This is a genomic window from Lentzea sp. NPDC051213 (assembly GCF_044455585.1).
In the GTDB taxonomy this organism is placed as follows: Bacteria; Actinomycetota; Actinomycetes; order Mycobacteriales; family Pseudonocardiaceae; genus Lentzea.
The window spans coordinates 56880-111948 of the sequence record NZ_JBITEX010000015.1 but is presented as its reverse complement, the minus strand read 5'-3'; the positions used below and the strand labels follow the sequence as shown (position 1 = coordinate 111948).

Here is a 55069-nt window from a genome sequence, read left to right as displayed (position 1 = left end):
TCATGCCTGCTGGTGGCGGCGCTGCCGCGGCCGCTGGTGGTGCGCCGCACGGTCCCGGTGGTGGCGGTCCTGGTGGCGGTGCCGGCGGCATGATGGGTGGCGCCCCGATGGGTGGCGCCGGTGCCGGTGGCCAGCAGGGTGGCAACAGCGAGCACAAGCGGAAGGTCAAGATCGAGGGCGAGGCCCTGGTCGACCCGCCCAAGGCCGCGAAGCCGGTCATCGGCGAGTGATCCTGCGCTCTTCCTTGCGCTAGGGGCGTCTGCAAGTACCACCAACCACGAGGTCGGGGTACTTGCAGACGCCCCTTTTCACACGGCGGCGAGGAGCTTCGCGATCTCCGGTGCGGCCTTCTCGCGGTCCTGCGGCACGAGCCCGATGCGGGTGCGCCGGTCGAGGATGTCGTCCACGTCCAGCGCGCCTTCGTGCCTGATCGCGTGGACGACGTCGGCCTCGGTGACGCCCGGTGCGATCGGCGTCGTGGGCTCCGGCCGGTCGTTGACGAGGCGGATGTCCTTGGTGCGGCAGGGGATTTGCGTCAGGTTCGTCGCGTTCACCGCGTCCGCCGCCATCCTGCGGTACGTGGTGAGCTTGCCGCCGACGATCGTGATCACGCCGTTGGGTGCCTTGAGCACGGCGTGGTGGCGCGACAGATCCGCGGTCGTGCCTTCGGCTTCGAGCAGCGGACGCAGTCCGGCGTAGCTGCCGATGACGTCTGCCCTGGTGAGTTTCCGTTGCAGGAACTCGGAAGCGGTGGTCAGCAAGAAGTCCACATCGGACTCCGGCACCTGCGGCACGTCCGGGATCTCGTCGACCGGTTCGTCGGTGAGGCCGAGGTAGGCGCGGCCGTTCGCCTGGGGCAGCAGAAATGCGTAGCGGTTTCGTTGGCCGGGAACCGGGATCGTGAGCGCGGTCCCGCTGATGCCGACGTTTCTCGCGTCCACGACCAGGTGCGAGCCGCGGGACGGCCGCAGGTTCACCGGGGCCAGCGTGCCCGCCCAGACGCCCGTCGCGTTGATCACGGCCTTGGCTCGGACGGTGAACGTGGTCCCGGTCAGCGTGTCCGTCGCTTCGGCGCCATCGCCTTGCAGCGCAAGGACTTTGGCGCGCGCGATGATGCGGGCGCCGTATCCGGCGGCGGTACGCGCGAGGGCGACCACGAGTCGGGCGTCGTCGACGAGCTGGCCGTCGTAGCTCAGGAGTCCGCCGCTGAGACGGTCCGGGTCCAGGCCGGGAACCAGCGCCAGCGCCTCGTGTTTCGGTACCCGGCGCGGTCCAGGGAGGACGTTGCTCGGCGTACCGGCGGCGATGCGCAGGGCGTTGCCCGCGCGCAGGCCGGACATGACGAAGTGGCCGGCGTTGCCGTGCAACGGGAACAGCATCGGCAGCGTGCGGGTGAGGTGCGGTGCCGTCCTGGTCATCAGGATGCCGCGCTCGACCGCGCTCTCGTGGGCGAGCTTCACCTCGCCGTTCGCGAGGTAGCGCAGGCCGCCGTGCACGAGCTTGCTGGACCAGCGCGACGTCCCGAACGCCAGGTCGTGCGCCTCGAGCAGCACCGTCTTCAGGCCGCGCGACGCCGCGTCGAGCGCGACACCCGCGCCGGTGACCCCGCCGCCGATCACGAGCACGTCGGCGACTTCTTGCTGAGCGGCTTCGAGGTCTGTCTGTCTGCGGGAGGCGTTGAGGGAGGTGTTCACGGGCGCAGCGCTCCGTCCAGCTGTTTGGCCAGCTCGTCGAGCAGTGAGGCGAAGTCGAGCCCGGACGTGGCGGGCCGCGTGGAGAGCACCATCGACTGCGTGGTCAGCAGCACCACGCGCGCCTGCGTCTTGGCGTCCCCGAACCGGATCGACCCGTCGATGTGCCCGGCCTCGATCTGCCCGACGAGGAACTGCTCGACCAGCCGCTGCGTGCTCCCGAGCCGGTCGGTGAGGTACGGCAGCATCAGGTCGGCGTCGAGCTGGAGCACCCGCTGCATGACCGGGTTCGCCGACAGCAACCGGATGGCGTCCACACCCCGGTTCACCAGCTGCTCACGCGCGTTGCCCTGCCCGCTCGCCTGTTCCACCTGCTCCAGCAACGCGGCGAACTCGCGGGTCATCAACGCCCGCACCAGGTGATCGACGTCGGGGTAGCGCCGGTAGAGCGTCATCCGGCTCACGCCGGCCCGCTTCGCCACGTCGGTGAGGGTCGTGCGGCGCACCCCCACCTCGAGAACACACTCACGAGTGGCGTCGAGCAGCGCGTCGTGGGTGTGACGTTGAGACGTCATATGTAACACTGTAGCAGTGACCAGGGCGAGATGGACCACCGAAACCACACCGCTGCCGCCCCACGCGCTGGCGTGGCTGAGCCAGCGAATCGGCTTGGGCGAGCCGTTCGAGCAGGTGCCGCTCACAGCACCCGAGTCGGCCCTGATCGCCGACGCGTTCACCGCGTTGGAAGCGGTGAGCACCATCAGCACGGATCCGCAGGACCGGCTGGCTCGCGCCGGCGGTCTGTCCTATCTGGACCTGCTGCGCCACCGCGGCCACGGCGCCGTGGCGGTGCCGGACGCCGTGGTCCAGCCCGCGTCGCCGGCCGAGGTCCTCGAGATCCTCCAGGTCTGCGTAGAGCACGACATCGCCGTGGTGCCGTTCGGTGGCGGCACCTCCGTGGTGGGCGGTGTCGAGGCACTGCGCGGGTCCAAGTCGGCGGTGATCGCCCTGGATCTGGCCGGCCTCGGCTCGCTGGTGTCCGTCGACCCGGTCTCGCGGGTGGCGGTGCTGCAGGCGGGCCTGACCGCTCCCGAGGCCGAAAGGCTGTTGGGGGAGCACGGCTTCACCCTGGGACACGTGCCGCAGTCGTTCGAGCGAGCCACGATCGGCGGCTTCGCGGCCACCCGTTCCGCAGGCCAGGCCTCGTCGGGCTACGGCCGGTTCGAGGACATGGTCGAGTCAGTGCGGCTGGCGACCCCGGTAGGCGAGTGGGTCGTGGGCGCCGCGCCCGCCTCCGCCGCCGGGCCTGACCTGAAGCAGCTGGTGCTCGGCAGCGAGGGCCTGTTCGGTGTGATCACCGAGGTGTCCGTGCGGGTCCGGCCCAAGCCTTACGGACCTCGCTACGAGGGTTTCGTGGTCGACGGCTGGGAGGCGGGCGCCGCACTGGTCCGCGATCTGGCGCAGGACGGGGTGCTGGCCGACATCACGCGTCTGTCCGATGTGGACGAGACCGAGGTCGCGCTGGAGCTGGCCGGTTCGAAGGCTGATCTGCTGAAGAAGTACCTGCGGTTCCGGGGCGTGCGCCAGCCCTGCCTGGTGATCCTCGGGTGGGAGCACCGGTCGCGGTCAGCGACGATGAGTGCGTTGAGCGGCAAGAAGGTCGTGCGCCTTGGCCGCGCGATGGGCGCTACCTGGCTGCACGGGCGGTTCAACGGGCCGCGCCAGCGGGACGCGCTGATGGACGCCGGGGTGTGCGTCGAGACGCTGGAGACGGCCACGCACTGGTCCCGGCTTTCCGAGCTGCGGGACGCGGTGCGCGCGGCCTTGACCGCGGAGCTGGGCAATCCGGTGGTCATGTGCCACATCTCGCACGCCTACGAGACCGGGGCCTCGCTGTACTTCACGGTGCTGGTGCCGCGCGACCTCTCGGATCCGGTTGGGCAGTGGCAGCGGGCGAAGGTCGCGGCTTCGGAGGAGATCTCGCGGTTGGGCACGATCACGCACCACCACGCGGTTGGGCGCGATCATCAGCCTTGGCTGGAGAAGGAGATCGGGGCGGTTGGGGTTGGCGTGTTGCGGGCCGTTAAGGCTCAGCTCGACCCCACCGGCATCCTCAACCCCGGCAAGCTGATCTGAGCCCTGACCTGCGCCGACCAAAATTGTCGGTGCCGTCTGGAAAAATAAAAGCAGGGGCCCCCTTGAGGGGGACCCCTGCGCAAGCGTGAAGATCAGAAGGTCACGAGCATCTTGCCGGTGTTGTCACCGCGCAGCATGCCCAGGAAAGCGGCCGGCGCCTGCCGAGCGCCACCCTCGACGACGGTCTCGGAGTACTTGAGCTCACCAGAAGCGATCCAGGCCCCGACCTCGGCCACGAACTGCTGCTGCAGGGCCTTGTGGTCACCGACCAGCATGCCGCGCAGCGTCAGGCGCTTGCCGAGGATCTGGATCATGTTGCGCGGACCCTTGGGCGCCTCGGCGTCGTTGTACTGGGAGATGGCGCCGCACATCGTGATGTGGCCGCCGACGTTCAGCGAGTCGATGGCGGCCTCGAGGTGCTCGCCACCGACGTTGTCGAAGTAGACGTCGATGCCGTCGGGCGCCAGCTCGGCCAGCTGCTCGGCGACGGGGCCGTCCTTGTAGTTGAACGCGGCGTCGAAGCCGAGCTCCTCGACCAGGTACTTGACTTTGTCGGCGGAACCGGCGGAGCCGATGACGCGGGAGGCACCCTTCAGGCGGGCGATCTGGCCGACGATCTGGCCCACGGCGCCGGCGGCACCGGAGACGAAGACGGCGTCGCCCTTCTTGAACTCGGCGGTGGCCAGCAGGCCCGCGTAGGCGGTCAGGCCGGGCATGCCCAGCACGCCCAGGTAGGTGGACAGCGGCGCCACCGAACCGTCGACCTTCACCACGTGCTTGGCGTCGACGGCGGCGTACTCGCGCCAGCCCAGGCCGTGCAGGACGTTGTCGCCCACGGCCAGGTCGGAGACGCCCGAACCGACCGCCACGACCTCGCCGACCGCGCCGCCTTCGAGCGGCTGGCCGACCTGGAACGGCGGCACGTACGACTTCACGTCGTTCATCCGGCCGCGCATGTACGGGTCGACGCTCATGACCACGTTGCGCACCAGGATCTGGCCGTCGCCCGGCGTCGGGACCTCGACCTCGGCGATCTCGAAGTTCTCCTCGGTCGGCCAGCCGGCGGGGCGGGAGGCGAGCCGGACTTCGAGTGCGGTGCTGGTCATGGTCGAACCATCTCCATCCAGGAATTTGCGGATCAGTTATCCGGTTCAACCGCGGCAACCGGATGACTGTTCCGGAATGTGACCTACGCCGCAGGAAGCAAGGTCACGACGTCGCGGTACGCAAAGCCGAGTTTGCGGTACACGGCGATGGCTGGCGCGTTGTAGTTCTCCACGAACAGGGCGCATGTGCCGTAGAGCGATAGCAACGACGACGTGACGAACTGGCACACGCGCTGACCAAGTCCACGGCCTGCATAGGTCGGGTGCACCGCCACGCCCATCATGAAACCGACGTCCACGGACGACCACGCCTCCGCCGCCGTCGCCACCAACGTCGAACCATCGCGCACGCCCGCCCACCGCCGCACGCCGAGCTCGCCGGGCCAGGCCCACGACTCGGGGTTGGCCGCGTGCAGCAACGGCGGCACATCGTCCACTGACGACAGCCAGGAGACGTCCGGCGGCAGGTCCAACGAACCTGACCGGTCCATCCACCCGAACGGCTTGTCCTCCACCCACGGCGTAGGCATCAGCGACGAGACCTCAAGAGCGAGCGGCCGCTCCATCAGCGGCCGCAACGACACGCCCCGCCCGTGTGCGGCGAGCAACGACGCCACGCCCTCGGCCGGCCCGGCCAGCGCCAGACGCCGGCGCCGGGCCAACGACGGCGCGTGCACGCCGACGGCGCCCCGGTGTTCCCAGGCCGCGCCACCGGACGCCAACGCCTGCGCCGCCCACCGGATCAGCGGGTCGGCACAGGTGTCGTGCACGTCAGCGGTGGTGCGTAACCGGCGCACTCAGTCCTTCTGCTTGCGGCGCAACAACGTGCGTTTGGCCAGCGAGTCCTCGAGGGCCTGGTACGCGAGGTCCATCGCCCGGTTGTACTCACCCTGAGGACGCTTCGGCACGGTCTCGTCCGGCAGCGGCGGCGTGACCATCTGCAGCCAGCGCTCGTTCCACAGCTGCTCGACGGCCTGCTCCCAGTGCAGGGCGGCCCCCATCCGGACCACCCGCTCGCGATCGCGCACCTCGGCGATCTGCTCCTGGGTGGACGCGAGCCGCTCGGCGAGCTCGGCGCAGCGCACCTCGTCCAGCTTGCGCTGGCGAGCGGCCGCGTCCGTGGCGATGGCGATGATCTCCTTGTAGCGCTCCACCGCGGACAAGGTCGGCACTTCGATCACCTCCTCGCTCTGACGCTGAGCCGGCACCGACTCGAACATCGTCATCATCGGGTTCATGACAGGTCTCCTGTGTCGAACGGGATGATCACCTGCGGTCGAGAGTGCTCGAACCGGTCGAAGAACAGGCCACGCCGCGGTCGGGGCGACCACGCCATCACCTGCTCAGGTCCGAGCGACAGCAGCTCCTTGCCCTGGACGTCGAACGCCACCCAGGCGCCGATGTCGTCGTAGACACCCGGCGGAAGACTGGCCTTGAGCCGTTGCACGCCGCGCCACCAGCCCAGCACGTGCGTGCGGTTCTCCGGGCCGTGCTTGAGCACCGTGCGCAGACTGTCCAAACTGGACGCCCGCGTCGTCGCATCTTTCTGCTCCAGCAACGTGTGCGCCGCGTCCACGCCGTACAGCACCAGGTAATGCGGCGACGGCGGGGTGTCGGACGTGCCCGTGTTGATCGCCTGCAGCCGGGCCGCGGTGCGGTCCAGCAGCTCGCGGATGCCGTCGATGCCGATCACGGACGCGTCGTGCCCGTCCCCGCTCAGGCGTTTCGCCAGCTGCAACGCCGCCGGCATCGCCTCGTCGACCAGACAGGCCAGCGAGAACGCAGCCTCGGACGGCTCGTGCTGCCTGCCCAGTGACGCGGCCGCTCCGCCGAGCACGGCGGCCGCGTCCTGGACCACGGAACCGATCACCGCGATGTTGCGACCCGGTGTGCGGGCGAACCGCACCCGTGCCGCGGAACCCGCGACGTCGATGACCTGTCCTAGAAGCACGGTAGGTGATGCGTCGCCGGGTCGCAGGTCGAGGAAGTCCGGCAGCGCGTCCAGCAGCGGGACCTTGCTGCCGTCGAAGAGGCCAGGCGCCTCGCCGGGTTCACGCCGCCACAGCTCGTTCTGCAGGAAGTCGAACGTGCCCTTGGACGTGGAGTCCGGGATGCGGCAGATCTCGTTGCCCGGCTTCACACCCGACTCGTGGTTGATCACGGCGTGCCAGCGCGGCAGCTCCACGGCGGCGTCGTTCGCGGGCTCCGCCAGGACCCGGCGCGCCTTGGGCAGCGCGATCCGGACGGTGAACTGCTCGAAGATCGCCGACTTGCCCCAGAACCCCTCGATGCCCGAGACGTCCTGCGACGACAGCACCAGGTGGATGCCCTGCGAACGGCCGCGCCGCGCCACGTCCTCCAGCAGCTGGGTCGCGGCGGCGGTCACCTGGTCGCGCTCACCGAACAGGTACTGGAACTCGTCGATCACGGCGACGATCCGCGGCCAGCGGCCGGAGGGATCCTCCACCCGCAGGTGTTCGAGCTTGGTGACCTCGTGCTGCTTGGCCGCGTCCGCGCGCCGGCGCATCTCGTCGGCCAGGAATCTCAGCAGCGCCACACCGAACTCGCGGTCGGTGTTGACGTTCACGCCGACCAGGCGCGCGTGCGGCAGCCACGACGGGTCCTTGCGGCCCGGCGCGAACTGCGCGAACGACACGCCCTCCTTGAAGTCCAGCAGGTACAGCTCGAGTTCGTCAGGGGAGTATCGCGCGCACAACGAACCCAGCATCGCGTACAGGAAGTTCGTCTTGCCGGAACCCGAAGGCCCGCCGATCAACGCGTGCGGCGAGGTGTCGCCGAGCTGTACGCAGACCGGCTCGCCATCGTCAAAACCAACGGGCGCAACGACTCCGGCCGCCGAGTTCTCCGTCCACGGCCGTTCGGGCAGCAGATCGTCGAACGTGCCCATGCGCGAGCGCCGTTCCTCGCGCTTCTCCGCGATGGCGGCACACGCCCGCGTCACCATCGTGCTCGGGAGCGCGGGATCCAGCGTCACCATCACGTGCTTGCCGGTCATCGTGCAGAACGCCGTGCCGTCGCCGCGCAACGACACCGTCTCCACCGGCGAGTTGACCGTGATCGGGATGTCCACGATGAACAGCTGCACGCCGCACGCCAAACCGTTGCGCGCCACGCGTTGCAGCTGCTGCTGGTGTTCTTCCTTCAACGCCTTGCGGTTGCCGAACAGCACGGCGATCCGCCACGGCTCGGTGCGCCGGCCTTCCCCGCTGACCGAACGTACGGTCAGGTGGCCGTCCACCAGGACCTTCGTGTGCACCTGCCGGATGTGCTCGGACAGCTCGTCCAGCAGCTCGTGCAGCCGCGCCGGATCGTGCACCGTCAGCAGGTTCGCGCGCGTCAACGGATACAGGCCCGGCAACGACCCGGTCAGCTGCCCGACGTCCCACACGTGGACGTGCACGAGCCCCGGCTGGAAGTGCGAGAGCACCCGCAGCAACAGGTTCTCCACCAGGGTGTCCGCCAGCTGGCGGCTGTCCGAAGTGGACGAGACGTGCAGGTGCGCCTGGTCGAGCAGCGGCACCGCCACCGGGAACGGCTGGGCCTCCGGCGCGGACGTCACCACCCCCGTGCCGATCCGCCACAGCTCCGGCACGCCCTCGCTGCCGTCGTGCGTGCCCGGCGTGCCGAGCCACGACTCGTGCGGCCACGACGCCGGTCCGGCGGCGACCGAGTTCACCAGCGCGGTCAGCTGGTCGGGGCCACCGGCCGTCCACTCGTGGTACGACTGCTGCCAGTCGTGCTTGATCTGGGCGAGCCGCTCGTCGAACTCCTTCATCGACAGCGGCGCCTGGCGCGGTTGCTTCTCGCGCTTCTCGTCCACCGTCAGGAACGAGGTCACCTGGGCGAGCGCGACGTCCTGCACGGCCTTGTCGACGCCCATGCCGCGCACGGTGAACTCGAACATGTCCTTCGCGTGCTCGGTGGCGAGCGCCCGGTGCTCGCGCGCCACAGAGCCCAGCGCGGCCGCGACGGCGCGCTGGAACTCCGTGAAGGCCTCTTCGATCCTTCGTCGCCGCTCGTCCCGCCTGCTCATCACAGCTCCACGGTGAGTCGTTGGATGCGCTCCAGAGTCCCGACCATCAGTTCCAGCTGGTCGGGGAATCTTTCCTTCGCGCGCACGAACTCCGGTGGAAGCAGCGACTCGTGGTGGTTCTCGCTCGACTCGACCAGCGCCGCCACGGCCTCGTCGAGGCTCGCCTGGGCGCTGCGCACACTCCGGTACGCCTCACGCAGGATCTCGCTCGCCTGCTCGAGCGCGGCACGGACCTCGCCGATGGACGCCATCAAAGCCTGCTGTTGATGCCCTCGGCCCCGGATATGCCGGCGCCGAGGTAGTTCTGCAGCTCGCTCACGCCGGACACGACCTGGGCGAACTGGGCGTTCGTCGTCTCGACGTCCGCCTGCACGCTGCCCTGCGTGACTGATGTCAGCAGCTGCTGCGCGTCCTCGGCGAGCTCAGCCGCCTGCTGGAGGGCCGACTGGCTTTGGCTCGCCTTGTCGATCGCCTGGGCAATTGCGGCACGGACCTCTTCGATGCTGGCCATGTCGGCTCCCGAACCCTCCGGAACACAGATGGTCTGACGACCACCCTAAGTAGAGATTGTGCCCAGATTTTCACAGTTGAGAGCGAAGATCGGCTAACCGGGTGGATGCCTGAATCCACTCGAACGGGCCTTGCTTTAATGATCAGTTGAGCGCGCTGCTGGCCCCTTGCCCACCTCTGTAGTAACTGTCACAAGGCCGCCTACAGCCCGTTGTGTCGACCTACCGACCGGCCGGGTGAATTAAGACGTCTTGATGGGTGAGTTGTCACGCGCAGTGCCTGCACCAAACGGGTCATCTCCTGCCCAGGCCTCGACCAGAACTCGCTCCGCACCCGGAACGAGACTGTTGATCAGCTCGGGATCGTCCAGCACCGTCCACGCCGTCGGCGGCGCACACGCCACCCGCGGCGTCGGAAATCCGTCGGCCAGCCCGCGCACGAAGGTGCGCACCGCCCGTGCGAGCGCCGCCGACACGTTGTGAGTGGCCTTCTCCGCGCTCGGCCGGGTGAGGACCACGGCCCAGCACCCCGGCTCCTCGTCGGAGCAGTCACGGGCGTCCACGACCTGCGCATCGGTGCGGCTGATGAGCGCGTCGCACGCGTCACGCGCCTGTTGCTCGTCCGCTGCCTCGACCACCACGGTGATCAGGAGCACGAGGTCGTCCATATCCAAAATGGTGTCAGACGACCCGGCGCACGAACTCCAGCACCCGTGTGACGGCTTCACCGTCGCTCAGCAACCCGTTCACGATGTGCTCCTCGAACGCGGACCCGCGGATCCGGTCCGTGCCCGCCCGCGTGTCCGAGATCGGCACGATCTCGTCGTCCGACCCGTGCAGCCACAACGTCGGCAACGGCCCCAGCGGCGCCCCGAAGTTGACCTCGTCCATCAGGTCGGCCAGCTCGTTGGACGCGCCGTCCCACATGCCCAGCACTGGTGACACCAACGCCAGCGCGGCGATCCCGGAATGCGTTTGGGCGTACCGAACCGCGGCGGGAGCGCCGGTGAAGTGTCCAATCAGGACGACCGGGCGATCGGAGGCTTCCACCGCGGCGGCGATGTTCTCGGTCACCGCGACCGGAACCCCGGCCGTGCGCAGTGACAGGGCGATGCGCTCGCCGTGCGGCAACACGGCGAGCCATCCAGGTGCGTCCATCTAGGAAGCGTAGAACGCGCTGATCTCGATGCGGCCACCCGAACACACGGGGCCGAGCGTCCACGGCACGGTCAGCGGCGCCGTCTCGTCCGGCGGGATGGCCGCGGCCTTCGACGGCTCCGGCTGGCACGGACCCTCCACCGGCTCACTGCCCGACGGCACGACACCCCAGTGCAGGTTCGCGGCGGCCTTGCCACCCGGCGCGAGCGTGAGCGCCTTGGGGCCGGGATCGGACTTGCGCTCCAGCTTGGTCGGCAGCGTGCCGGAGGCGTTCTCCAGCTGGAAACCGCTGTAGCCGTTGAGCGTGCACGGCATCGTGCCGGCGTTGGTGACGACGAACTTGCCGTACCTGTTGCCCGCGCCGGCGTCCGTCGGGTCGACCTGCCCCTTCAACGCGGTGGCGTTGCAGCGCTTGACCCCGGGAGCCGCCGCCCCGTCGACGGGGGAGGAGGTGGACGTGGCGGTCGACGGCGTGGACGTCGGCAGCGTCTGGGACCCGTTGTCCGCGGTTCTCGTCCCGCAGGCCGATCCGGTGGCCAGCACCAGCAGTGCGCAAGCGATCAACCGTCGAGTCATGGGTGCACCTCCTACCAGTGAGGATGTGCCCACTCACGAACTCGGCCACACAACCTGCCGGTAATTCACCGGATGTGGTGGATGTCCCACCCGTCGGGCAGCACGGACATGCCCTTGACCGCCGCCGTCCACAGATACGTCCAGGCGATCCGCCCGTCCGGCAGCACCACGCGCACGCGGCGGTAGTCCTCGCCCTCGTACTCGTCGAGCAACGGCAGCGCGTCCTCCGGCGACCTCAGCCGCAGCACGAAGCCGGGCACGCCCAGGCCGGCGCCGGGGCGCAGCGCCGGGTAGCCCAGGCCGGTGTCGAGCAACGTGCCGGGCAGGCGGGTCTCCTCGGAGTCGACGACGTGCGGCTCCATCAGGTGCCAAGCGCTTGCGCCCGGCTGGAGCGTGCCGTAGACGAACAGCAGCTCGGGCCAGTCGTCGGCGGACGGGGCGCCGTGCACCTCGGTCAGTTCCAGTCCGTCCGTCAACGCAGGCCTCCCGCGGAGCATGGCGGCGTGTCCCTGCGAGACGTCCGCGCAACGGACCATACGGCCGTTCACGAGCGTGGGCATCCGCTTCTTGGAGCCTGCGGTGTAGGCGAGGACGGAGTCGATGACACCGCCGTTGTAGAGCACCACACGGCCCGTGTGCAGGCGTACGAGGCGGTAGCGCAGTCCGCGGCCCTCACAGCGGTCCAGCACGCGCAGCTGCTCAGGCGTGGCGAACCAGACGGAGTGCTCCTCGACGACGCCGGGCGCGGCCGCCAGGGTCGCGGGGCGCTGGCCGTCACGGGCTCGTGTGCCGTCGGCCCAGACAGCAGAAAAGCCCTCGCACCGTGCGCGCAGCACGACCGCGGGGCCTTCGAGACCGAGCTCCTCGCGGAGCCAGGTGACCTTGCTGGGGTTGGCGTTCGAGCCGTAGCCGAGCACCGGCATTCGGGCCGACAGCGGGAGCTCACCGTGGTTTGCGAGCCATTGGTCTAGATCGAGGTTTTCCGGCTCAACGCGCCATCCCGACTCCATCGTGAGGTCCGGTCGTACTGGCCAGCCCGTTTCGTCGACGTGCACGAAACAGTGGTCTGGACGAGTGCCCGGATAGGGCTCTGCCGGATGGCTTTCGTCGGTGAACGGTTGGGCCATTGGTCCATTGTGCCAGTCGAGACGGCTGGACCGCGCCCCCTAATCGTGACCTATCCGATGTTTGACCCTTGTTTCTAGTGGTTTAGTGAGAACGTTCACTGCGCATTCGAGTGAGTAACCCGATGTCTATCTGTCGACACTCCGGTGTTCCTCAGGGCGCGTCATAGCTTTGCTGCGCCTGGGCGACCTCTTGGGAGTTCGCTTCGATCCAGGAAGCGAGTGCCACGAGGTGTCCGGCCGCACCCTTGCCGAGGGGGGTCAGCGTGTACTCGACGTGCGGCGGGATGACCGGCTTCACCTCGCGGTGCACGAAGCCGTCGCGCTCCAGCGTCCGCAGTGTCTGGGTGAGCATCTTCTCGCTCACGATCGCCAGCTGCCGCCGCAGCTCGCTGAACCGCCACGCCTCGCCGTTCGACAGCGCCTGCAGCACCAGGACGCCCCATCGGCTTGTGACGTGTTCCATGATCGCCCGCTCCGGACACATCGTGACCTGCATGCTCACCTCCACGTAAGTACCCAACTTCAAAGTGGGTACTTTCCAAAGGTTAGCGCTAACCGCAACCTAGGTCCATGACGATCCTCATCACCGGAGCAACCGGCCAGTTCGGCGGCGCAGTGGTCCGCTACGTCCTCGACCGCACGAACGAGCAGGTCATCGTGTCCGTGCGCAGCCCGGAGAAGTTCACTGTGGAGGGCGTCGAAGTTCGCCAGGGCGACTTCGACCACCCCGAGACCCTCGACTTCCGCGGCGTGGACAAGCTGCTGATCGTGTCCGCCGACGCGCACGACCCGAACACGCGCATCCAGCAGCACGCCAACGCCATCGCCAAGGCGGCCGAGCACGGCGTGGGCCACATCTTCTACACGAGCCTCACCGACGCGGACACCTCGACGGTGGGCGTCGCGGTCGTGCACAAGGCCGCCGAGCAGGCCATCCGCGCCACCGGCATCCCGTTCACGTTCCTGCGCAACGGCATGTACCACGAGAACTACCTCGGCGCGCTCGCCGGCGAAACGGTCGCGGTCTCCACCAAGGACGGCCGCGTCGCGAGCGCCGCCCGTGACGACTACGCCCTCGCCGCCGCCGTCGCGCTCACCTCCGCCGGCCACGAGAACACCGTCTACGAGCTCACCGGCTCGACCACCTGGTCGTTCCCCGAGCTCGCCGGCGACAGGTTCCGCGACGTCAGCGACGACGACCTGATCGCGGCCGGGCTGCCCGCGTTCGTGGTCGACTTCTTCGTGGCGATCCGCAACAACGTGTTCGCCGAGGTCCGTCCCGACCTGGAGAAGCTGATCGGCAGGCCCTCGACCCCGATCGCGATCTAGTGCCGTGGCCGTCAGCCTTCGCCGCGTCTTCGACGCTCAGCAGGGCGCCTCGCGGCACCGGCCGCACGCCCACAGCCAACCAGGATGAGGACGTGCGGCCGGCACCGCGATGCACCCGTCTGACCGCCGAATACGGCGCAAAGGCTGACGGCCACGGCACTAGGTGAACTCGGGGTGCGCCTCCGGGTGCGCGTCCCACCACTTGCGGTACTCCGGATTGCGATCGAGCACCGAGCGGTAGGCGTCGGCGGCGCACGCGAACACCTCGTGCGCCCGCCCCGCCACCGGTGAGTCCCGCCGCGTCGCCACGAAGATGTCCGTCATCAGCGGGGTGCCGCGCAGCTTGCGGATCACGATGCCGTCCCCGGTGCGGGACGGCGCCGCCGCGAACGACACCGCGCCGCTCGCGACCAGGCCGCGCGCCATGTTCGACTCGCCGGTGTGGTGCACCAGCCTGGGCACGAACCCGGCGTCCGAGCAGGCCTGGAACATCTGCATCCGGTTGCCCATCTGCTGCGCGGGCGGGGTGACCCAGTCGCGCTCGGCGAGCTGCGCGAGGTCGACGTCCTCCTGCTCGGCCAGCGGGTCCTTGTCCGACACCGCGATGAACGCCGGTTCGCTGACGAGCTTGCGCAGTTCGATGCCGGCGAGGTCGCGTGACGGCATGCCGTCGAAGAACTCGAACAACGCCACGTGCACCCGGCCCTGCTCCAGCATGTCCACGATCTCCGCCGACGACATCCGCACCTCCGCGCGCACGTCGGCGTTGAGCTGCCGCAGCCCTTCGACCAGCGGCGCGAAGTACAGGATCGAGATGCACCCGAGGTACAACGGACCCCGCCGGTCCGTCTCTCTCGTGGTGCTCATCAGCTGAGCCATCTCGTCGAGCACGAGTCTCGCCGTGCCCAGCACGCGGCGGCCCAGGTCCGTTGGGACGCAACCGTTGCGCGTTCGGTCGAACAGCTGTCCGCCGACCAGTCTTTCGACCGTGCGCAACTGGGCGGACAAAGCGGGTTGGGTCAGTCCGAGCCGCGTGGCGGCCCTGGTCACGCTGCCTTCCTCGGCGATGGTGCGAACCGCGCGGAGGTGGCGGAGCTCCAGCTCGGGCATAAAGACCTTGTATCCCCCTTCTGAATGCACCGCCACCCGTCGATCGGGTCATAGTGGTGGCAGTGCCGCGACCACCAGCCTTCACCGCGTCTTCCGGCGCTCAGCAGGGCGCCTCGCGGCACCGGCCCCGCGTCCCCGTACAACCAGTACGAGGACGCGGGGCCGGTACCACGATGCACCCGTCTGACCACCGAAATACGGGGCAAAGGCTGGTGGTCGCGGCACTGGCGATCTTCCGGCCCGGCACTCACGGGTCCGGCGCGGGAGGGCACACGCGATCTTCCGGCCCGGCGCTTGCGGCAGCGCTACGGGTCCGGCGCGGGAGGGTGCGCACCCCTCGGTTCGACGCTGCTGCCGCGCACCCTGCGCTCCGCGGCAGTAGCGTCGAACCCATGGCGGTGAAGGACTCTCCCACTGGCTGGGTGAACAAGCACATTCAGACGTACGTCGAGACCGGCGGCGCTGAGGGGCACGAGTGGCGGCCCGGCGTCTTCACGCTGCTGCTGACGACCAAGGGGCGCAAGAGCGGCGAGCTGCGGCGCACCGCGCTCATCTACCAGCCGGACGGCGACGACTACGTGATCGTCGCGTCGCAGGGCGGTAAGCCGACGCACCCGTCCTGGTACCTGAACCTGGAGGCGGACGCGGAGGCCGAGGTGCAGGTCGGGCCGGAGGTCTTCACGGCTCGTGCCCGCACGGCCGGCCCCGGCGAGCGGGACCGGCTGTGGAAGCTCATGAACGAGGTCTGGCCGGCCTACTGCGACTACCAGAAGAAGACCGACCGCGAGATCCCCGTCGTCGTGCTGGAGCCGACTAAGGGATGAGCACGGCCGCGCCCGTCACGGTGACGCGGCGGTCCTCGCGCGTGGCGTCGACCTCCAGCCGTGACGGCCTGCCCATGTCCTCGCCCTGGCTGATCACGAACCGTTGCGGCCCTTCGAGGTCGCGCAGGTAGCCACCGAACGCGGCGGCGGCCGCGCCCGTCGCCGCGTCCTCCACCACGCCGCCGACCGGGAACGGGTCGCGGGCGTGCACTAGGTCCGCGGACTCGCGCCAGAACAGGTGCACCGTCGTCAGGTCGTGCGCCAGCATCAGGTCGCGCAGGGCGTCGAAGTCGTAGTCCAGCTGAGCCAGCTGCTCGCGGCTGCGCAGAGGGATCAGCAGGTGGCGGGCGCCGCCGAAGCCGACGTGCACCGGGCCGTCGCCGATCTCGTTGTACCGCAACGATTTCAGCGCCTGCTTCACCAGCTCGGGGTCCGCCTCCGCGGTGCTGGTCGGCACGCTGGTCAGGGTCGCGGTACCGGCGCCGGTCTCGATGGCGATCTCACCGGCCGGCGTGTGGAACGTCAGCGGCCCGGCGCCGATGCGTTCGGCCAGCGCGACGGACGTGGCGATCGTGGCGTGGCCGCAGAACGGCACTTCGGCCTTCGGGCTGAAGTACCGGACGTCGAACTCGCGCGTGCCGGAGCGCGGCAGCACGAACGCCGTCTCGGAGTAGCCCACCTTCGCGGCGATGGCGAGCATCTCGTCGTCGGACAACCCAGAAGCGTCGAGCACGACACCGGCCGGGTTGCCGCCTGCCGGATCCTTCGTGAACGCGCTGTAGCGCAGCACCTCGGTCATGTCCCGTTGCAACGCCCATTTGTGCTGAAGTCTTCCGTGCGCGTGGAAGCTCTCCACGTACGTCATGCCGATCTTCTCCATCACGCGGCCGGACGCGTCGTTGCCGTCGTGGTAGCCCGCGATCACCCGGTGGCTGATGGCGAGCGCGCGATCGCGCAGCGCGGCGGCGATCTGGGTGGCCAGGCCGCGGCCCCAGTGCGCGGGGTCGACCCACCAGCCGATCTCGATGCCGGCCTCGCCTCGGTACGCCATCGAGCCGAGCCCGACCACCTCGCCGTTCTCGACGGCCGCGAACCAGCCGTAGCCGAGCTTCTCGTGCAGTCGCAACGCCTTGGCGTGCCGTTCTTTCGCGTACTCCGGCGACCACGTCGTGCCGTCGCCGACGTAGCCGGTCACGCGCGGATCTGCTGACCAGCGCAGCAGATGCTCGAAGTGCTCGTTCCCCCACAGCACGAGTTCCATGGCAACCATCGTGCCTCAGTGCAGCTGTTGCAGAAGACCTTCGCACGTGCGGACGACGATCTGCGCGGCCTTGCGGTGGTCGTTCGGCGCGTGCAGGTCGGCGGCCTGCGCCTGCCACCGCACGAGCGCGTCGAGCACCATCTCGCGCTGCTCGCGCGCATCGGCCTCGTAGTCGAAACCCAAGCGTGCCAACGGGTTTGTGCCCTCGGCGCCGACGAGGCGCAGCGCCTCGGCCTGCAGCTCGGCCGGCAGTTTCGTGCGGCCGGCCTGCAGAGCGGCCACCAGTCGCAGCTCGCGGAAGTCGTGCGCGGAGGCCACGACCCGTTCCAGGTCGGCCATCAGCTTGCGGGCGTTCTGCCGCGGCTCCATGCGGAACAGCACGTCCAGGCCCAGCAGCGCGGAACGGGCCTTGAGGATCTCGCGGCGCTCGCTGAAGTGGACCGCGATCGAGTCCCGCAGCTCACCGAGCCCGCTGCGCTGCACCAGCTGACCGGTGAGCTTGACCTGGCTGTCGAAGCCCTGCCGGATCAGCGCGGTGATCAGCCGGAGGCCGAAGATCCCGAACCGCTCCAGCAACGCCTGGCGCACCGCCGGTTCCATCGCCAGCGGGAACTGCTCGCCGGCGAACCGGTCCGCCGACAGCAGGTTGTCCTCCAGCTCCTCGCGGCTGAGCGACGTCAGGGCGCGCAGCGCGGCGAACTCGTCCTCCCGCAACGTCCGCGCGGCCACCGCGAGCAGCCCGGCGACCGCGACCACGTTCTGGCACAACGGTTGCACGGAGACATCACGGCGGTAGCGGCGCGCGATCTGCTTGGCGGACGACAGCGCGTCGATCCGCCCGGCCCCGATTTCGTCGGCACGGGCGAGCACTGCGACGGTGTGCACCGCGGCGGTGCGGGCGATCGGATGGTCGTTGGCGGACTGCAGGAACTTCAGGTCGTCGTCCTGCACGTGCCGCATCAGGTAGAGCAACGCGTCCGCGTCGCCCAGCACCTGTTCCGGCGTGGCCGTGTCCGGGGTGTCGATCAGCACGATGTCGCGCAACGTCCTGGCCGGCCACTCGACGACGACCCGGTCGGTGCGGTCGTACTGGCCGATCTCGACGTGCTGGCGATGGCCTCGCCTGGACACGGCGACCTCGTGCGGCCGTCCGGGGCCGGAGAACACGTGTGCGCGTGCGTCGGTTCCGCCGCGGTACCAGACGAACGAGTCGAGAGGCGCGAACTCGTCGCCGATCAACGCGTTGACCAGGGTGGACTTGCCGATCCGGCTGCGGCCGGCCACCGCGATCCTGACCGGTTCGGTGTAGCGCTCGACGTGCGAGCGCAGCCAGGTGGTGGCGCGCGGGCTGTCGCGGTAGACGGCCAGCGCTTCCTGCAGCATCGACCAGACGACGCGGTCCAGGGTCACGCGGACAGCTCCATGGCGGGGCCGCCCAGCGACTGCACCCGCTTGTAGAGCGTCACCAGTTTGTCCAGCTCCTTGCGGCCGTCCCGCATCCGCTGCTCGCGTTCGGTCTGGTCGTCCTGGATCGCGCGCTTGGCACTGCGGGCCGACTCGAGCAGCGTCTCCTGCAACTCCTCCGCCAGCGTGCTGAAGTGGTTGCGCAGCGAGCGCTGGATGTGCCGCCCGGAGTCGCGAACGTCCTTGGAGCACTTCACGAAGAAGTCGTCCACGTGTTTCTGCGCGGCGTTCTTCGCCGCGGCCTGGCGGCGCTTCAACCTCTGGTCGCTCTCGTCCAGGATCGACTTGCCGCCGAACAGCGCACCGGCGCCGAGTGAGATCACGTTGATCAGCGGCATCCCTGCGAGCGAGGTGACCAGACCGAACATCAGCACACCGCCGTACGAGCCGCGCAGACCCGTGAAGAGCTTCTGCGGCACCGAGAACGGCTCGATCTTGGGCTTCTCCAGCTTGCCCACGGGCTCGAGCAGGTCGTCGGGCAGCACCGAGCCGGGGATGAGGTCCTCCCGGTAGACGGGGAAGTTCTTGGCGACCTTCCCCGCCACCCACTCCGCGCGTTCCATCAGCCAGGCGAAGTTCGTCGTGGCGGCCTCGTTGAGGTTGTCCTCCAGCCACTGCTCGAACTTGTCCCAGCCGATCGCGGGATCGGCCTCGTCGTAGGTCTTCTCGATCTCGCGCAGGATCTTGCGGGTGCGGTCGCGCAGGTCGTACTCGACGTCGGAGATCAGGTCGGCCATCTCGTCGTTGAGCACGTTCTGCCAGCGCGCCGACCGCCGCCGCAGCTCGTCGACGCGGCGTTGCGCCTCCTGCAGGGTCGAGATCGTGGCGGCCGTGCGCGTCGAGTCGTGGGCCGTCAGCTCCTCGCGCAACGGCGTGACCAGCTGGGTGATCGCGCTCGACGCCACGACGGCGACGGCGCGGCGGGCCAGCAGGTCGGCACTCGCCACGATGTCCCGCTGCACGCAGGCCAGCAGTTCGGGGAAGCCGGACTCGGTGTTGAGGCGCTGGTCGCCGGACTTCGCGGCCCGCAGCCGCAGCGCGGACGACACCGGGATGAGCTTGGCCGGGACGCCGGCGCGGGCGAGCAGCGCCCTGTTGCGTTCCACGACGGTGCGCCAGGTCGGTACCAGGTCGATCTTGGTGACGACCACCGTGACGTTCGGGCAGGCCTCCATGACCTTCTTGAGCAGCGTCATCTCCGCCGAGGTCAGCTCGCCGGTGGCGTCGGAGACCAGCAGCACCGCGTCGGCCTGCATGAGCGTCGCGAACGTGCTGGCGGTGTGCGCCGACCGGGTGTCACCCACTCCGGGGGTGTCGATCAGGACCAGGCCGCTGTCGAGCAACGCGCGGGGAATACCGATCTCGGCCCGCACGACGTGGTTCGAGTGCGCCTGCTTGGTCACCTGGTCGATCGGCACGGCGATGCGCTCGGTCGGCGTGTGGAAGATCGAGCCGCGCGCCGAGGCGTTGCGGACCAGCGCGGCCGACGGCGTGTCGGCGTGCTGGACGAACGTGGGCACGGTCGTGGTGATGTCGTCGCCCACCGCGCAGACGGGGGCGTTGAGCAGCGCGTTGACGAGCTGACTCTTGCCTTGTTTGGACTCGCCGACGACGAGAACGCGCAACTTCGGGTCGAGTTGCTGTGCCCGCTTCTCCCGCAGCCGGGCCTCCAGATCGGGCCTCCGGTGCGTGACGCAGGCCCCGATCGTCTCGTCGAGCACGTCGAGCCAGGGCGGTGCCATCACCTGACTCATAGTGCCGTGTTCACCCCCTTGGGTGAAAGCCTCGGCCGCAAGACCGGTGCCATTCGGGCGAGACCGGGCAGCTCGGAGGGACCGGTGACATTCCTCACCTACATAGGTGACGAATCGGGTATTGCCTGGTGAGACGCCGAACCGGCCCTGTCCAGAGGCGACAGGGCCGGTCCGCGATGGGTCAGGAAGCTCAGCCGAGCAGGCCGCCCAGGTCGAGGTCGCCCACGACCGGGACGTCGCCCGCGACGTCGGTGACGGTGCCGAGCACGTTGCCGACACCGGCGACGTCGCCGGTCAGGCCGGTCGCGTGGCCGGTGACGCCGGTGGCCGTGTCGACCACGCCGCCCGCGGTGTGCTGCAGCTGGCCGAGGGTGTCGTCGGTCTTGATGCCGAGGTTGCCGTCGGCAACGCTGCCCAGGCCGGTGACGTTGAGGGCGCCCAGGTTGGCGTCGCCGCCGCCAACGGTGCCGAGCAGGCCGTCCGCCAGGCCGGTCACGCCGGTCAGCTGGCCGAGCAGGCCGTCGGCGCCGGGGACGACGCCGGTGGCGGTCGCCAGCGTGGAGTCGACGGTGGAGGTGGCGGTGTCGGCCACGTCGAGCGCGGTGCCGGTGACCGGGGAGGTGGTCTGGTCGAGGACCGAGGCCACGTCGCCGACGGCGGAGAAGTCACCGTCGAGCTTGACGGCGCCGGCGCCGTAGGTGTCGGCGGTGTTGGTGCCGGCCCACACGGTGAGGCCGTGCTCGTCGGCCGCGAGCAGACCCGCGGACGAGGAGCCGATGTCGGTGAGGGAAACGCCCGACGTGGTCAGCTGCGAGGCGACCGCCTGCAGCTGGCTGATGGCGCCGAGCGGGCCCTCCGCGAGGACGTCCTCCAGGACACCGTCGAAGTAGACACCCTCCACGGCGGGCAGGCCGGCGGGGGTGGCCGGGAGCAGGTCGATCACCAGCGGGATGACCTCCTGCACGTCGACGGCGGTGATGTCCGCCAGGCCAGCCTGCTCCAGCGTGCCCTGAGCGTCGGCGGCGAACGCGGCCTTGAGGGACGGGTCGCTGAGCAGGTTGAGCACGAAGTCGTGGAGCGTGCTGGGCGACTGGATCATCTGAAGGACTCCTGTTGAAGCACGTATCAATTGGTTTCGCTGAAAACTATGAGAGCGGGACCACCCCCAACATCGGGGATCACTCCCAGTGAATCCCCGTTCCCCGAAGGGGTGACGCTCGTTGACCCCCTAGGGGATTAGGGGCACCGCTTGAGCGCCCCTCGTTCACCCGTGTAGGTACTGGTCGCTGCTGCGAACAGGTGAGGATGAGCTTTGGCGTATGTACTCGGAGTCGATGTCGGGACCACCCGCACGACCGCTGCCGTGTGCCGCCTCGACGGGGCCCGCGACGCCGAGATCGCCCTGGTCGTGCCCTCGTTGCTGCAGCTCACGGACGCTGGGACGTTCTCGGTCGGCAACGTCGACCAGGCGGGCTGGACGGCGTCCGGTTTCGCGCGCCGGATCGGCGACGCGGTGCCGTTCTCGCTGGGTCCGGAGTGGTGCTCGGCCGAGGAGCTGACCGCGCTGCTGATCATGTGGGTCATCGGCGAGGTCGTCACCCGGGAGGGTGAACAGCCCCGGCACGTGGCCGTGACTCACCCAGCCGGGTGGGGCCCCTATCGGCGGGGGCAGCTCTACACGGCGTTGCGGCAGGTCGGGGTGCACGACGTGACGCTCGTCTCGGAGCCGTTGGCGGCCGCTGAGAACCACGCCGTGCGCTCTCGTGTGGTGGCTGGTGCGGATCTTGCCGTGTTCTCGCTGGGCAGCCACGCGTTCTCCGCGTCGGTGGTCAAGCGGACCCAGAACCGGACGTTCGAGCTGGTCAACCACGTCGAGGGCGTCGATCACCACGCCGGTGCCGACTTCGACGACCTGCTGGCCGCGCTCGTGCGTGGCCGGCTGGGCAAGGACGGGTTCGTGTCGGCCGCCGAGAGCGAGGCGGCGAAGCGGGCGTTCGGCGGCGGCAAGGTCGTGATCAACGGCGTCGAGGTCACCCGCGACGAGTTCGTCGAGGAGATCCGGCCGTCCATCGACCACCTGGTCTGCACGTTCGTCCGCGCGGTGGGTGCCGTGCAGCCCGACGCGGTCCTGCTGGTCGGGGGCGCCTGCCGGATGCCGGTCGTCGGCGACGCGCTGTCCGCGACGGTCGACTGCCGGGTGCTGGCCGAGGCCGCACCGGAGCACTCGGTCGCGAAGGGCGCGGCGGTCGCGGCACGGTTGGTGCTGGTCGGTCCCGAGGCCGAGCCGGAGCCCATCGAGACGTCCGTGCTCGTGCACACCCGTGAAGCGTCGTTGCGGTTCCCGGTCGGCGAGATCGCGCGGACCGACGACGAAGAGTTCACCGCGCCACCACCCAGGCCGCCGGTCGACGTCTCCCCGCTGGAGCTGCCGCCGCGCCGGGTGAAGCGGGTGAAGAGCGTGCTGAAGCCTGCTGGACGCCGATCCAGCTCCCGATCCGACGACGATGAGGACGGCCGTTGAGCGTGACCACGCGAGCCAGGTTGGTGCTGGACTCCTCCACGCGAGGAGTCCTCGACCGGATCAACGACGCCGCCGCGGGCACACGCCTGCGCGTTGTCGTTGTGGCGCCTGGTGGTTACGGCAAGACAGCGCTGCTTGAGGAGATCACCAACAGCGCTGTGCGGGTGGTCGACGACGCGCACCTGCTGGACGACGATTCGTTGCGCGCGTTGGCCGCGGAACCGTTGCTGGCGCTGGCGTACCGGCCGTGGCCGCGCCGTTCGGTGCTGGCCGAACTGACCCGCGGCGCGGTGGTGGTGCCGCTGAGCCCGTTCTCCCGCGAGCAGATCCGGGAGTTCCTGCACGTCCCCAAGCCGGTCGTGGACTTCGTCTTCGCGCAGACCGGTGGTGTGCCCGCGTTCGTGGAACGGCTCGGCGGGGTCTCCGAGGTGTCCGCCGAGGTGCTGAGCACGTTCCGCGGCGACCTCGACTGGCTGGACGCCGACCTGCAGAAGTTCCTGCTCGCCGCGGAGGCCGGCGCCGCCCGGCGACTGGACCTGCTCTCGGCGTTGCTGGACAAGGACTTCGACGAGGTCAGCGACATCATCGAGGCCGCCCGCGCCACCGGCATGCTCGCCGAGGACGGCACGCTGGTGCCGCTCGCGCATCGGGCGGTGGCCGCACTCACCCGTGCCGAGCGCCGGATCGCGGTCCGGCAGCGGCTGGCGCAGCTCCAGCTCGACCGCGGCGGCCCCGTGCTGGACTTGGTGCGACCGCTGCTGGACACCGGCATCGGCGGCCCGGTCTTCGCCGCGGCCGCGCGGGAGACCCTGTCCACCGATCCGGCCCTGGCAGCCCGGCTGTTCAAGGCTTCGACCGGTGGCGGCGCACCGTCCGCGGAGACCGCGGCGCAGTGGGCCACGGCCTCCGCGATGGCAGGCGACCTCGACTCCGCGCTGCGCCTGGCCGACCAGGTGATCAGCGCCGCCGACACCCCGCACCGCCGCACCGCGGCCGAGGTCGCCGCGGTCGCGCTGGCGCACCGCGGCCAGCTGGCCCGCAGCACCGAGCTGTTCCGCTGGGCCGGGACCCCGTACGCGGCGGCGTTCGCCGGCATCGGCCTGATCGGTACCGGGCACCTGTTCGAGGAGATGCCCGCGCAGCCCCCGACCATGCTCGGCGGCGCGGCATCACTGATGCTGCAAGGCGTCCGCCAGTCGGTCTCCGGCGCCGAGACCGCCGCACTGTCCACTTTGGTCCGTGCGTCGTCGATGCTGGAACCGGCGGGCGGAGCGGTCCTGCTGCCGGACAGCCCGGCTGCGCTGGCCGCACTGGTGGCCGTGCACTGCGGTGAGCCGAACGTCGCCGAGTCGGTGCTGGATCGCGCCGTCGAAACGGGCACGGGCGGTGTGCTGATGTCCGTCCGCCACCGGTTGCTCCAGGCCTGGCTGCACATGTTGCGCGGCAACCTCGCCGTGGCCCGCGAGACCCTGATGTCCGTCCGCGGCCCCTTCGAACCCCGCGACTGGATCTTCGCGGTGGCCCTGGAAGTGGGTGTGGCCAGGCGCAACAGCGACCTCGCCACCCTGCGCCGCACGTGGGAACAGGCCTGCGAAGCCGTCCTGCGCCACCCCGTGGACCTCTTCAGCCTCCTGCCGCTGGGCGAGTTCGCCGCCGCGGCGGCCAGGCTGCGCGACCAGGACCGGCTGGCCCCGCACCTGGCGCAGGCGGCCGCTTTGCTGCGAGCGCTGGGAAATCCGCCGCTGTGGACCACGCAGCTGCACTGGAGCCTGCTGCACGCCGCGATCATCGACGAGAACCACGCCGCCGCCGAGGAACACGCGGCCGCGCTGGCGGTGAACCGCGATCACAACAGGTACTGCGCGATCATCTCCGGGGCGGCCGAGTGCTGGCTCGACGTCGTCGCCGGCAAGGTCGATCCGGACCGCGTCGAGGAGGCCGCGCGGAGCCTGCACGCCGTCGGCCAGTGGTGGGACGCCTCGAGGCTGGCCGGCCAGGCCGCCATCCGCACGTCGGACCGGCAGGCGATGGTGCGGTTGCTGGACTGCGCACGGCTGTTGCAGGGCCGCCCGGTGTCGGCGCGGCGCGCGGCCGAGAGCGACGCGCCGGTCGTGGCCGAGGACATCGGGAAGCTGAGCGAGCGCGAACGCGAGGTCGCCCAGCTGGTGCTGGAGGGGATGACCTACAAGCAGGTCGGCGATCGGCTGTTCATCTCGGCCAAGACCGTCGAGCACCACATGGCGCGGATGCGGCAGCGGTTGGGCAGCACGAGTCGAAGTGATCTTTTGGCTCAGCTGCGCCACATCGTGGGTACAGCCTGAAGTTGGTCCGATTGAGCGATTAATCCTTGTGACGCTGCGAGATCGCGATACCCCCGTTGGGGCGAAGGTCCCCGTGCAACGGGACGGTGTGGTTTGCTGGCGGTAGGCTTCCGCACCGTTGCTCGCCGAGCAGGTCAGGTGGATCGATTTTGCCGAGCCAGGACGACGCGAGATCGTCGCGCCCACCAGGACGTGACGAACTGGCGCGCGACTGGGCGATCAAGGTCAGCCGCACCGCATATCTCCCGCTCTCCGCCGCCAAGCTGACGGAAGAGCTCCACGAGTTGCTCAACGTCGTGGCGGACGCGCTCACCGGTGATCCCTTCGGGGCCTCCTTAGTCGGCACCCGCATGGTCGAGATGCACTGCGTCGGCGCGGAAAGCCTGCGGAAGTCGGTCGAGGTGCTCGCGGAGTTCGTCGAGGCCGAGGGAGCGAGCGCGCGCAGGGCTGCGCTCGTCATCGGGGCCATTTCGTCCGCTTACACCGGCGCGATCCAGGCGTTCGTGCTGGAGCAGCAGGAGAGCATCAGTCAGGCGTTGCTCAGGGCGAACCGGGCCGTGCAGCTCGATCTTCAGGAGAGCGAGGAGCGGTTCGAGGACATCTTCGCCCACTCGTCGACCGGCATCGCGATGGTCAGCCTGAACGGTGAGCTGGAACGGGCGAACGAGGCGTTGTGCACCATCCTGCGGCGCGAGGAAGTCGCGGGAATGACGTTGCAGGACCTGATCGCGCCCGCGGACCTGCCGCTGATCAAGGACGCGCTGGAGAGCCTGAAGCACGGGCGGATGCGGCGGATCGAGGAACGACCGCGGCTGATCGACCGCGACGGCGAGCACTTCCGGGTGCTGCTCGCGGCGACCATGCAGAGGGACGCGGACGACAACCCGAAGCAGTACGTCGTGCTGATCGACGACGACAGCCAGCTCACGTTGCTAGGCGGCCGGCTCCAGTACCAGTCGCTGCACGACGCGCTGACCGGGCTGCCGAACCGCCAGTACCTCACCACGCGGCTGGAATCGTTGCTGCACAGCGACATCGAGCACGGAGTGACGCTCTACCACCTCGACCTCGACGCGTTCGCGGTGATCACCGACGGGCTCGGCCGCGAGATCGGCGACAAGGTGCTGAAGGTCGTCGCGGAACGGCTCTCCTCGGTGTTCTCGAGCGAGAAGGCGATGGTCGCGCGGCTCGAAGGCGACGAGTTCGCCGTGTTGGTCGAGAACGGGCCGGCGACGCCGGACGTCGACTCGACGATCCGGACGATCGAGCACGAACTGGCAGAACCCGTCTACTTCGGCGACCAGGGCGTCGCCGTCTCCGCGTCGATCGGGGTGCTGCCCAGGCTGCACCCCGGCGATCACCCCGCCGAGGTTTTACGGGCGTCGGACATGACGCTGCGCCGGGCCAAGCGCAGCGGCCGCCGCCAGTGGGGCCTGCACGACGCGACGCAGGACAAGCGGGAGCAGGAGGAGTTCGCGCTCGCCGCCGTCATGCCCGGCGCGTGGGAGAACGGCGAGATCGAGGTCGTCTTCAACCCGGTGATGAAGCTCGACGGCGTGGCGCGAGTGTGCGTCGAGGCCGAGCTGAACTGGCGGCACCGCGACGTCGGCCTGATCGGGCACGAGAAGTGCGTGTCGATGGCCGAGCACACCGGGCTGATGCTGCCGCTCGGCGAGTGGATGCTGCGCAGGGCCGCGGAGGTGGCGTGCGAGTACGAGGAGATGCTCGCGGTGTGCCTGACCGAGAGCCTCGCGAACAGCCCTGACCTGGTCCGCGACGTGCGCAGGGTGCTCGCCGACACCGGACTGCCCGCCGGCCGGTTGCTGCTGGGCTTCCCGGTCCACGTGCTCGCGTCCGAGGACAGCGAGGCCGCCGACAACCTCGACCTGCTCTCCGACATGGGCATCCACATCGGCGCCCGTGACTTCAAGGGCTCGACCGCGGAGATCGAACTGGTCCGGTCCGTGGGTGTGCGGGCCGTGCGGGTGAAGGGCCGTTGCCAGAAGCCGGACGAGCTGGTCTCCCACGTGCTCAGCGACCTCGTCACGTTCGTGCACGAGGCAGGTGGCCTCGTGGTGATCGACGCGGTCGAGGACGCCGAGCAGCGGGACTGGTGGGGTGAGCTCGGCGCCGACGCGGGGGTCGGGCCGGTGTTCTGCGTGGAACCGACTACGAGCTGGCCCGACGCGGGCTGAGGTGCACGAGGATCAGCGCGAAGCCCGCGATGGTCACCATCCGCAGTGCGGCGGCGATGCCGTTCCAGTCCTTCGACTGCCACATCGCGAACCACTCGCCGCCGACGGTGATGAACCCGCCAAGGAACAGCGCCACGATCATCAGCAGACCGGCGGACGCGAGCTTGCGCGCGCTGTCCTCCCGGTCGCGGATGTAGGCGATCGTGCCCGCGGTCAGCAGGACCGCCGAGATCGCCTCCCACAGGATGATCGCGACGTAGACGACCGTGACGATCGCCGGGCTGCTGATCGCCCGCCACTTCAGTTCCTTGCCGAACGTGGTGTCCATCGACAGGACGTGCCGCACGAACGCCTCGTTCGTGCCGTAGTCCGTGACGTTGCCGAGCACCACGAGAAGCATGTTGAGGGCGATGAACCCGACGGTCACTGCGACGACCGCGCGCAAGCTGCCGACCCGAGCAAGAAGACGCATGGCGCGGACAGTAACCGATAGGCTGCGGCCAGTGCCGTGACCGCCTTCCTTCACCGCGTCTTCCGGTGTTCAGCAGGGCGCCTCGCGGCACCGCCCCCGCGCCCCCGTACAACCAGTACGAGGACGCGGGGCCGGCACCACGATGCACCCGTCTGAACACCGAAATACGGGGCAAAGGAAGGCGGTCACGGCACTGGTGAGCCGTGTTTGTGTGGTCTCCCACCGGATGGGCGGGTTCGACGGGGTCAGCGTCGAGGCCGCGAAGTGGGCGTCGGCCTTCGCCGAGCTGGGGTGGGACGTGACGCTCGCGGCCGGGTACTTCGCCTCCGGCTCCGGTGTCGTCGTGCGCGGCATGTGGGCTGATCGGCCCGGTGGCGACCCACCGCCCGTGGACAACGCCCTGGTCAGGTCGCTCTGCGCGTCGCACGACCTGATCGTGCTCGACAACGCGGGCTCGCTGTGGAGTGCGCCGGAAGCCTCGGTGGCGTGGGAAGAGCACGCTCTCGCGACCGGTGTTCCGGTGATCCTGCGGCATCACGACCCGGCGTGGCAGCGTGTCCAATTGAGACCGGTCGACGGTGATGTCGTGCCGCTGCACCATCCTGCGCACCTGCACGTGCTGATCAACTCGCTGACCGAGCGTGAGTTCCTGGCGCGCTGGCCATCGTTGCGCGGGCGCACGCGGGTCGTGCACAACCGGGTGGACGTCGCCGGGCTCGCCGGCGGTGATCGGGCCGGCACGCGGGCGCGGTTCGGGCTCGCTGACCGGGACTACGTGGTCGTGCACCCGGCACGGGTCGAGGGGACGTCCAAGAACATCCCCGGCGCGGTCGACTTCGTTCGCGCGCTATCGGCCCGGCTCGATCGCCCGGTGCGGTACTGGCTCACCGACGACGCTCCTTGCCCTGCGGTGGAAGGGCTTCCGGGTGTCGTGCGCGGTCGCGTCGAGACGTCCGCCGATCTCTACGCGGCCGCTGACCTCGTGCTCCTACCGTCCACCTGGGAGGGTTGGGGGCTCCCCGTGTGCGAGGCGGCGGCCGCGTCCCGGCTGGTCGTGGCGGGGCCTTATCCGGTGCTGGACGAGATCCGGGCGCTGGGCCTGACGGTCTTCGATCCCGCCGACCTCAACGGCCTCCTCGCCGCCGGTGACGAGGTCCTCGAGAAGAACCTCGCCGCCGTGCGGCAACATCTGGATCTGCGTGAGCTCCCGGACGTGCTGGCGGAACTGGTCCGGCTCAGCACGGATCCCGGAACTCGAGCTGCGGCAGACGTGCCTCCCACATCTCACGGGTGAGCGCGCCGCGCGTGGTCGAGCAGATGCGCTCGGCCTCGTGCTCCACGTCGAGATCCCACAGCCGCACCACGCCGTCGCCGGAGCCGGTGCCGAGCACCCTCCCGATCGGTCCGAACTGGACGCCCGTCTCGCTGAACTCCTCGACCGGGATGGGCTGCCCGAGCGCGAACGCCGCCGCCGGGTCGCTCACGTCCCACAGCCTGATCGTCTTGTCCGTGCTGCCGCTCGCGAGCAGCTTGCCGTCCGGCGTGATCGAGATCGAGTTGACCTGGCCGGTGTGGCCCGTCAGCACGCTGAGCTGCCTCGGGTGATCGCGGTCCCGCACGTCCCACACCCTGATCGTCTTGTCGCCGCCGGCGGTGATCAGCGTGGTGCCGTCCTGCGTGAACACCGCCTGGTTCACTGGTTCGTGGTGCACGTCGATCGGCTTGCCGAGCAGCTGCGGCTTCGCCGGATCAGTCGTGTCCCACAACCGGAACGTGTCGTCGCTGCTCGACGTGACGAGGGTCTTGCCGTCCGGGCTGAACCTGGCGTTGTTGATCCACCCGTCGTGCCCGATGAGCGGTGTGCCGACCCGCACGGGCCGGGCCGGATCAGTGGTGTCCCACAGCTGTATCGAGTTGTCGTCGTGGCCGGTCGCCATGATCTTGTTGTCCGGGGAGAAGCCGAGCGGCTGCCGGAACCGGGTGTCGAGCACGATGGGCTGGCCGAACAGGCGCGTGCGCGCGGGGTCGGCCGGGTCCCACAGCCGCACGGTCTTGTCACCCGCCCCACTGGCGAGCACCTTGCCGTCCGGCCGGAACTCCGGCTGGCTGACACCCCAGGTGTGGCCTTCCAGCGCGGGGCCGGCCGGTTTGAGGGCGTTCATGTCGGAGATGTCCCACAACCGCACCGTCCTGTCACCGGAGCCGGTCGCGATCAGCTTGCCGTCCGCGCGGAACGCCGGTGGCGACACGCGTGAGGTGTGGCCGAGCAACACGTTGCGCGGCAACGACCACAGCCGTACCGCGTTCTCGTTCGCGCCGGTCGCGAGCGAGTGGCCGTCGGGGGAGAAGCCGAGCGCGAACAGACCGCCGCTCAGTGCCGCCAGCGGCTTGCCGAGCTGACTCGCCGCAGCGGGGTCGCTCAGGTTCCACAGGCGTGCGGTGGCGTCGCCGGCGCCGGACGCCAGGATCTTGCCGTCCGGGCTGAACTTCACCGACCACACCGAACCCGTGTGCCCGACGAGCGGCTGGCTGACCGGTTCCTGCGTCGCGGGGTCCCACAGCCGGACCGTCTTGTCGTCGGCGCCGGAGGCGACCAGCTTGCCGTCCGGGCTGAACGCCACTGTGTGGATGCCGTCGGTGTGGCCGGTCATCGGCTTGCCGACGCGCGTCCTGGTGGCGACGTCCCACAGCCGGATCGTCGCGTCGTCGCCGGACGTGGCGAGGGTTTTGCCGTCCGGGCTGAACGCCAGCGTTCTGACCGGTGAGGTGTGGTCGCGCAACGGCTCACCGATCGGCTTGGCGTCCGCGGGGTTGCTGACGTCCCACAGCCGTGCGGACTTGTCGTCGTTGGCGGCCGCGAGGCTCTTGCCGTCCGGGCTGAACTCCAGCAGGTAGCTGGTGCCGTTGCCGGTCTCGATCCTCTTGATCTCCTTGGCCTGCAGGGGGTCCGTGACGTCCCAGAGGCGGATGGTCTTGTCGGCCCCCGTCGTGGCGAGGACCTTGCCGTCCGGGCTGAAGACGGCGGAGCTCAGCCAGTCGGTGTGCCCGTTGAGCACCGCGAGCGGCTTGGGGTGCGCGCGGTCCCTGACGTCCCAGAGGCGGGCCGTGCGGTCGTAGCTGGCGGTCGCGAGGATCGTGCCGTCGCGGTTGAACGTGGTCAGGTACACCGCGCCGGTGTGCCCGACGAGCGGCACGGCGAGCGGGGTCTGCTGCAGGGCGAGGAGCCTGGCGTTCACGCCCTGGTCGTCCTCGCGCAGTTTGTGCGCGGCCAGCAGCAGCTGCGCCGACAACGAGGGATCGCTGTCGAGCACCCGGTCCGCCTCCGCGACGACCTGGGAGAACAACGCGTCGTCACGTTGCCTGAGCGCGATCACCGCGGCGGACGCGGCGATCAGCGCGAACACCGTGACCAGCGCGACCGCGGACCTGCGCAGCCAGACGCTCTTGCGGTGCTGGCTTTCCGAGGCACGCACGAAGTCCTTGGCGAGGGAGCTCACCTGCTGCTGACGCGCGCCTTCCAACCGTGCGCCGCGGTAGAGCAGCGACGAGTCGCGGTCGTGCGAGGACCACGTCGCCGCGTCCTCCTCGAGCTTCTGCCGGGTGAGGTTGCCGGCGCGGTCCTCGTCGATCCAGCCGCGCAGCCGCGGCCACGCGTGCAGCAGCGCCTCGTGCGTGATCTCGACACTGCCGGCGTCGAGCGTGATCAGCCGGGCTCGGGTGAGGACTTCGAGCGCGCGTTCCGTGGCGGGGAGGTTCGTGCTGGCCTCGAGCAGGCTGTGACGGCTGGACCTGCGGCGGGTGTCCTGGGTGTCGTCGCCGACCCGGACGAGCCGCAGCAGCAGCTGCTTGGCGGCGGCCTGGCCGGGTTCGTCGAGGTCGGCCCACGCGCGTTCGGCCGTGGTGGCGACGGCGCCCTGGATGCCGCCCGCCGCCCGGTAGCCGGCGATGGTGAGACGACCGGCCTGCCGGCGTTGCCAGGTGACCAGCAGGGCGTGGCTGAGCAGGGGGAGCGCACCCGCGTCGTAGGCGTCCTTGCCGCGGCGGTTGTGCGTGCCGAGGTCGCGCAGCATGAGGTCCACGAGACCGGCTTCGAGCTGCAGACCGGCGGCCTTGGCCGGGTTCGCCACCGCGTCGCGCACCTCGCCCGCCGTCATCGCGCCGAGCACCATCTGCCGGTCCTGCAGCGCCTCGGCGAGCTCGGGGAAGTCGAGGCAGCGTGCGTAGAAGTCGGCCCGCACGCCCAGCACGACCGCGGTCTTCTCCGCCGCCGCGTGCAGCGCCTGCACGAAGATCCGCAGCCGGTTCTCGTCGCCGCCGAGGGTGAAGGCCTCCTCGAACTGGTCGACGATCACCACCCGGTCGCCGACCGCGAGCTGCACCTCGTGTGCGAGGTCGAGCAGCATTTCGGAACCGGCGGCCTTTTCCAGCGTGAGGATCAGCTCCGGCACGTGGAGCGCGAACTCCTTGAGCGGATCCGTGCCGGGAGAAATGACGATGGCATCTTTGCTGAGGCGGGGGAGCACGCCCGCTTTCATCAAACTCGACTTACCGGCACCGGACGCGCCGACGAGCATGGTGATGCCGTTCTCGTTCAATCGGGCGAGAAGTGCTTTCGTCGCCCGCTCTCGCCCGAAGAACCAATTCGCGTCCTGCGGTCCGAATGCGCTCAGGCCCATGTACGGGCAGACGGCGGTGTCTTCTTTCGGCGCCTCGGCCTCTGTCACCGGGCTCGCGAGGGCCTCTTCCCAGAGGGTCCGCCACGCGTCCAGGTCGTACAGACCGTCGATCGCCGGCTGCGGCTTCCGCTTGCGCGCCTCGCCGACGAGGATCTCCAGCACCGCGGACAGCCCGCTGAACTTCGCGGGCACGTTGCGCCCGCGCCGCCAGTCGCTGACGCGTTGAGCAGGGACGCGAACCGGCCTGCCCTGTTCGTCCGTTCGGCGGGCACGGGCAACCGACTCCGTGACCCGCTTCAGGGGAGGGTCACCTGCCTCCGCGTAGAGCAGCGCAAAGCGCTCCGCGAAGACGCCACGGGGTCCCAAGAAGTCTCCACCTCGTCCGGTCCGGAAAACGTGTACCGCCCGTCTGAGCTGCGGTGTACGCGCCGGACGGACTCTGCGGAGCCCACCCTAGTGAGGTGGCGTGCCAACCTCGACCCCACGTCCTTCACGAGATCGGGAGACCGTCACTGTGGTAGCGACCAACTGGGGCAGCACTTCCACGGCTGAGGAGCACTGGGGGTCTCCTCAGCCGTGGCCTCGGCCGCTGGGCGAGTGGCAGGGTGCTGCCTGCTAGACCTGACTCCAGATGGCGTCGGCCTCTGGCTGTTTGGGTTGCACGCGGTTCGGATCAGGTAGATAGGCCTCGGTCGGGAGCGTCACGTAGGTGATGCTTTCCGGCTTCAACGCGGTGAGTTTGCCCGCGAGGTCCGCCAGTTTCGAGATCGAACCTATTTCCTCGTCCGTCACGATGGATTTCGTGAGAATGTCGGCGAGGCTGAACGTTTTCTGCGGACTGGCGAGCCAGTTCTCATTCGCGAGTTTCTGACTCAATGCCTGCATGAAAAGCTGCTGGTTCTTGATCCGGTTGAGGTCGCTGCCGTCGCCGATGCTGTAGCGGGTCCGCACGAAGGCCAGCGCCTGCGTGCCGTCGAGCTTGTTCGGACCGGCCGGCACGTGCAGACCGCTCTTCTCGTCGTCGATCGCCTCGGGCAGCGTGACCTCGACACCGCCGAGCCTGTCGATGACGTCGCGGAAGCCGTTGAAGTCGATCTGCACGAAGTGGTCGATCCGCATGTTGCTCATCGCCTCGACCGTGGCCACCGTGCACGCCGCGCCACCCGTGGAGAAGGCGCTGTTGAACATGGCGATGCTCGCCGGCGGGTGGTTCCCGCACTGAGGCCGCGGCACCATCGTGTCGCGCGGGATGCTGATCACGCGAGCCTGGTCGCCGGCCGCGTTGAGCTGCACGACCATGGCGGTGTCGGACCGCCCGTCATCCTTGCCGATGAGGAGGATGTTGAGCGGGCGGCCAGGCGTCGACGGAGGCCTGGGGTGGGTGATCTCCTTGGCGAGATCGACGGTCTTGAGATTGCTCTCGAGCCGCCAGTAGGACCCCCCGACCACGACGCCCGCCGCGATGACGACGGCCGCCCCCGAGACCGCGAGCCATCGTTTCAAGTGGACGTTCATACCTACGACGTTCCCGGCTGTTTGTCCGGGTCACGTCGGTGGTTTGTCATGGTTGTGTCACAGTGGCCCGCCGGGGGCGTCACATGACCTTCCGCACACATCCGGCTACCGCCCGCACCGATAAGATCATCGTGGCTCTCTGAAACCCCGTGGAGGAACCGTGCCAGTGATCTCGGTCGTGACCCCCGTCCACGCGGGCCGGGCCGAGGTGCTGCTCGAAGCCGGCGAAAGCCTGCGCAAGCAGCAGCTCCCCACCGGCTGGACCCTGGAGTGGCTGGTCCAGGAGGACTCCGCCACCCCGGAACTGGCCGAAGCCGTCAGCGCGTTCCCGTTCGCGAGCTACCAGGCCAACGGCGCCCACCTCGGCATCGCCCTGAGTCGCAACCACGCCCTGGTCCGCAGCACCGGCGAACTGGTCCACGTCCTCGACTCCGACGACGTCCTCCTGCCCCACGCTCTGGCCGTGGCGATCGAGGCCTTCGGCTCGCATCCGGAAATCCACTGGGTCGCAACCCAGGCCGACGACCTCCTGTCCGGCGGCACGCGCCGCTCGTTCCCGCCGCTGATCGAGCCGGGTCCCATCGCGGCGGGCGCCGTCTCCGCCTACTACCTGGCGACCGCGGATGCCGGCACCGGCGTCGGCAGCATGCCGTTCCACCCGAACTGCACGACCCTGCGCGCCGCCACCGTCCACGCCCTGGGCGGCTGGGCGGGGCTGTACCGCCTGGAGGACATCTCGCTCCTGGCCGCACTGACCGAGCTGGCACCTGGCTACTTCACGCCGGAGGTGTGCTTCCTGCGCCGTAAACACAGCGACAGCACCTCCGCCAAGGAGGACTGGGCACAGCTGCTGCCCGAGTCCCATGCCGCGGTGCAGAAGCGAGTCGAGGCCATCCGGGCGGGCGCGCTGTCGTTCTAGTCGTACGGCAGCGTCCGTTCTAGTCGTACGGCAGCGTCACAGCGTGCCGCAGCTGCTCGAGGAACGCGTCGTTCTTCGTCGTGACCGCGTACTTCGCCTTGATCCGTTCCGGCGCGATGTCCCGCCCGAACGGACTCCCCGGCGCCAGAAACCGCTGGTCGGCCACCAACTTCCCGCGCGTGTACCGCCCGGTGAGCTCGATGGCGAACCGGTCCTCCTGGTACGTGGCGAGCGCGGGGTCGACCAAGATCGCCGCGGCCAGCGGGTCGTGCGGCACGAACCCGCTCTTGCCGAGAAAGCTCTCGTAGAAGTCCGCGTAGAACCTCAGGAACTTCCGCGGGTAGATGTCCTGCGGCAGCGCTTCCAACCACTCGCCAGGCGCGTGCCCGGCCATCGTCACATCAAGCCCGACAATCGTGAGGTCCTCAAAGCCGGCGCCAAGGACAAGATCCGCCGCCTCGGGGTCGTGCCAGAAGTTGGCCTCGGCGTACGACGTGACGTTGCCCGGCACGTTGAGCGCGCCACCCATCACCACAACTTTGTCGAGGAGCTCCGGTAGCCGCGGCTCGATCTGCAGCGCCAGCGCGACGTTCGTGAGCGGCCCGATTGCCAGCAGGCTCAACTGCTTGGGGTACTTGTGCGCCAGCCTCTTCAGTTGTTCGGCAGCGCTTTCACCCGTGCACGCCGTCGTGGGCTCATCGCCGGCGAACCCACCCAGCCCGTCGTGCCCGTGCACTTCCTCCGCAGTCATCAAGTCCTGCGCGAGCGGCTTCCCGGCCCCCATCGCCACGGGCACCTTGATGCCAAGCCGTTCGGTGAGCCGCAGCGCGTTCGCCGTGGCCTGCTCGACCGGCACGTTCCCGTGCACCGTCCCGATGGCGACTATTTCGGTGTCAGCCTGGGCGCGCAGGTAGTACAAAGCGAGGGCATCATCGATGCCGGGGTCCGCGTCAACGATGATCCGCATGCAGCCGATCATGCCATTGGGGATGACATGACCATCCGTCTCGCAGTTGCTTCTGACGCCTCTGCCGTTGCCTCTGTGCACGTGCGCTCGTGGCAGTCCGCTTATCGGGGCCTGATCCCCGACTCCGTGCTGGACAACCTGTCTGTGGAAGCGCGGACAGCCGGGTGGGAGGAGTACATCGCCTCGGGCAGCGTCTGGGTGGGCCTCGCTCCTGCCTCCGGCGAGATCGTGGGCTTCGCCTTTGCCGGGGAGTCGCGTGATGACGACGCGCCGTTTGAGCTCTACACGATCTACCTGCTGCCCTCGGCTTGGGGCAGTGGGCTGGCTCTTGAGCTCGTTGCCGCGGCCATCGGGGATGAGAAGGACGTCATCGTGTGGGTGCTTGATGGGAATGCTCGGGCTCGGAGGTTCTACGAGCGGCTGGGGTTTCGGGTGGATGGGGCTACTCGGACGCAGACGGTGGGGTCGGCTGTTCTGGAGGAGGTCCGGTATCGGACGGCTGCTGGCTGAACAGATCAGGGCCTGACAGCGTTTCAGCATGTCAGGCCCTGATTTCACCCGGCGAAAGGTGGTGCCCCAGGCAGGATTCGAACCTGCGACACACGGTTTAGGAAACCGATGCTCTATCCCCTGAGCTACTAGGGCTGGCGACAGCAGTCTAGCGGCCCCCCGCCACCGAGTTGACCAGCGCCCCCGATCATCACCCCGAGCCAGCCCGAGCCCCGCAGCCCACCGCCCCGCTCACGCCCGCGCTCACGCACCGTGAACGTCCGGTTGAGACACCTGCCGCCGTTGGAGGGAAGTGAGGCACCCCACCTTCTACGACGCAGAAACGTCAGGTAGGGAGAGGGCGTGAGCAGACCCTGGCCCGACTTCCGTCCTGGTCCCCTAGGCGCCGTCAAGGCGTGGTGGCGGAGGCGTGCACCCAAGAGTGCCGAGGACTTCACGTTCGTGCCGCCGGCCAGCAGTCACCAGCAGGAGTTCGAGACGCCGTTGCCCAGCGCGGTGTACGGCCTCGACTTCCAGCTCAAGCTCACGGTGGTGTGGCGGCTGGATCTCTCCACCGGGCTGCGGCACAACTCGCCGCGGAGTGCGGCGATTCATCACGTTCTGCAGCGGGCCAAGGAGATCAGCGGTAAGGCCATGCTGGTGCATCATGCGGCCCTGCAGCATCAGCTGGGGGATGAGCTCGCCACCGAGCGGCAGGTGCCGGGGACGCATGTGTGGGCGCGGGCCGAGCAGGTCAAGGTCACGACGAACGATGAAGACCTCGAGATGGCGCGCAAGCACATCGAGTTGCTGCGGAACTCCACGTTCAAGCTGGCCGAGCGGGACATCGAGCGGGCGGAGATCCGGTACCTGCGCGACGAGGTTCTGACGGATGTGGGGACGGCCACGATCTGGTGGTTGCAGCGCAACGGGTATCAGGTCGAGGAGGCCGTGAAGCTGTCTGATCACCTGGCGGAGCTGGTGCGGATCGCGCAGCAGCAACCCGCCCGGCATTGGGCGGAGTCGCTGGTCAGCAGTGTGGAGAAGGCGTTGCCCGAGTTGGAGGATCGGCACCGGAAGGACCTGCGGCAGCACCTGGCCAAGGCGTTGAGCGTGTACGGCGGGTCTAGGGTGGCGGCGGAGTTCGCCGACCAGATCGGGTTGCCTGCTGGGGAGCAGCACACGAACGGGCACGTCTAGGCTGTCGCGGGTGTTGACCGAACTTCGCAGTGCCGCTGTGGTTGCCGGGTTGCGGGCTCTCGCCCGGCTCACGCCCTATGCCGAGGCGGAGCTCATCGGGCTCCGCAAGGTCGTCAAGCCCGGGGACGTCTGTGTCGACGTCGGGGCGGCTTTGGGGCTGTACACGGTTACCTTGTCCAGACTTGTTGGTCCACAAGGGACTGTGCACAGCGTTGAGCCGCTGGTTTTCGCTCACCCGGCGTTGTCGTACGTGCTGCGGCCACGGGAGGGGCGCAACATCCGGAGGCACTCGGTTGCGCTTGGGGCTGAGAAGCAGGGGCGCGAGGTCATGAGCGTGCCGGTGCGGCACGGGAGTCCGGTCACCGGGCGGTCGTTCCTGACGGTGGGGGCCAAGGGGCTTGGGTCCAACGAGGAGTTCGACGAGCACCTCGACGTGCTGGTCAAGACCGACACGCTCGACCACTTCGTCGAGGTGAACGGGATCGAGCGGCTCGACTTCGTCAAGGCGGATGTCGAGGGGGCCGAGCTGCGGGTGCTCGAGGGTGCCAAGGAGACCATCGCGCGCTTCAAGCCGGCTTTCCTGCTGGAGATCGAGGAACGGCACGTCGAGCGGTTCGGGTACCAGGCGCGGGAGGTCGCTGACTTCCTCATCGAGCGCGGGTACCGGATGAGCACGTGGCACGGCACCGACTGGGTTCCCGCCGGCACGATCAGCGAGGCAGGCAGGAACTACCTGTTCCGGGCATAAAAGTAGAGGACGCCGACCCCTGGGGGTGGATCGGCGTCCTCATCTCGAAGGTCTACAAGCTGTAGACCTCAAGCTCGTACAGGGAGTATCCGTAACGCGTGGCCCGTTGGGTACCCGTCATTCGGAGGTATCTCGCGTCCTGTGGTTCAAACGCTACGACATCATCGCCGCCATCGCCACTAGTTGTGGAGAAAACGTTCCGCCAGTTTGTGCGGTCGGTCGACACCTCGATGCGGTAGCCGTTGGCGTAGGACGACTCCCAGTGCAACACAGCGCGACTGATTCGTTGCACTGAGCCAAGATCTAGCTGGATCCACTGGTCGTCGTTCCAGTCGCTGGCCCAGCGGGACAACGGGTTGCCGTCCAGGACATGCGCAGGTGGGAGGTTGTTCCAGCCCTGTTCGTGGGACGACGCGGAAGCGGTTCCGGACGCGGCCAGGTTGGCGATGTTCTGGCCCCTGCGGGACGGGAACTGCACGACCTGCTGGTAGGTCGGGCGGTTCTGCCAGTGGATTTTGTCCTGGGTGATGCCGCCCATCGCGCGGTGGATGATCGTGTCGGCGCACCACTGGTCGCCGGCCGTGCAGTCGGCGTCGCCGGGGTAGACCTGGTTGGCCGGCTTGGCCGCGGCTTGTGAAAGCGTTGTCACCAGGGCGGATCGGCAACCCGACAGGGTGCCGCCACCGCAGTAGGTCTGCGGGAAGGCGCCCTGGACGGGGTCGCCGAGGACCTTGCGCAGGTCCTTGTCCACGTAGCCCCACCAGCCGTACTGGAACGACGAACCCTTGTGCGGGGCGGCGCCGTGGGCGTCGGACGGGGCCTCGTCGACCTGGATCGCTCCCACGATCGCGTTGAAGAGGTCGTTGCCCAGGGAGGGCTGGAACTCTGCCTGCACCAGCAGCGGCCACCAGGCATCCAGGATCCTGATCGCTTCGGCGTGGGCGTAGGCCTTGCTGCCCTTGGTGGTCTCCTTGCGCAACGAGCCGGAACGCTGCCAGTCCTTCAGCTTCTGCACGACAGGGGCCAGCGCGGGATCAACCGCGGCGGACTCGACGACGCGCAGCAACTCCGGCAGCACCTGCTCGGCGCGCAGGTCCGCGACGGCGGCTTCGGCCATCGCCTTGGTCAACGAGGCACGCGTGACCTTCTGGCCGGACGAGACCAGAGCGCGGACTCGGTCGTCCAGCAGGTCGCCGCGGTGCACGGCGCTGTGGCCGAAGCCGCCGAACGTGAAGTCCTTTGCCTGTTTGTTGTTCCAGGAGATGTAGTAGTCCTGGTTGATCGAGTTCGGGTGGCCGGCGAACGGCATGTACGAAGCGATGTTCTCGGTGCCGTCCCAGCCGACCCACTCGTACTCGGCCCGGCCCCACGCCGGCAGGTTCGGGTCCACATTGGAGCGGCGCACCGGGTTCAGGCCGGAGTTGAAGTAGGCGGTGTCGCGGGAGTCCACGTACAGCCAGTTGAACGCGTAACCGATCTTGTCGGCCGCCCGCTGGAAGTCGGTCGCCGAACGGATGGCGGTCGGGTCGTTCAGCTCCTGGAAGCCGATGATCGAGTCGACCTCGTGCATGTAGGTCGAGCGCAACGTCGCGTAGGCCACGACCTTGCCGCCGACGGTCGCGCGGCTCGACACCAGGCCGTACTTGGTTCGCCACATCACCAACGTGTAGGAGCCCGCGGGGGTGCCGTCGGCGACCGTCGGCTTCCACGCGTTCTTGCGCTCCAGGCGTTCCATCGGCACACAGGCGCCGTGGAACAGGTAGTGCGCAGAGGCCTTCGTGGCCGGCGAGCCGTCCGGGTTGCACAGTTCCACGGCGTAGGTGTCGATGATGTCCTGCGCCGACGAGGTCGCGCTCCACGAGTAGTCGACGCCGCGACCCAGCTGCACGTACATCGAAACGCCGGCGAACGACACGCCGCGCGAACGGATGCCGGGACCGTTGAGCTCCTGCAGCAGCAACAACTGCGGCGCGAAGTAACCGGTCTGCGGGCCCCACACGGCGATCGGGTTCCCGGAATCGGTGTGTGCACCCGACACGGCCAGCGCGTTGGACATGCCGTGCTTCTTGTTCAGCAGGTCGGCCGGAAGCACGCCGTCCTCGAAGATGCCGGATGCCTTCGCCAGATCACCGGAGGCAGGCACGGAGACCGGAGCACCGGTACCGCCCACCTGGTCGTAGACCACGCGCTCCGGCGTGATGCTGCCCGAGTCAGGCAGGGCGACGCCCGCAGGAGAAGCGGGGGAGGCCGAGTACGGGAAGGACTGTCCGTTGTGGAGGGTGAGCACGGCCTCGGGGTCGTTCTGCGCCCGGAACGCGTTCCACACCTGCTCACCGACAGCGGCGCCGTACTTGTTCTGCGCGGCCAGCTTCACCAGTGCCGACTGCACCTCGCCGCCGCCACCGGCGCCGAACAGGCCGCCGACGACCGCCGCGATCGCGACCATGTCGGTCGCCTTGAACGGCTGGATGTCGTTCCAGTTCGTGATGGCGTCCGCGTGGCCGGTCAGCACGTACTCACCGGGGAAGTTCCGCGCGCCCACGGACTGCGTCAGGTACGCGTTGATGCCCGAGATGTAGTCGTTGACATCGGCCAACGCCTGCTGCCCGCGCGCACCGCCCTTGGCCGCTGCGGTCTCGATCTGCTTCTGCAGGTCCGCCTCGGTGTACGGGATCTGGCCGAAGAAGCTCTGTTCCAGCACGCGGTTCGACGGCGCGCCGCCCGCGAAGCCGGACAGCTGGCCGCGGCCGAGGTGGCGGAAGACGTCCATGAGCCACAGGCGGTCCTGCGCGGCGGCGAAGCCGGCGCCGAACATCGTGCCGGACCGGGTGGTGCCGGTGATGTGCGGCATGCCGATCTTCTTGTCGCGCACGATGGTCACGTCCGCGCGCGGACGGATGGTGCTCTCCACCTGGTCCGCGGGCACGCCGAACGACGCGTCGTTGAAGAAGTTGGTGAGCTGGGCGTTCGTGAGGCTGCTGTAGCCCGCGACCAGCGAGTCGTACTTGCCGAGCTGGTCGGCGGAGTGCGCGGGCCTCGTCCCGAACGCCTTGTGCGTGAGGATCTCGGCCAGGGTGGCGTTGCCGTTGTTGCCGGGTGGCAGCACGTCGCCGCACTGGCCGAGGCAGTAGTCGTCGGCGGCGAACGCGGCCGCGCGAGCCTCGTCCGCCTGCGCGGGAACGACCGCTGACGGAACGATCAAGAGGGAGGCGGTGACGGTGGCGATGGCCAACAGGGACGTCACCGGATGGGGTCTCCGCATGGCGCGAAGCTCCTCTCCGAGCAGGGCAGGGCTGATGTGACGCAGGTTACTTAGGAGTAGAGCAATTGCGAAAGACCTTCGCGTTTTCCCGGCTGCATCCGAAGGATCTGTATCGATCCCGAGTCGATGCGAAAATTCATACGGACCAAAACGAGGATCGGCCGCACGCCGGAATCCGATTCATGTGATTTCTGGTACGCCATTCCACTAAGTGGGATATCGCTGTTTGGTTACTCAGGGTTCCGATGGTTCCCCTAAAGGCCAGGTGGCCTGCCTACGCAGCGAAGTCGGCGCGCTATTCCGGTAACTGTGAACGTTGCCGGTCATCTCGAAAAACCGTTACCACATGATGAGATAACTGAGAATTTACGTGACCTTCGGTCTGCGTACGCGAAGATCGCGAACATGAGGGAGCACGGAACGCCAATGCGGGAGGCGTCGTGATCAAGGTTCTGCTGGCCGACGACGAGGACCTCGTCCGTTCCGGCCTTCGCATGATCCTGAGCAGCGTCGGGGACATCGAAGTCGTTGCCGAATGTGATGACGGGCACCTGGTAGCCGACCTGGCGCGCCAGCACCGTCCTCACGTGGTCCTGCTCGACATCCGGATGCGCACCTCGGACGGGCTCGTGGCACTGCGGAGGCTGCGGACCCTGCCTGACCCACCGAGAATCTGCATCCTCACCACGTTCGACGTTGACGAATACGTTTCAGAGGCCCTGCGTTTGGGTGCGTCGGGCTTCCTTCTCAAGGACACCGAACCGGAGCAGCTCGTCAAAGCCGTGCGCGATCTCGCACGCGGCGGTGCGGTTCTCGACCCCGGTGTCGCGGCACGGGTTCTTGCCGCGGTCGCCGACGGGGAGCGCATGGCAGAGCCGGCTCGCCGGCTGCTGGCGAGTCTGTCCGAACGCGAGCGCGAGGTGCTCGTGCTGATCGGCCAGGGCATGTCCAACGCCGAGATCGGCGGCACCCTGCACCTGTCGGAGGCGACGGTGAAGGGCTACGTCTCGTCCGTGCTCGGCAAGATCGGTGCGGTCAACCGCGTGCAGGCCGCGCTGGTGGCTTACCGCGGCGGCCTGATCGCCTAGATATTTGGTCCATGAGGGTGACCTTCATGGACCTCAGGTCCATGAAGGTCACCCTCATGGACTTAGTTCCCCGAGACGATCTCGGGGACCTCGTCCACCGAGGGCTCGACCTCGACCCTGTTGCGGCCGTGCCGCTTGGCGCGGTACAGCGCCATGTCCGCGGCCGCGAACAGCTGGTCCAGCTTGGCCGGTCCCGCCGCGACCCCGATGCTCACCGTCGGGCGGCGGGCCGTGCCCAGCACCATCGTCCAGTCGTGGCCGTCGACGGCCGCGCGGATCCGCTCGGCCACGTTCGGGCCGACGTCCATGTTCGGCCCCGTGTCGCCGAGCAGCACCACGAACTCGTCACCGGCCCAGCGCGCCACCAGGTCGTCCGACCGGCACTCACGTCGCAGCAACGCCGCGATCTCCCGCAGCGCCGCGTCACCCGCCGCATGGCCGGCGTCGTCGTTCACGCCCTTGAACCAGTCGACGTCGACCAGCACGAGCCACGGCACCTTGCCGCGGGCCGCCGTCGACTCCAGCAACGCCGCAGCCGCGCGTTCGAGCCCGAGCCGGTTCGCCAGGCCCGTCAACGGGTCGCGTGCGGCGGCTTCCTGGGCGGCGACCGCGAGCCGTTGTGCCTGCACGGCCACCCTGCGTTGTTCCAACGCCTGGCCGAGGCCTTCCTGCAGCGTCTCCGTGGCCGTCCGCGAGGCCGTCATCGACCGGCGCAACGCCTCGGCCTCACCCACCGCGTCACCCAGCGCGTGGCAGATGTCCGCCAGCTCCGTGGAGAACCGCAGCAGCAGCGACGTGTCGTTGATGCGTTCGGCGTTCGACACCGCACGGGACGCGAGTGTGCGCGCTTCGTCCAGATCGCCCTGCTCGCGGCGTACGACGGCGAGCACCCAGTTGCCGACCGAGATGCCCCACAGGTCGCCGGAGTCCACCGCCAGGCGCAAAGTCTCGGTGCCGATCTCCTCGGCCTTCTCCAGCTGCCCGACGCCCGCCAGTGAACGGCCGTAGGCGCCCATCAGCGCCCGGCGCATGGCCTCGTCCTTGACGACGCCCAGGCCTTCGTCGAGGTACACCAGGGCTTCCTCGAACACCGCGGGCGCTGCCGCAGCGGGGCCCGAGCAGGCGCGGAAGTTCAACGAGCCGCCCAGGCGCTGCAGGCAGTGCGCCAGCGTGTCCGTGTTGCCGGCTCTGCGCGCGACCTGAACGGACAGCCGCAGCATGTCCAACGCCGCGCGCCGGTTGCCGATGCCCTCCATGAGGTAGCCGAGCGAACCCATCGACTGCGCCACGGCGGGGCTGTCCGCCCGGTCGGCGTCGAGGTCGGTCCAGCCTTCGGCGGCCAATTCCAGGGCGAGTGGAATTCGCCCGAGTCGCCACGCCATCACCGCGCGGTTCACCAGAACGGCCGAACGCACCCAGCGGTCGGCGCCGGGTGACACCTTGGTGACCACCTCGTCGAAAAGTGAGTTCGCCTCCGGCAGGCGGCCAGCGTTGAGCAACGCGCGGACCTCCCGGTCCAGCCGCGGAATCTGGCCCGCTACCAGCGGATCACGCTGCTCCACTCGTTCATCGACTCCGTTCCGACTCGCCGAGCGGCCCACACAGGCTACCGGGACGGTCGCGCCCCGTACCGATCGTGGTGCAGGACGTCATCAAGGGGTAGTCGGTTGCGCCAACCGTGACGTTCCAGATCGGGAGTATCGGGCAGCGATCGAACTGGTCCAACACACAACCACGCCACCGGACGGACCCTCGTGGGGATGTCCAGCAGACGGCGCAGCACATCTTCCCGGTAGAAGCTCACCCAGCCCACACCGAGCCCCTCTTCCGTCGCCGCGAGCCACAGGTTCTGGATCGCCAGACACACGGAGTACAAACCCGCGTCCGCGATCGCGTGCCTGCCGAGCACCGCCGGTGAGCCCCGCTCGGGGTCGTAGGTGACCACGATGCCGAGGCTCGACTCCATCACTCCCTCGACTTTGATACGAGAGAACACCTCCGCGCGTTCATGATCGAGCTGAGCTGTGAAGACACTGCGCTCGGCCTGGACGTGGTCGCGGAACGCGCGCCGAATCGATTCATCACGCACCAGCACGAAGTCCCACGGCTGAGACAGCCCGACGCTCGGAGCCGCGTGCGCCGCGGTCAGCACCCGTCGCAGCACGTCGGGAGGGATCTCGGCACCGGTGAACTCCGCACGGGTGTCCCTGCGTCGATGCACTACGTCGTACAGGTTCATTCGAGCGATCGTGCCTCACTCGAAAGCACCAACTTCACGCTGGAGAGGTGGCGCGCATCTCATGCGAAGCGATAGACCGATCGGATGCGAAGAATGGCAGGTGGTTATGGCTCCGCGCTCGGATTCGGCGGCGGAGTCGGTGTGACCACGTTCACCGGTGCCTGGCCGCTGCTGGCCCTCATCCTGCTCGCCGCGGTCGTCGTGATCGTCTCGATGCGCACGACGATCATCGGCGCGGCGCTCGCCGCACTGCAGTGCTGGGGCCTTTACGCGACCTTCTTGGTCGGTGTTCGTGGCGATCTCACGGTCGACGAACACACGACCTGGGCGCTCGCGTTGCTCGTGCAACTCGCCGCGCTGGCCTTCCTGGCCAGCGCGGCGGTGCGCGTCATCGCCCTTGTGACGGGTACGGCAGCAGGGCCATCTCCCGTGCGTTCTTGATAGCCGTGGCGACCTGACGCTGCTGTTTCGGCGTCAGCCCCGTTACCCGGCGGGATCGGATCTTGCCCCGGTCCGAGATGAACTTGCGCAGCAGCGTGACGTCCTTCCAGTCGACGACCGTCACGCCCTCCTTCGCGAGCAGGTTCTGCCTGCGCTTCAACGGCCGTTTGTCGCGCATCACCAGCTCGCCTTCGACACGCCAGGCAGCTCACCGCGGTGCGCCATCTCCCGCAGCCGGATGCGCGACAGCCCGAACGCCCGGTTGAACGCCCGCGGCCGTCCGTCCACCACGTCCCGGTTGCGCAACCGCGTCGGCGACGCGTCACGTGGCAGCTTCTGCAGGCCCCGCAACGCTTCCGCGCGAGTCTCCGGGTACCGCAGCATCTCCTTGAGTTGCGCACGTCGTTCCGCATAGCGCGCGACGATCTCCCGCCGCCGTTTGTCCGCGGCGATCTTCGACTTCTTCGCCATCAGCGTTCCTCGCGGAACTCGACGTGCCTGCGGGCGACCGGGTCGAACTTGCGCAGCACCATCCTGTCCGGATCGTTGCGCCGGTTCTTCCTGGTCACGTAGGTGTAGCCGGTGCCGGCGGTCGACCTCATCTTGATGATCGGCCGGATGTCGTTGCCCTTGGCCATCAGACCTTCACCCCCTGCCCGCGCAGCCGGGCCACCACGGCCTCGATGCCCAGCTTGTCGACCGTCTTGATGGCCTTGGTGGACAGCGTCAGCGTCACGAACCGGTTCAGCGACGGCACCCAGTACCGCTTGCGCTGGATGTTCGGGTTCCACCGGCGTCGCGTCTTGCGTTGCGAGTGCGAGACGCGGTTGCCGAAGCCCGGCTCACGGCCGGTCAGCTGGCAGCGCATGCACAACCTCTGAGATCAAGTTTGAAACGACATTCGTTTTCAACTACGGTACCGCACATGGAAACCGTTGTCGTTATGGTGGCGGGGTTGGTCGAGCACGACGCCGCCGTGCGGGTGTGGCGGGACCGGCCCGGTTCGGTGCTGGTCCGGCACGTGGCAACCGAAACGTGTGTGCGGCGCTGGGTCGACGGCCTGGCCACCGACGTCGAACTGCTGCACGGCTGCGTGTCCTGCACCGTGCGGGAAGATCTGCGCGAGCTGCTGCAGGACCTCGCCGGGCACACGGTCGTGCTGCACCTGGACCCGTTGCTGGAGCCGGGCGCCGTGCGCCGCAGCCTCGGGTTCGACGTGGAGTGCGTGATCACCGTCATCGACGCGGAGACGTGGCTGGACGACGCGCTCGGCGACGCGTCGATGGTCACCGACCAGCGCACGGTCGCGCAGGTCGTGGTCGCGCAGGCCGAGGCCGCGGATGTGCTGGTGCTGCAAGGAGATGCGGACGAACGGACGTTGGCCGTGCTCGACCGGCTGGCTCCTGGCGCGCACCGCTGCACGCCGGACGCGCTCGTGGTGCGCAGGAGCAGCCGGCCGCGGCTGATCCCGCTCACGCCCGAATGCGGTGTCTCGACAGCGGTTTTCACGGCTGACCGGCCGTTCCACCCGGCGCGGCTCAACGACGCGCTCGACTCGTTGCTCGACGGCACGGTGGTGCGGTCGCGGGGGCGGCTGTGGGTCGCCGACGAGCCGGATCTCGCGCTGCACCTGGAATCCGCGGGCGGTGGGCTGCACGTCGGCGAGGGCGGGCCACGTGACGGTGCCACCACGCAGATCGTGGCGATCACGGTGGGGGAGCCCGACGACATCACCGCGGCGTTCAGCGAGGCGCTGCTCACCGACGACGAACTGTCCTTCGTGGACTCGATCCGAAAGCTGGAGATATGAAGCCCGGTATCCACCCCGACTACCACCCGGTCGTCTTCCAGGACGCGTCCACCGGCAAGACGTTCCTGACCCGCTCGACCGCGACGTCCAGCCGCACGATCGAGTGGGAGGACGGGAACTCCTACCCGCTCCTCACCGTCGACGTCACCGCCGACTCGCACCCGTTCTGGACGGGCACGCAACGGCTCGTGGACACCGCCGGCCGGGTCGAGAAGTTCAACCGCCGCTACGGAAAGCGAGAGCGCTGATGGCCGTTCCCAAGCGCAAGACGTCACGCTCCAACACCCGCCACCGGCGCTCGCAGTGGAAGGCCACCGCGCCGGAACTGGTGCGCGTACGGACGTTGGACGGCAAGGAACTGCTCGTGCCGCGCCGGCTCGTCGCGGCCTACAAGCGCGGGCTCCTGTAGGTCACGGGAGCTGGGTCGTCCCGTCCGGTGAGTCGCGCCACTGGTCGAACGGGCGATCCAGCTTCCACCCCGTGCCGTTGTGGTCGAGCACGCGGTTCTCGCAAGTATCCACATTGGACAGTGACTCGAACAGTTCGATGCTCCAGTCGAACACCCTGCGGCACAGCAGCCTGATCGTCAGACCGTGCGACACGATCAGCACCGTCTTGGGATGCGTCTCGTCGTTGTGCAGCCGGATCTCCAGCCTGTCCATGAACGCCGCCACCCGGTCGTCCACGTCCGCGCCGGACTCACCGTTGGGCAGCCGGAAGAAGAAGTGCCCGAACGCGTGCCGCTGGTGCTTGAGCATCTCCTGCTGCACCGGGTCCTGGAGGTTGCCCCAGTCCTGCTCGCGCACCCGCGGTTCGGTGATGATCCGCTCCGCCTCGATGCCGAGCAGCTCGAACGTCCGGCGCGTCCGCTTGTACGGCGACACGTAGGCCGCGACCGGGCCGTCGCCGGCCAGCTGCCTGATCGTCGTACCGGCGGCGCGGGCCTGGCGTTCACCGGCCTCGGTCAGCGGGAGCGCGTGGTCGGGGATGCGGCAGTAGGCGAGCTCGTCGACGTTGCCGAGACTCTGGCCGTGGCGCAACAGGATGATCCGCACTCCTCCATCGTGCCTCAGCCGGGCGGGTGCCCCGGGCGTTACAGTGCTCGGCGAGTCGAGGAGGATCCCGTCACATGATCAAGTACATCGCGCTGTACAAGAAGCCCGCCAACCCCGCGGACTTCGACGAGAAGTACTTCGGCACGCACATGCCCATCGCGGACTCGGTGCCAGGACTGGTGCGCGCGGAGGTCGCCAAGGTGCAGCGGGTGTTCGTTCCCGGGTTCTTCGGCGAGACCGAGCCGTACCTGATCGCGGAGCTGTACTTCGAGTCGGCGGAATCGATGAAGGCCGCCTTCAAGACGCCCGAGTGGGCCTCGTCCGGCGCGAACCTCACCGAGATCGGCGGTATGGAGCTGGTCGCGATGTTCAGCGCCGAGGTCGTCTCGTGAAGGCAGTGGTCATCGGCGGCGGCACGATGGGTGCGGGCATCGCGCACCTCCTGCTCGCCTCCGGCCACGACGTGACGCTCGCCGAGGCCGACGCGGAGCGCGCGGAACTGGGCAGGCAGGCGGTCAGGCGCTCGCTGGACAAGGCGCAGGAGAAGGGCAAGCTCGCCGACGCGGACGCGGCGTTCGCCAACCTGAGCACCGGTGAGCTGCCTGCGGACGCCGAGCTCGTGATCGAGGCGGTGCCCGAGAACGTGCCGCTCAAGCAGAAGGTGCTGGGTGATGCGGCGGCGAAGTGCCCGCAGGCGATCCTGGCCTCCAACACGTCCTCGCTGTCCATCGCCGAGATCGCGGCGGGACTTCCCGGCGAACGCGTGCTGGGCATGCACTTCTTCAACCCGGTGCCGGTGCAGCAGCTCGTCGAGCTCGTGCACCACGAGGGCGTTGCCCCCGAGAACGTGGCCCTGGTGCGAACCTGGGCGGAACAAATGGGAAAAACCGTCATCGAAGTGCGCGACTCTCCTGGGTTCGCCACCTCACGGCTGGGCGTCGCCGTTGGCGTGGAAGCGATTCGCATGCTGGAGGAGGGCGTGGCCTCGGCGGCCGACATCGACACCGGCATGAAGCTCGGTTACCGCTGGCCGATGGGGCCGCTGGAGCTCACCGACCTGGTCGGACTCGACGTCCGGCTGGCGATCGCCGAGCACCTCGCCGCCGAGCTCGGACCGCGATTCGACCCGCCGCAGTTGTTGCGGGACAAAGTCGCTCGTGGCGAGTTGGGACGGAAGACGGGCCAGGGCTTCTTTTCCTGGTAGATAGTTGTCCGTGCACATCCGCGAGTACACAGACGACGACCTGGATGCGGTGTTCCGCCTCCGCAGACTCGCGTTCAACGCCGCCGAACGCCCAGAGCGGTTGGTGAAGCCAGGAACGCACGGACTGGTCGCGGAACTGGACGGCCGGGTCGCCGGTGTGCTCTCGATCGGTGCCTTCGCTCAGTTCTACGGTGGCGCCGCGATCCCGATGGGCGGGATCGGTGGCGTCGCCGTCGACGGCGCCACGCGCGGCCGTGGTGTCGCGAACGCCTTGCTGGACGCCGCACTGTCCACCATGCGGGAGCACGGCCAGCCGCTGTCGGTGCTCTACGCGACCGTGCCGACCCTGTACCGGGGACGGGGCTGGGAGCGCGCCGGCGTGTTCGAGTGGGTCGAGCTGCCGATGGACAGGCTGCTCTCAGTTCCGCGCCCTGCCGAGCTGATACCGTCGCGGCCCGCCTGCGAGAGCGATCTCACGGCGCTGCACGACTGCTATCTCGAGGTGGCGCGGACGATCGACGGCATGGCCGACCGCAGACCGCCGCGGATCGAGCTCGGCAAGGTGCTCGAGTTGGACCTGGTGAGCGTGCTCCCCGGCCCGAACGGCCTGCGCGGGTACCTGACCGCGAAACGGGAGTCCGGCGGAGACATGGGCCGGCTCAAGGTGTTCGACCTCGTCGGCGTCGACGTCGAGGCCCAGCTGAACCTCCTGGCCTCGCTGGCGTCGTGGACCGGCACGCTCGAAGCGATCGACCTGCGGATCACCGACCCGGCGACGCTGAACCTGCTCGGCGGAACCCCGATCCGGTACTCGGTGTGGACCTCGGCCTGGATGCTGCGCGTCGTCGACCTGCCCGCGGCGGTGGCCGCCCGCGGCTGGCCGAGGCCGGCGAACGCCGTGGTGGACCTGGAGATCATCGACGAGCACGCGCCGTGGCACGCGGGTAACCAGCGCATCGTCGCCGAGGACGGGGTGGTGCGGGTCGAGCCCGGCGGTACCGGCGCGGTGCGGCTGCACGCGCGGGCACTCGGCCCGTGGTTCTCCGGCGCGCAGAACACGCATGCCTTGCGACGCGCGGGTTTGCTGGAGGGCGACCCCGCGGACGCAGTCGTCCTGGACCAGCTCGTCGGCGCTTCCGGCGTGCCCCGGCTGGCGGACTTCTTCTGATGGCGGACGTCTACCACGAGGTCATGCGCACGATCTGGGACCACAACCTGCATTTCGGGTTGTGGACGTCCGAAGAGGACGAATCGCCCAACCGCGTCGCCGCCGAACGCATGACGGCCCTGCACATCGACAAGCTCGGCGCCCGGCACGGCTGGCGCGTGCTGGACATGGGCCGCCGGGTCGGCACCTCGGCCTTCCGGCTGGCCGAGGCCTCGCACGCGGACATCGTCTCCGTGTCTCCGCACGCCGAGCACGTCGCCCGCGCCAACGCCCGCGCCGAGGCCCTGTTCGTCGACGACCAGGTTCGCTTCGTGCACGGCGACCCGCACGCGGTGCCGTTCCCCGCCGACTCGTTCGACGCGGCGTGGGCGGTGGAGACGTTGCCGCACCTGGGGAACCGGGTGGGCGTCCTGCGGGAGATGGCGCGCGTGGTCAGGGCGTCCGGTGTCGTCGTCGTGTCCGACTTCGTGCAACGGCGGCCGGTCGAGCAGGGGGTGCTGGACGAGTTAGAACCGATCCTGTCCACCTACGACATCGACGAGTTGCCCACCTTCGCCGGGTACCCGAAGTTGCTGGCCTCGGCCGGGCTGCACGTGGTCGAGCTGGTGGACCTGAGCACGGAGACGCGCAAGACCGTGCCGCGCATGCAGGAGGGGGCCCGGCGGCACTACGACGCTCTCGTCGCGGCGCACGGGGACGCGGCGCGCAACTACCTCGACCACCTGTTGTCGCCGATCGCGGTGCAGCCCTCGCTGGGGTACGTGCTCGCGGTCGCGCGCGTCTGAACAGCCCGTATTCTTCCGGTTCGTGCTGCTCATCGTCCTCGAGCTGATCGGGATCGCCGTCTTCGCCGCCTCCGGTGCGGTGGCCGCCGTACGGGCGAGGCTGGACGTGTTCGGCGTGACCATCCTGGCGCTCACCACCGCGTTGGGCGGCGGCATCATCCGCGACGTCCTGCTCGGCGTGCACCCGCCGACCAGCCTGCGGAACTGGCCGTACCTCCTGGTCGCCGGCGGCACGGGCCTGATCGTCTTCTGGTTCCACCCGCAGGTCGCGAAACTCCGCCGCACCGTGCTGCTGCTGGACGCCGTGGGCCTGGGCCTGTTCGTCACGTCCGGCACCACCACCGCACTGGCGCTCGGCGCGACCCCGTACGCGGCCTGCCTCATCGGGATGACGGCGGGCATCGGCGGTGGCGCGCTCCGCGACCTGCTGCTCAGGGAGATCCCGCTGGTCCTGCGCAGGGAGATCTACGCCGTGGCCGCACTGGCCGGTGCCGTGGCCGTGGCGCTCGGCACGTGGGCGAAACTGCCGAAAGACCTGGTCGCGTTGACTGGTGCGTCAATAATCATCACGATCAGGCTGATCGCGCTCTGGCGGAAGTGGAACGCACCCGTCGCACGCGGGCTTGAGGGCTAGGCCGTGTCCTGTACGTCTCGTCCGCGATAGTCGCGCCCGAGGGGGCTCCTGGCGGCACCGCCGCGAATCCGAAATACGCCCGGTATGACGGATCCGCGGCGGCACCACCAGGAGCCCTCTCGGACGTGACTCTCATCGAACGGACGTACAGGACACGGCCTAACGCCGAACTCACATCCCCAGTTAGGGCCCTTCTCAGGCGCCTCTCAGTTCCCTCGGCAAGACTGGCCCCCATGCGCATCCTCGTTGTCGACGACGACCGGGCGGTCCGGGAGTCGCTCCGGCGTTCGCTCCAGTTCAACGGCTACCAGGTCGACACCGCCGGAGACGGCATGCAGGCACTGGAGTCGGTGACTGCTGCCCGGCCGGACGCCATGGTGCTCGACGTGATGATGCCGCGCCTGGACGGCCTCGAGGTGTGCCGCCGGCTCCGCAGCACCGGTGACGACCTGCCGATCCTCGTGCTGACCGCGCGGGACGCGGTGAGCGACCGGGTGTCCGGGCTGGACGCCGGTGCCGACGACTACCTGCCCAAGCCGTTCGCGCTGGAGGAGCTGCTGGCACGCCTGCGCGCCCTCCTGCGCCGCGCCGCGCTCGACGACGACCCCGCGACCCAGTCGGCCGCGACGCTCAAGTTCGCCGACCTGGAGCTGGACCCCTCCACCAGGGACGTCCGCCGCGGTGAACGGCCCATCAGCCTCACCCGCACCGAGTTCGCGCTGCTCGAGCTCCTGCTGGCGCACCCGCGTCAGGTGCTGACTCGCAGCCGCATCCTGGAGGACGTGTGGGGATACGACTTCCCGACCTCGGGCAACGCACTCGAGGTCTACGTCGGGTACCTGCGTCGCAAGACGGAGGCCGAGGGGGAGCCGAGGCTGATCCACACGGTGCGTGGAGTGGGCTACGTCCTGCGGGAGACCCCTCCGTGATCGGTGAACCCCAGGGACGGCTCCAGAGAGCCTCACTGCGGTCCCGGGTCACCTGGCTCGCTGCTTTCTGCGTCGCCGGTGCCGTGGCACTCGTGTCGTTCGGCGCGTACATGATCGTGCGCAAGAACGTCTACGACGCGCTCGACGAGAGCCTGCGCGAACGAGCGGCCGCGGTCGTCAACGGCGTGGCGTTCAGCACCGAGCAGGTGCAGAGCTACCCCGCGGCGTTCCTCGCGGCAGGTGACGTGCGAATGGGCCTGGTCAGCGGCTCGACCGGGAGCATCCGCTACCCGGAGAACTCCGCCGCGCCGCCGAACGCCCCGCAGGCCCGTGAGGTCGCGCAGGGTCTGCGTGACGACTACCTCTGGACCGACCACAAGACGGACACGCGGGCGATCGCGGTGGAGTACCAGAACGGCACGGCGATCGTGATCGCGCAGTCGCTGGAACCCCAGCGGGCCACGCTCGCCAAGCTCAGCATCGTGCTGCTGTTGATCGGCGGTGCGGGCGTGCTGCTCGCGGCCATCGCAGGTACGGCCGTCGCACGCACCGGCCTCAGACCTGTGCAACGCCTCACCGAGGCCACCGAACGGGTCGCGAACACCGGTGACCTGACGCCGATCCCCGTGTCCGGCGACGACGAGCTGGCGCGGTTGACGCACAGCTTCAACGCGATGCTCGGCGCGGTCGCCGAGTCGCAGGAACGGCAGCGCCGCCTGGTCGCCGACGCGGGCCACGAGCTGCGCACGCCGTTGACCTCGATGCGCACGAACCTGGAGCTGCTGCTCGCGTCGGAACGCCCGGATTCGCCCACCTTGTCCGATGTGGACAAGCGGGAGATCCAGTCCGACGTGCGCGCGCAGCTCGACGAGCTGACCACGCTCATCGGTGACCTGGTCGAACTGGCCCGCGAGGACGCCCCCCAGGTCATCCACGAGCCTGTCGATCTCGTCGAGGTGGTAGAACGGTCGATGGACCGCGCGCGCCGTCGCGCCTCGAACGTCACGTTCGACGTGCAACTGCAACCGTGGACACTTCTGGGTGATTCAAGTGCTCTCGAGCGCGCGGTGCTGAACCTCCTCGACAACGCGGTGAAGTTCAGCCCCTCGGGCTCAGCGGTGCGGCTGAGCCTGCGTCAGACGGGCGACGGCTACGCCGTGATGGAGGTGGCGGACGCGGGCCCCGGTATCGCGGACGCCGATCTACCTCACGTTTTCGAGCGGTTCTACCGATCGTCCGAGGCGCGGACCCTGCCGGGTTCCGGCCTGGGACTCGCCATCGTGAAGCAGGTGGCACAACGGCACGGCGGCACGGCCACGGCGGGCAGAGCCCCCGAGGGAGGTGCCCTGTTCACGTTGCGCCTACCCGGACGTCCGTAAGGTGGGGCGTGTGAGTCATCGCGTGAACGACGATTCTTCGTCGACCTGGGAGGTCACTCCTCCCTCTGGGGACGGTCCTGAGCCCATTTCGTCCTACGACGACGCGCCCAGGTTCTCCAAGAAGAAGACGAAGAAGAAGCAGCCGTTCTGGAAAGAGCTGCTGGTCATCTTCAGCGTTGCGCTGCTGCTGACCGTCGTCATCCAGACGTTCGTCGCGCGCGTGTTCGTCATCCCGTCGGCCTCGATGGAGACGACGTTGCACGGCTGCACGGGCTGCGTGAACGACAAGGTGCTGGTCGAGAAGATCACGTACCTGTTCCGCGACCCGCAGCCAGGCGACGTGATCGTGTTCCGCGGCCCGCCGAACTGGACGGGTGGCAAGGAACCGCCGAACTTCTTCGTCGGCACGCTGCAGGACCTCGGTTCGATGGTGAACCTGTCCGAGCCCAGCGGCACGGACTTCATCAAGCGCGTCATCGCCGTCGGCGGCCAGACCGTCGAGTGCTGCGACGACCAGGGCCGCGTCCTGGTCGACGGCAAGCCGCTGGACGAGCCGTACCTGAACTTCGGCGGCGCCGCGCGTCAGCAGGAGTCGTTCGAGAAGGTCACCGTGCCCGCGGGCAAGCTGTGGGTGATGGGTGACAACCGCAACAACTCGTCGGACTCGCGCAAGCACGGCGACCCGACGCCGGCGGACGGCGCCATCCCGATCGACAACGTCGTGGGCAAGGCCCGCGTGATCGTCATTCCGGTGGGGCGCTGGGGCTCGATCTCGGACTTCAACCCGCAGACCGGCGGCAAGTAGTTTTGGCGCGAAAAGCACGTTCGGGCCGATAGACGGCCCGAACGTGCTTTTCGCGCCATTCAGCCCTTCGTGGAGCCCAGGGTCAGGCCGCCTACGAACTGGCGTTGCAGGACGAAGAACACCACCAGCGTGGGCAGCGCCACCAGCA

General features: G+C 68.9%; 56 protein-coding genes and 1 tRNA gene (2 of these 57 only partly in view). 25 read left to right on the top strand and 32 right to left on the bottom strand.

Features of this window, described 5'->3' with window-relative positions:
• A protein-coding gene (locus tag ACIA8G_RS43110) for a WXG100 family type VII secretion target (RefSeq protein WP_396424625.1) crosses the window boundary here: on the top strand, positions 1-230 show its final stretch. Its footprint begins 1531 nt before the window's first position; the window shows 230 of its 1761 coding nt (coding positions 1532-1761); its start codon lies off the left edge, out of view; the stop codon is at positions 228-230.
• 78 nt (positions 231-308) lie between these two features.
• On the opposite strand, the gene ACIA8G_RS43105 is transcribed toward ACIA8G_RS43110, so the two are convergent.
• Positions 309-1694, bottom strand: a complete 1386-nt coding sequence (locus ACIA8G_RS43105) for a glycerol-3-phosphate dehydrogenase/oxidase (protein WP_396424624.1) — start codon at positions 1692-1694, stop codon at positions 309-311.
• Positions 1691-2266, bottom strand: coding sequence for a TetR/AcrR family transcriptional regulator (locus ACIA8G_RS43100; protein ID WP_396424623.1), 576 nt, complete (start codon positions 2264-2266; stop codon positions 1691-1693). The genes ACIA8G_RS43105 and ACIA8G_RS43100 overlap by 4 nt, the downstream gene beginning before the upstream one ends.
• Positions 2267-2282: 16 nt before the next feature.
• On the opposite strand from ACIA8G_RS43100, the gene ACIA8G_RS43095 reads away from it, so the two are divergent.
• The gene (locus tag ACIA8G_RS43095) at positions 2283-3827 is read left to right on the top strand and encodes an FAD-binding oxidoreductase (protein ID WP_396424622.1); all 1545 of its coding nucleotides are present in this window, start codon (positions 2283-2285) and stop codon (positions 3825-3827) included.
• 92 nt (positions 3828-3919) lie between these two features.
• On the opposite strand, the gene ACIA8G_RS43090 is transcribed toward ACIA8G_RS43095, so the two are convergent.
• The 11 genes from ACIA8G_RS43090 to ACIA8G_RS43040 form a co-directional block, all read right to left on the bottom strand.
• Positions 3920-4933, bottom strand: coding sequence for an NADP-dependent oxidoreductase (locus ACIA8G_RS43090; RefSeq protein WP_396424621.1), 1014 nt, complete (start codon positions 4931-4933; stop codon positions 3920-3922).
• An 83-nt stretch (positions 4934-5016) separates the two neighbouring features.
• On the bottom strand, positions 5017-5730 hold the full coding sequence (locus tag ACIA8G_RS43085; RefSeq protein WP_396424620.1) for a GNAT family N-acetyltransferase: 714 nt from the start codon (positions 5728-5730) through the stop codon (positions 5017-5019).
• The gene (locus ACIA8G_RS43080; protein ID WP_396424619.1) at positions 5731-6171 is read right to left on the bottom strand and encodes a hypothetical protein; all 441 of its coding nucleotides are present in this window, start codon (positions 6169-6171) and stop codon (positions 5731-5733) included.
• Positions 6168-8987, bottom strand: coding sequence for an FtsK/SpoIIIE domain-containing protein (locus ACIA8G_RS43075; protein WP_396424618.1), 2820 nt, complete (start codon positions 8985-8987; stop codon positions 6168-6170). The genes ACIA8G_RS43080 and ACIA8G_RS43075 overlap by 4 nt, the downstream gene beginning before the upstream one ends.
• On the bottom strand, positions 8987-9238 hold the full coding sequence (locus ACIA8G_RS43070; RefSeq protein WP_396424617.1) for a hypothetical protein: 252 nt from the start codon (positions 9236-9238) through the stop codon (positions 8987-8989). The genes ACIA8G_RS43075 and ACIA8G_RS43070 overlap by 1 nt, the downstream gene beginning before the upstream one ends.
• Positions 9238-9498, bottom strand: coding sequence for a hypothetical protein (locus ACIA8G_RS43065; RefSeq protein WP_030467713.1), 261 nt, complete (start codon positions 9496-9498; stop codon positions 9238-9240). Before ACIA8G_RS43065 ends, ACIA8G_RS43070 begins: the two co-directional genes overlap by 1 nt.
• A 240-nt stretch (positions 9499-9738) precedes the next feature.
• Positions 9739-10164 carry a hypothetical protein gene (locus tag ACIA8G_RS43060; RefSeq protein ID WP_396424616.1) on the bottom strand — a complete coding sequence of 142 codons (426 nt, stop codon included), beginning with the start codon at positions 10162-10164 and terminating at the stop codon, positions 9739-9741.
• A gap of 13 nt (positions 10165-10177) precedes the next feature.
• Complete coding sequence (locus ACIA8G_RS43055) at positions 10178-10654, bottom strand: alpha/beta hydrolase (RefSeq protein WP_396424615.1); 477 nt, start codon at positions 10652-10654, stop codon at positions 10178-10180.
• A complete protein-coding gene (locus ACIA8G_RS43050) occupies positions 10655-11230 on the bottom strand; it encodes a DUF4232 domain-containing protein (protein ID WP_396424613.1) in 576 nt (191 codons plus the stop codon).
• A 65-nt stretch (positions 11231-11295) separates the two neighbouring features.
• Entirely contained in the window at positions 11296-12153 is an 858-nt protein-coding gene (locus ACIA8G_RS43045; protein ID WP_396424612.1) for a gamma-glutamylcyclotransferase, read from the bottom strand.
• Positions 12154-12508: 355 nt separating this feature from the next.
• A complete protein-coding gene (locus ACIA8G_RS43040; RefSeq protein WP_396424611.1) occupies positions 12509-12853 on the bottom strand; it encodes a winged helix-turn-helix transcriptional regulator in 345 nt (114 codons plus the stop codon).
• A 74-nt stretch (positions 12854-12927) separates the two neighbouring features.
• Here ACIA8G_RS43040 and ACIA8G_RS43035 point away from each other — a divergent pair, with 74 nt between their 5' ends.
• Positions 12928-13686 carry an SDR family oxidoreductase gene (locus tag ACIA8G_RS43035; RefSeq protein ID WP_396424610.1) on the top strand — a complete coding sequence of 253 codons (759 nt, stop codon included), beginning with the start codon at positions 12928-12930 and terminating at the stop codon, positions 13684-13686.
• A gap of 159 nt (positions 13687-13845) precedes the next feature.
• Here ACIA8G_RS43035 and ACIA8G_RS43030 read toward each other — a convergent pair whose 3' ends face one another.
• Positions 13846-14796, bottom strand: a complete 951-nt coding sequence (locus tag ACIA8G_RS43030) for a LysR family transcriptional regulator (protein WP_396424609.1) — start codon at positions 14794-14796, stop codon at positions 13846-13848.
• A 392-nt stretch (positions 14797-15188) separates the two neighbouring features.
• Here ACIA8G_RS43030 and ACIA8G_RS43025 point away from each other — a divergent pair, with 392 nt between their 5' ends.
• Positions 15189-15620 (top strand): nitroreductase family deazaflavin-dependent oxidoreductase, encoded by a 432-nt coding sequence (locus tag ACIA8G_RS43025; protein ID WP_396424608.1) that lies wholly within the window; start codon positions 15189-15191, stop codon positions 15618-15620.
• Here the strand turns inward: ACIA8G_RS43025 and ACIA8G_RS43020 are convergent.
• The 4 genes from ACIA8G_RS43020 to ACIA8G_RS43005 all read right to left on the bottom strand — a co-directional run bounded on the left by ACIA8G_RS43020 (position 15610) and on the right by ACIA8G_RS43005 (position 21198).
• Positions 15610-16881: a PhzF family phenazine biosynthesis isomerase gene (locus ACIA8G_RS43020; protein ID WP_396424607.1), complete on the bottom strand. Its 1272-nt coding sequence runs from the start codon at positions 16879-16881 to the stop codon at positions 15610-15612. The genes ACIA8G_RS43025 and ACIA8G_RS43020 overlap by 11 nt on opposite strands.
• Positions 16882-16896: 15 nt before the next feature.
• Complete coding sequence (locus tag ACIA8G_RS43015; RefSeq protein WP_396424606.1) at positions 16897-18291, bottom strand: hypothetical protein; 1395 nt, start codon at positions 18289-18291, stop codon at positions 16897-16899.
• Positions 18288-20087, bottom strand: coding sequence for a dynamin family protein (locus ACIA8G_RS43010; RefSeq protein WP_396424644.1), 1800 nt, complete (start codon positions 20085-20087; stop codon positions 18288-18290). Before ACIA8G_RS43010 ends, ACIA8G_RS43015 begins: the two co-directional genes overlap by 4 nt.
• A 202-nt stretch (positions 20088-20289) precedes the next feature.
• Positions 20290-21198: an IniB N-terminal domain-containing protein gene (locus ACIA8G_RS43005; protein WP_396424605.1), complete on the bottom strand. Its 909-nt coding sequence runs from the start codon at positions 21196-21198 to the stop codon at positions 20290-20292.
• Between the two features lie 213 nt (positions 21199-21411).
• Between ACIA8G_RS43005 and ACIA8G_RS43000 the strand changes: the two genes are divergently transcribed.
• The 3 genes from ACIA8G_RS43000 to ACIA8G_RS42990 all read left to right on the top strand — a co-directional run bounded on the left by ACIA8G_RS43000 (position 21412) and on the right by ACIA8G_RS42990 (position 27136).
• Positions 21412-22620 (top strand): Hsp70 family protein, encoded by a 1209-nt coding sequence (locus ACIA8G_RS43000; protein ID WP_396424604.1) that lies wholly within the window; start codon positions 21412-21414, stop codon positions 22618-22620.
• Positions 22621-22622: 2 nt separating this feature from the next.
• Positions 22623-24941 (top strand): LuxR C-terminal-related transcriptional regulator, encoded by a 2319-nt coding sequence (locus ACIA8G_RS42995; RefSeq protein WP_396424603.1) that lies wholly within the window; start codon positions 22623-22625, stop codon positions 24939-24941.
• A gap of 149 nt (positions 24942-25090) precedes the next feature.
• Positions 25091-27136, top strand: coding sequence for a diguanylate cyclase domain-containing protein (locus tag ACIA8G_RS42990; RefSeq protein WP_396424602.1), 2046 nt, complete (start codon positions 25091-25093; stop codon positions 27134-27136).
• Here the strand turns inward: ACIA8G_RS42990 and ACIA8G_RS42985 are convergent.
• Positions 27111-27608, bottom strand: coding sequence for a DUF2165 domain-containing protein (locus ACIA8G_RS42985; RefSeq protein WP_396424601.1), 498 nt, complete (start codon positions 27606-27608; stop codon positions 27111-27113). The two genes, ACIA8G_RS42990 and ACIA8G_RS42985, sit on opposite strands and share 26 nt — an antisense overlap.
• A 196-nt stretch (positions 27609-27804) precedes the next feature.
• Between ACIA8G_RS42985 and ACIA8G_RS42980 the strand changes: the two genes are divergently transcribed.
• Complete coding sequence (locus ACIA8G_RS42980) at positions 27805-28902, top strand: glycosyltransferase (RefSeq protein ID WP_396424600.1); 1098 nt, start codon at positions 27805-27807, stop codon at positions 28900-28902.
• Here the strand turns inward: ACIA8G_RS42980 and ACIA8G_RS42975 are convergent.
• Together ACIA8G_RS42975 and ACIA8G_RS42970 are read right to left on the bottom strand one after the other, a co-directional pair.
• Positions 28844-32650, bottom strand: a complete 3807-nt coding sequence (locus tag ACIA8G_RS42975) for a hypothetical protein (RefSeq protein WP_396424599.1) — start codon at positions 32648-32650, stop codon at positions 28844-28846. The two genes, ACIA8G_RS42980 and ACIA8G_RS42975, sit on opposite strands and share 59 nt — an antisense overlap.
• 249 nt (positions 32651-32899) lie before the next feature.
• A complete protein-coding gene (locus ACIA8G_RS42970) occupies positions 32900-33799 on the bottom strand; it encodes an LCP family protein (protein ID WP_396424598.1) in 900 nt (299 codons plus the stop codon).
• 160 nt (positions 33800-33959) lie between these two features.
• On the opposite strand from ACIA8G_RS42970, the gene ACIA8G_RS42965 reads away from it, so the two are divergent.
• A complete protein-coding gene (locus tag ACIA8G_RS42965; protein WP_396424597.1) occupies positions 33960-34718 on the top strand; it encodes a glycosyltransferase family 2 protein in 759 nt (252 codons plus the stop codon).
• A 19-nt stretch (positions 34719-34737) separates the two neighbouring features.
• Here ACIA8G_RS42965 and ACIA8G_RS42960 read toward each other — a convergent pair whose 3' ends face one another.
• Positions 34738-35685, bottom strand: a complete 948-nt coding sequence (locus ACIA8G_RS42960) for a nucleoside hydrolase (RefSeq protein WP_396424596.1) — start codon at positions 35683-35685, stop codon at positions 34738-34740.
• 27 nt (positions 35686-35712) lie between these two features.
• Here ACIA8G_RS42960 and ACIA8G_RS42955 point away from each other — a divergent pair, with 27 nt between their 5' ends.
• On the top strand, positions 35713-36195 hold the full coding sequence (locus ACIA8G_RS42955) for a GNAT family N-acetyltransferase (protein ID WP_396424595.1): 483 nt from the start codon (positions 35713-35715) through the stop codon (positions 36193-36195).
• A 59-nt stretch (positions 36196-36254) separates the two neighbouring features.
• Here ACIA8G_RS42955 and ACIA8G_RS42950 read toward each other — a convergent pair.
• Positions 36255-36330 (bottom strand) — tRNA-Arg (locus tag ACIA8G_RS42950).
• A gap of 207 nt (positions 36331-36537) precedes the next feature.
• Here ACIA8G_RS42950 and ACIA8G_RS42945 point away from each other — a divergent pair.
• Entirely contained in the window at positions 36538-37374 is an 837-nt protein-coding gene (locus tag ACIA8G_RS42945; RefSeq protein ID WP_396424594.1) for a hypothetical protein, read from the top strand.
• A gap of 10 nt (positions 37375-37384) precedes the next feature.
• Positions 37385-38122: an FkbM family methyltransferase gene (locus tag ACIA8G_RS42940; protein WP_396424593.1), complete on the top strand. Its 738-nt coding sequence runs from the start codon at positions 37385-37387 to the stop codon at positions 38120-38122.
• Between the two features lie 52 nt (positions 38123-38174).
• On the opposite strand, the gene ACIA8G_RS42935 is transcribed toward ACIA8G_RS42940, so the two are convergent.
• Positions 38175-41384, bottom strand: coding sequence for a penicillin acylase family protein (locus ACIA8G_RS42935; protein ID WP_396424592.1), 3210 nt, complete (start codon positions 41382-41384; stop codon positions 38175-38177).
• A 440-nt stretch (positions 41385-41824) separates the two neighbouring features.
• On the opposite strand from ACIA8G_RS42935, the gene ACIA8G_RS42930 reads away from it, so the two are divergent.
• Positions 41825-42472, top strand: coding sequence for a response regulator (locus ACIA8G_RS42930; RefSeq protein ID WP_396424591.1), 648 nt, complete (start codon positions 41825-41827; stop codon positions 42470-42472).
• 62 nt (positions 42473-42534) lie between these two features.
• On the opposite strand, the gene ACIA8G_RS42925 is transcribed toward ACIA8G_RS42930, so the two are convergent.
• Together ACIA8G_RS42925 and bluB are read right to left on the bottom strand one after the other, a co-directional pair.
• Complete coding sequence (locus ACIA8G_RS42925; RefSeq protein WP_396424590.1) at positions 42535-44034, bottom strand: diguanylate cyclase; 1500 nt, start codon at positions 44032-44034, stop codon at positions 42535-42537.
• A 44-nt stretch (positions 44035-44078) separates the two neighbouring features.
• Positions 44079-44711 (bottom strand): 5,6-dimethylbenzimidazole synthase, encoded by a 633-nt coding sequence (gene bluB, locus ACIA8G_RS42920; protein WP_396424589.1) that lies wholly within the window; start codon positions 44709-44711, stop codon positions 44079-44081.
• An 84-nt stretch (positions 44712-44795) separates the two neighbouring features.
• On the opposite strand from bluB, the gene ACIA8G_RS42915 reads away from it, so the two are divergent.
• Positions 44796-45152: a hypothetical protein gene (locus ACIA8G_RS42915; protein WP_396424588.1), complete on the top strand. Its 357-nt coding sequence runs from the start codon at positions 44796-44798 to the stop codon at positions 45150-45152.
• Here ACIA8G_RS42915 and rpsR read toward each other — a convergent pair.
• From rpsR to rpmB, 4 genes are read right to left on the bottom strand one after another with little or no spacing between them, the layout of a single operon-like run.
• Positions 45100-45330, bottom strand: coding sequence for a 30S ribosomal protein S18 (gene rpsR / locus ACIA8G_RS42910; RefSeq protein ID WP_396424587.1), 231 nt, complete (start codon positions 45328-45330; stop codon positions 45100-45102). The two genes, ACIA8G_RS42915 and rpsR, sit on opposite strands and share 53 nt — an antisense overlap.
• Positions 45330-45623, bottom strand: a complete 294-nt coding sequence (rpsN, locus tag ACIA8G_RS42905; RefSeq protein ID WP_396424586.1) for a 30S ribosomal protein S14 — start codon at positions 45621-45623, stop codon at positions 45330-45332. Before rpsN ends, rpsR begins: the two co-directional genes overlap by 1 nt.
• Entirely contained in the window at positions 45623-45790 is a 168-nt protein-coding gene (gene rpmG, locus ACIA8G_RS42900) for a 50S ribosomal protein L33 (RefSeq protein WP_396424585.1), read from the bottom strand. Before rpmG ends, rpsN begins: the two co-directional genes overlap by 1 nt.
• Positions 45790-46020 (bottom strand): 50S ribosomal protein L28, encoded by a 231-nt coding sequence (gene rpmB, locus ACIA8G_RS42895; RefSeq protein ID WP_396424584.1) that lies wholly within the window; start codon positions 46018-46020, stop codon positions 45790-45792. Before rpmB ends, rpmG begins: the two co-directional genes overlap by 1 nt.
• A gap of 57 nt (positions 46021-46077) precedes the next feature.
• On the opposite strand from rpmB, the gene ACIA8G_RS42890 reads away from it, so the two are divergent.
• Genes ACIA8G_RS42890 through rpmF form a run of 3 tightly spaced genes read left to right on the top strand, consistent with a single transcriptional unit; the run spans position 46078 to position 47371 of the window.
• On the top strand, positions 46078-46962 hold the full coding sequence (locus tag ACIA8G_RS42890) for a GTP-binding protein (protein ID WP_396424583.1): 885 nt from the start codon (positions 46078-46080) through the stop codon (positions 46960-46962).
• Positions 46959-47210: a type B 50S ribosomal protein L31 gene (locus tag ACIA8G_RS42885; RefSeq protein ID WP_396424582.1), complete on the top strand. Its 252-nt coding sequence runs from the start codon at positions 46959-46961 to the stop codon at positions 47208-47210. The genes ACIA8G_RS42890 and ACIA8G_RS42885 overlap by 4 nt, the downstream gene beginning before the upstream one ends.
• Positions 47210-47371 (top strand): 50S ribosomal protein L32, encoded by a 162-nt coding sequence (rpmF, locus tag ACIA8G_RS42880; protein WP_396424581.1) that lies wholly within the window; start codon positions 47210-47212, stop codon positions 47369-47371. Before ACIA8G_RS42885 ends, rpmF begins: the two co-directional genes overlap by 1 nt.
• Position 47372: 1 nt before the next feature.
• On the opposite strand, the gene ACIA8G_RS42875 is transcribed toward rpmF, so the two are convergent.
• The gene (locus tag ACIA8G_RS42875; RefSeq protein WP_396424580.1) at positions 47373-48017 is read right to left on the bottom strand and encodes a histidine phosphatase family protein; all 645 of its coding nucleotides are present in this window, start codon (positions 48015-48017) and stop codon (positions 47373-47375) included.
• 74 nt (positions 48018-48091) lie between these two features.
• Here ACIA8G_RS42875 and ACIA8G_RS42870 point away from each other — a divergent pair, with 74 nt between their 5' ends.
• The 8 genes from ACIA8G_RS42870 (at position 48092) to lepB (ending at position 54921) form a co-directional block, all read left to right on the top strand.
• Complete coding sequence (locus ACIA8G_RS42870; protein WP_396424579.1) at positions 48092-48409, top strand: EthD family reductase; 318 nt, start codon at positions 48092-48094, stop codon at positions 48407-48409.
• Entirely contained in the window at positions 48406-49221 is an 816-nt protein-coding gene (locus ACIA8G_RS42865) for a 3-hydroxyacyl-CoA dehydrogenase family protein (protein ID WP_396424578.1), read from the top strand. Before ACIA8G_RS42870 ends, ACIA8G_RS42865 begins: the two co-directional genes overlap by 4 nt.
• Before the next feature lie 10 nt (positions 49222-49231).
• Positions 49232-50389 (top strand): enhanced intracellular survival protein Eis, encoded by a 1158-nt coding sequence (gene eis, locus ACIA8G_RS42860; RefSeq protein ID WP_396424643.1) that lies wholly within the window; start codon positions 49232-49234, stop codon positions 50387-50389.
• Positions 50389-51174: an SAM-dependent methyltransferase gene (locus ACIA8G_RS42855; RefSeq protein ID WP_396424577.1), complete on the top strand. Its 786-nt coding sequence runs from the start codon at positions 50389-50391 to the stop codon at positions 51172-51174. Before eis ends, ACIA8G_RS42855 begins: the two co-directional genes overlap by 1 nt.
• Positions 51175-51196: 22 nt before the next feature.
• Positions 51197-51808: a trimeric intracellular cation channel family protein gene (locus ACIA8G_RS42850; RefSeq protein WP_396424576.1), complete on the top strand. Its 612-nt coding sequence runs from the start codon at positions 51197-51199 to the stop codon at positions 51806-51808.
• A gap of 233 nt (positions 51809-52041) precedes the next feature.
• Positions 52042-52737: a response regulator transcription factor gene (locus tag ACIA8G_RS42845; RefSeq protein ID WP_396424575.1), complete on the top strand. Its 696-nt coding sequence runs from the start codon at positions 52042-52044 to the stop codon at positions 52735-52737.
• A complete protein-coding gene (locus ACIA8G_RS42840; protein WP_396424574.1) occupies positions 52734-54116 on the top strand; it encodes a sensor histidine kinase in 1383 nt (460 codons plus the stop codon). The genes ACIA8G_RS42845 and ACIA8G_RS42840 overlap by 4 nt, the downstream gene beginning before the upstream one ends.
• Before the next feature lie 10 nt (positions 54117-54126).
• Positions 54127-54921 carry a signal peptidase I gene (lepB, locus tag ACIA8G_RS42835; protein WP_396424573.1) on the top strand — a complete coding sequence of 265 codons (795 nt, stop codon included), beginning with the start codon at positions 54127-54129 and terminating at the stop codon, positions 54919-54921.
• A 59-nt stretch (positions 54922-54980) separates the two neighbouring features.
• Here lepB and ACIA8G_RS42830 read toward each other — a convergent pair whose 3' ends face one another.
• Positions 54981-55069: the final stretch of a carbohydrate ABC transporter permease gene (locus ACIA8G_RS42830; RefSeq protein WP_396424572.1), read on the bottom strand. It continues 814 nt past the right edge of the window; 89 of the gene's 903 nt are visible here — the last part of the coding sequence; its start codon lies beyond the right edge, outside the window — the gene reads right to left on this strand; the stop codon is at positions 54981-54983.

Bases quoted from the DNA above. Each gene is read 5' to 3' on its own strand.
- ACIA8G_RS43100 (WP_396424623.1), bottom strand. From the start codon at position 2,266: ATGACGTCTCAACGTCACACCCACGACGCGCTGCTCGACGCCACTCGT.
- ACIA8G_RS43090 (WP_396424621.1), bottom strand. From the start codon at position 4,933: ATGACCAGCACCGCACTCGAAGTCCGGCTCGCCTCCCGCCCCGCCGGC.
- ACIA8G_RS43080 (WP_396424619.1), bottom strand. From the start codon at position 6,171: ATGAACCCGATGATGACGATGTTCGAGTCGGTGCCGGCTCAGCGTCAG.
- ACIA8G_RS43075 (WP_396424618.1), bottom strand. From the start codon at position 8,987: ATGAGCAGGCGGGACGAGCGGCGACGAAGGATCGAAGAGGCCTTCACG.
- ACIA8G_RS43070 (WP_396424617.1), bottom strand. From the start codon at position 9,238: ATGGCGTCCATCGGCGAGGTCCGTGCCGCGCTCGAGCAGGCGAGCGAG.
- ACIA8G_RS43065 (WP_030467713.1), bottom strand. From the start codon at position 9,498: ATGGCCAGCATCGAAGAGGTCCGTGCCGCAATTGCCCAGGCGATCGAC.
- ACIA8G_RS43060 (WP_396424616.1), bottom strand. From the start codon at position 10,164: ATGGACGACCTCGTGCTCCTGATCACCGTGGTGGTCGAGGCAGCGGAC.
- ACIA8G_RS43055 (WP_396424615.1), bottom strand. From the start codon at position 10,654: ATGGACGCACCTGGATGGCTCGCCGTGTTGCCGCACGGCGAGCGCATC.
- ACIA8G_RS43050 (WP_396424613.1), bottom strand. From the start codon at position 11,230: ATGACTCGACGGTTGATCGCTTGCGCACTGCTGGTGCTGGCCACCGGA.
- ACIA8G_RS43045 (WP_396424612.1), bottom strand. From the start codon at position 12,153: ATGCCGGTGCTCGGCTACGGCTCGAACGCCAACCCCAGCAAGGTCACC.
- ACIA8G_RS43040 (WP_396424611.1), bottom strand. From the start codon at position 12,853: ATGCAGGTCACGATGTGTCCGGAGCGGGCGATCATGGAACACGTCACA.
- ACIA8G_RS43035 (WP_396424610.1), top strand. From the start codon at position 12,928: ATGACGATCCTCATCACCGGAGCAACCGGCCAGTTCGGCGGCGCAGTG.
- ACIA8G_RS43030 (WP_396424609.1), bottom strand. From the start codon at position 14,796: ATGCCCGAGCTGGAGCTCCGCCACCTCCGCGCGGTTCGCACCATCGCC.
- ACIA8G_RS43025 (WP_396424608.1), top strand. From the start codon at position 15,189: ATGGCGGTGAAGGACTCTCCCACTGGCTGGGTGAACAAGCACATTCAG.
- ACIA8G_RS43020 (WP_396424607.1), bottom strand. From the start codon at position 16,881: ATGGAACTCGTGCTGTGGGGGAACGAGCACTTCGAGCATCTGCTGCGC.
- ACIA8G_RS43010 (WP_396424644.1), bottom strand. From the start codon at position 20,087: ATGGCACCGCCCTGGCTCGACGTGCTCGACGAGACGATCGGGGCCTGC.
- ACIA8G_RS43005 (WP_396424605.1), bottom strand. From the start codon at position 21,198: ATGATCCAGTCGCCCAGCACGCTCCACGACTTCGTGCTCAACCTGCTC.
- ACIA8G_RS42985 (WP_396424601.1), bottom strand. From the start codon at position 27,608: ATGCGTCTTCTTGCTCGGGTCGGCAGCTTGCGCGCGGTCGTCGCAGTG.
- ACIA8G_RS42970 (WP_396424598.1), bottom strand. From the start codon at position 33,799: ATGAACGTCCACTTGAAACGATGGCTCGCGGTCTCGGGGGCGGCCGTC.
- ACIA8G_RS42960 (WP_396424596.1), bottom strand. From the start codon at position 35,685: ATGCGGATCATCGTTGACGCGGACCCCGGCATCGATGATGCCCTCGCT.
- ACIA8G_RS42955 (WP_396424595.1), top strand. From the start codon at position 35,713: ATGACCATCCGTCTCGCAGTTGCTTCTGACGCCTCTGCCGTTGCCTCT.
- ACIA8G_RS42935 (WP_396424592.1), bottom strand. From the start codon at position 41,384: ATGCGGAGACCCCATCCGGTGACGTCCCTGTTGGCCATCGCCACCGTC.
- bluB (WP_396424589.1), bottom strand. From the start codon at position 44,711: ATGAACCTGTACGACGTAGTGCATCGACGCAGGGACACCCGTGCGGAG.
- ACIA8G_RS42915 (WP_396424588.1), top strand. From the start codon at position 44,796: ATGCGAAGAATGGCAGGTGGTTATGGCTCCGCGCTCGGATTCGGCGGC.
- rpsR (WP_396424587.1), bottom strand. From the start codon at position 45,330: ATGCGCGACAAACGGCCGTTGAAGCGCAGGCAGAACCTGCTCGCGAAG.
- rpsN (WP_396424586.1), bottom strand. From the start codon at position 45,623: ATGGCGAAGAAGTCGAAGATCGCCGCGGACAAACGGCGGCGGGAGATC.
- rpmG (WP_396424585.1), bottom strand. From the start codon at position 45,790: ATGGCCAAGGGCAACGACATCCGGCCGATCATCAAGATGAGGTCGACC.
- rpmB (WP_396424584.1), bottom strand. From the start codon at position 46,020: ATGCGCTGCCAGCTGACCGGCCGTGAGCCGGGCTTCGGCAACCGCGTC.
- ACIA8G_RS42890 (WP_396424583.1), top strand. From the start codon at position 46,078: ATGGAAACCGTTGTCGTTATGGTGGCGGGGTTGGTCGAGCACGACGCC.
- ACIA8G_RS42885 (WP_396424582.1), top strand. From the start codon at position 46,959: ATGAAGCCCGGTATCCACCCCGACTACCACCCGGTCGTCTTCCAGGAC.
- rpmF (WP_396424581.1), top strand. From the start codon at position 47,210: ATGGCCGTTCCCAAGCGCAAGACGTCACGCTCCAACACCCGCCACCGG.
- ACIA8G_RS42870 (WP_396424579.1), top strand. From the start codon at position 48,092: ATGATCAAGTACATCGCGCTGTACAAGAAGCCCGCCAACCCCGCGGAC.
- ACIA8G_RS42855 (WP_396424577.1), top strand. From the start codon at position 50,389: ATGGCGGACGTCTACCACGAGGTCATGCGCACGATCTGGGACCACAAC.
- ACIA8G_RS42845 (WP_396424575.1), top strand. From the start codon at position 52,042: ATGCGCATCCTCGTTGTCGACGACGACCGGGCGGTCCGGGAGTCGCTC.